At 64.8% G+C, this 57432-nt stretch carries 52 protein-coding genes and 1 pseudogene (2 of these 53 only partly in view); 38 read left to right on the plus strand and 15 right to left on the minus strand.

Going from position 1 to position 57432, the window contains the following annotated elements; genetic code table 11:
• From J4G43_RS15725 to J4G43_RS15740, 4 genes are all read left to right on the plus strand, one after another.
• A protein-coding gene (locus J4G43_RS15725) for a radical SAM protein (protein WP_208085370.1) crosses the window boundary here: on the plus strand, positions 1-289 show its final stretch. 872 nt of this gene lie to the left of the window's left edge; the window shows 289 of its 1161 coding nt (coding positions 873-1161); its start codon lies beyond the left edge, outside the window; it ends in the stop codon at positions 287-289.
• Positions 286-1719, plus strand: coding sequence for a hypothetical protein (locus J4G43_RS15730; RefSeq protein ID WP_208085372.1), 1434 nt, complete (start codon positions 286-288; stop codon positions 1717-1719). Before J4G43_RS15725 ends, J4G43_RS15730 begins: the two co-directional genes overlap by 4 nt.
• Before the next feature lie 22 nt (positions 1720-1741).
• Positions 1742-2581, plus strand: coding sequence for an aKG-HExxH-type peptide beta-hydroxylase (locus tag J4G43_RS15735; protein ID WP_208085373.1), 840 nt, complete (start codon positions 1742-1744; stop codon positions 2579-2581).
• A gap of 186 nt (positions 2582-2767) precedes the next feature.
• On the plus strand, positions 2768-4390 hold the full coding sequence (locus J4G43_RS15740; protein ID WP_208085375.1) for a B12-binding domain-containing radical SAM protein: 1623 nt from the start codon (positions 2768-2770) through the stop codon (positions 4388-4390).
• Positions 4391-4394: 4 nt separating this feature from the next.
• On the opposite strand, the gene J4G43_RS15745 is transcribed toward J4G43_RS15740, so the two are convergent.
• A complete protein-coding gene (locus J4G43_RS15745; RefSeq protein ID WP_085404484.1) occupies positions 4395-5783 on the minus strand; it encodes an MFS transporter in 1389 nt (462 codons plus the stop codon).
• A gap of 171 nt (positions 5784-5954) precedes the next feature.
• On the opposite strand from J4G43_RS15745, the gene J4G43_RS15750 reads away from it, so the two are divergent.
• Together J4G43_RS15750 and cax are read left to right on the plus strand one after the other, a co-directional pair.
• Positions 5955-7016, plus strand: a complete 1062-nt coding sequence (locus J4G43_RS15750) for an isocitrate/isopropylmalate dehydrogenase family protein (RefSeq protein ID WP_208085377.1) — start codon at positions 5955-5957, stop codon at positions 7014-7016.
• Positions 7017-7351: 335 nt separating this feature from the next.
• Positions 7352-8452 (plus strand): calcium/proton exchanger, encoded by a 1101-nt coding sequence (gene cax / locus J4G43_RS15755; protein WP_071915984.1) that lies wholly within the window; start codon positions 7352-7354, stop codon positions 8450-8452.
• 94 nt (positions 8453-8546) lie between these two features.
• Here cax and J4G43_RS55960 read toward each other — a convergent pair whose 3' ends face one another.
• The 6 genes from J4G43_RS55960 to J4G43_RS15780 form a co-directional block, all read right to left on the minus strand.
• The gene (locus J4G43_RS55960; protein WP_408581431.1) at positions 8547-8756 is read right to left on the minus strand and encodes a hypothetical protein; all 210 of its coding nucleotides are present in this window, start codon (positions 8754-8756) and stop codon (positions 8547-8549) included.
• 24 nt (positions 8757-8780) lie between these two features.
• Positions 8781-9008 carry a hypothetical protein gene (locus tag J4G43_RS55965; protein ID WP_408581433.1) on the minus strand — a complete coding sequence of 76 codons (228 nt, stop codon included), beginning with the start codon at positions 9006-9008 and terminating at the stop codon, positions 8781-8783.
• A 177-nt stretch (positions 9009-9185) separates the two neighbouring features.
• Complete coding sequence (locus J4G43_RS15765) at positions 9186-9746, minus strand: hypothetical protein (RefSeq protein WP_208085383.1); 561 nt, start codon at positions 9744-9746, stop codon at positions 9186-9188.
• An 86-nt stretch (positions 9747-9832) separates the two neighbouring features.
• On the minus strand, positions 9833-10411 hold the full coding sequence (locus tag J4G43_RS15770; protein ID WP_208085385.1) for a zinc metalloprotease: 579 nt from the start codon (positions 10409-10411) through the stop codon (positions 9833-9835).
• 172 nt (positions 10412-10583) lie between these two features.
• A protein-coding gene (locus J4G43_RS15775) for an IS3-like element ISRj2 family transposase (protein WP_129557670.1) occupies positions 10584-11713 on the minus strand; the annotation gives its coding sequence in 2 pieces (ribosomal slippage) (positions 10584-11461 and positions 11461-11713; 1131 coding nt in all).
• A 54-nt stretch (positions 11714-11767) separates the two neighbouring features.
• Positions 11768-12403 carry a hypothetical protein gene (locus tag J4G43_RS15780; RefSeq protein WP_208085387.1) on the minus strand — a complete coding sequence of 212 codons (636 nt, stop codon included), beginning with the start codon at positions 12401-12403 and terminating at the stop codon, positions 11768-11770.
• A 222-nt stretch (positions 12404-12625) separates the two neighbouring features.
• On the opposite strand from J4G43_RS15780, the gene J4G43_RS15785 reads away from it, so the two are divergent.
• The 4 genes from J4G43_RS15785 (at position 12626) to J4G43_RS15800 (ending at position 17484) form a co-directional block, all read left to right on the plus strand.
• A complete protein-coding gene (locus J4G43_RS15785; RefSeq protein ID WP_208085388.1) occupies positions 12626-12838 on the plus strand; it encodes a hypothetical protein in 213 nt (70 codons plus the stop codon).
• A gap of 69 nt (positions 12839-12907) precedes the next feature.
• On the plus strand, positions 12908-14902 hold the full coding sequence (locus J4G43_RS15790) for a LodA/GoxA family CTQ-dependent oxidase (RefSeq protein WP_208085396.1): 1995 nt from the start codon (positions 12908-12910) through the stop codon (positions 14900-14902).
• Positions 14903-14910: 8 nt separating this feature from the next.
• Positions 14911-17049, plus strand: a complete 2139-nt coding sequence (locus J4G43_RS15795; protein ID WP_225005712.1) for an AMP-binding protein — start codon at positions 14911-14913, stop codon at positions 17047-17049.
• A gap of 60 nt (positions 17050-17109) precedes the next feature.
• Entirely contained in the window at positions 17110-17484 is a 375-nt protein-coding gene (locus tag J4G43_RS15800; protein ID WP_208085406.1) for a hypothetical protein, read from the plus strand.
• Here the strand turns inward: J4G43_RS15800 and J4G43_RS15805 are convergent.
• Positions 17453-17836 carry a YidH family protein gene (locus J4G43_RS15805; RefSeq protein WP_028150113.1) on the minus strand — a complete coding sequence of 128 codons (384 nt, stop codon included), beginning with the start codon at positions 17834-17836 and terminating at the stop codon, positions 17453-17455. The two genes, J4G43_RS15800 and J4G43_RS15805, sit on opposite strands and share 32 nt — an antisense overlap.
• A 61-nt stretch (positions 17837-17897) precedes the next feature.
• Positions 17898-18641: an SDR family NAD(P)-dependent oxidoreductase gene (locus tag J4G43_RS15810; protein WP_208085408.1), complete on the minus strand. Its 744-nt coding sequence runs from the start codon at positions 18639-18641 to the stop codon at positions 17898-17900.
• Positions 18642-18786: 145 nt separating this feature from the next.
• On the opposite strand from J4G43_RS15810, the gene J4G43_RS15815 reads away from it, so the two are divergent.
• From J4G43_RS15815 to J4G43_RS15835, 6 genes and pseudogenes are all read left to right on the plus strand, one after another.
• Complete coding sequence (locus J4G43_RS15815) at positions 18787-19557, plus strand: methyltransferase domain-containing protein (protein WP_208085410.1); 771 nt, start codon at positions 18787-18789, stop codon at positions 19555-19557.
• Between the two features lie 212 nt (positions 19558-19769).
• Entirely contained in the window at positions 19770-20771 is a 1002-nt protein-coding gene (locus tag J4G43_RS15820) for a DctP family TRAP transporter solute-binding subunit (protein ID WP_208085412.1), read from the plus strand.
• 335 nt (positions 20772-21106) lie between these two features.
• Positions 21107-21328, plus strand: a pseudogene (locus J4G43_RS55605) (TRAP transporter small permease); the annotation flags it as partial.
• Positions 21329-21616: 288 nt separating this feature from the next.
• Positions 21617-22900 carry a TRAP transporter large permease gene (locus J4G43_RS55610; RefSeq protein ID WP_063986578.1) on the plus strand — a complete coding sequence of 428 codons (1284 nt, stop codon included), beginning with the start codon at positions 21617-21619 and terminating at the stop codon, positions 22898-22900.
• 119 nt (positions 22901-23019) lie between these two features.
• Positions 23020-24177: a GGDEF domain-containing protein gene (locus J4G43_RS15830; protein ID WP_208085416.1), complete on the plus strand. Its 1158-nt coding sequence runs from the start codon at positions 23020-23022 to the stop codon at positions 24175-24177.
• Positions 24178-24430: 253 nt separating this feature from the next.
• On the plus strand, positions 24431-26353 hold the full coding sequence (locus tag J4G43_RS15835; RefSeq protein WP_208085423.1) for an alkyl/aryl-sulfatase: 1923 nt from the start codon (positions 24431-24433) through the stop codon (positions 26351-26353).
• 179 nt (positions 26354-26532) lie between these two features.
• Here J4G43_RS15835 and J4G43_RS15840 read toward each other — a convergent pair whose 3' ends face one another.
• Positions 26533-27603 (minus strand): glycosyltransferase family 4 protein, encoded by a 1071-nt coding sequence (locus J4G43_RS15840; protein WP_208085425.1) that lies wholly within the window; start codon positions 27601-27603, stop codon positions 26533-26535.
• A gap of 272 nt (positions 27604-27875) precedes the next feature.
• Here J4G43_RS15840 and J4G43_RS15845 point away from each other — a divergent pair, with 272 nt between their 5' ends.
• The 4 genes from J4G43_RS15845 to J4G43_RS15860 are packed head-to-tail and all read left to right on the plus strand — an operon-like array spanning position 27876 to position 33796.
• Complete coding sequence (locus tag J4G43_RS15845; protein ID WP_208085427.1) at positions 27876-29639, plus strand: ABC transporter ATP-binding protein; 1764 nt, start codon at positions 27876-27878, stop codon at positions 29637-29639.
• A 59-nt stretch (positions 29640-29698) separates the two neighbouring features.
• Positions 29699-31903 (plus strand): amylo-alpha-1,6-glucosidase, encoded by a 2205-nt coding sequence (locus tag J4G43_RS15850; protein ID WP_208085428.1) that lies wholly within the window; start codon positions 29699-29701, stop codon positions 31901-31903.
• A gap of 22 nt (positions 31904-31925) precedes the next feature.
• On the plus strand, positions 31926-32459 hold the full coding sequence (locus J4G43_RS15855; protein WP_208085439.1) for a PRC-barrel domain-containing protein: 534 nt from the start codon (positions 31926-31928) through the stop codon (positions 32457-32459).
• A gap of 23 nt (positions 32460-32482) precedes the next feature.
• Positions 32483-33796 (plus strand): MFS transporter, encoded by a 1314-nt coding sequence (locus J4G43_RS15860; RefSeq protein WP_208085441.1) that lies wholly within the window; start codon positions 32483-32485, stop codon positions 33794-33796.
• Between the two features lie 42 nt (positions 33797-33838).
• Here the strand turns inward: J4G43_RS15860 and J4G43_RS15865 are convergent, their stop codons facing one another.
• From J4G43_RS15865 to fixL, 4 genes are all read right to left on the minus strand, one after another.
• Positions 33839-34561 (minus strand): helix-turn-helix domain-containing protein, encoded by a 723-nt coding sequence (locus tag J4G43_RS15865; RefSeq protein ID WP_208085443.1) that lies wholly within the window; start codon positions 34559-34561, stop codon positions 33839-33841.
• A 94-nt stretch (positions 34562-34655) separates the two neighbouring features.
• The gene (locus tag J4G43_RS15870) at positions 34656-35078 is read right to left on the minus strand and encodes a response regulator (protein ID WP_071915971.1); all 423 of its coding nucleotides are present in this window, start codon (positions 35076-35078) and stop codon (positions 34656-34658) included.
• Positions 35079-35121: 43 nt separating this feature from the next.
• The gene (gene fixJ, locus J4G43_RS15875) at positions 35122-35739 is read right to left on the minus strand and encodes a response regulator FixJ (RefSeq protein WP_028150099.1); all 618 of its coding nucleotides are present in this window, start codon (positions 35737-35739) and stop codon (positions 35122-35124) included.
• 3 nt (positions 35740-35742) lie between these two features.
• A complete protein-coding gene (gene fixL / locus J4G43_RS15880; protein WP_208085445.1) occupies positions 35743-37260 on the minus strand; it encodes a sensor protein FixL in 1518 nt (505 codons plus the stop codon).
• Positions 37261-37467: 207 nt separating this feature from the next.
• Here fixL and J4G43_RS15885 point away from each other — a divergent pair, with 207 nt between their 5' ends.
• From J4G43_RS15885 to J4G43_RS15940, 12 genes are all read left to right on the plus strand, one after another.
• A complete protein-coding gene (locus tag J4G43_RS15885) occupies positions 37468-38301 on the plus strand; it encodes a universal stress protein (RefSeq protein ID WP_208085447.1) in 834 nt (277 codons plus the stop codon).
• Between the two features lie 37 nt (positions 38302-38338).
• On the plus strand, positions 38339-38764 hold the full coding sequence (locus J4G43_RS15890) for a CBS domain-containing protein (protein ID WP_166089453.1): 426 nt from the start codon (positions 38339-38341) through the stop codon (positions 38762-38764).
• A gap of 301 nt (positions 38765-39065) precedes the next feature.
• Positions 39066-40715 carry a cytochrome-c oxidase, cbb3-type subunit I gene (gene ccoN / locus J4G43_RS15895; RefSeq protein WP_208085449.1) on the plus strand — a complete coding sequence of 550 codons (1650 nt, stop codon included), beginning with the start codon at positions 39066-39068 and terminating at the stop codon, positions 40713-40715.
• A gap of 10 nt (positions 40716-40725) precedes the next feature.
• Complete coding sequence (gene ccoO, locus J4G43_RS15900) at positions 40726-41460, plus strand: cytochrome-c oxidase, cbb3-type subunit II (RefSeq protein ID WP_208085456.1); 735 nt, start codon at positions 40726-40728, stop codon at positions 41458-41460.
• A gap of 13 nt (positions 41461-41473) precedes the next feature.
• A complete protein-coding gene (locus J4G43_RS15905; RefSeq protein ID WP_208085457.1) occupies positions 41474-41638 on the plus strand; it encodes a cbb3-type cytochrome oxidase subunit 3 in 165 nt (54 codons plus the stop codon).
• A 6-nt stretch (positions 41639-41644) separates the two neighbouring features.
• On the plus strand, positions 41645-42520 hold the full coding sequence (ccoP, locus tag J4G43_RS15910) for a cytochrome-c oxidase, cbb3-type subunit III (RefSeq protein ID WP_208085460.1): 876 nt from the start codon (positions 41645-41647) through the stop codon (positions 42518-42520).
• 112 nt (positions 42521-42632) lie between these two features.
• Positions 42633-44099, plus strand: a complete 1467-nt coding sequence (gene ccoG, locus J4G43_RS15915) for a cytochrome c oxidase accessory protein CcoG (RefSeq protein ID WP_208085468.1) — start codon at positions 42633-42635, stop codon at positions 44097-44099.
• Between the two features lie 15 nt (positions 44100-44114).
• Positions 44115-44600 carry a FixH family protein gene (locus tag J4G43_RS15920; RefSeq protein ID WP_208085470.1) on the plus strand — a complete coding sequence of 162 codons (486 nt, stop codon included), beginning with the start codon at positions 44115-44117 and terminating at the stop codon, positions 44598-44600.
• Between the two features lie 11 nt (positions 44601-44611).
• Positions 44612-46801: a cation-translocating P-type ATPase gene (locus J4G43_RS15925; RefSeq protein ID WP_208085471.1), complete on the plus strand. Its 2190-nt coding sequence runs from the start codon at positions 44612-44614 to the stop codon at positions 46799-46801.
• A complete protein-coding gene (gene ccoS / locus J4G43_RS15930; RefSeq protein WP_014497059.1) occupies positions 46801-46968 on the plus strand; it encodes a cbb3-type cytochrome oxidase assembly protein CcoS in 168 nt (55 codons plus the stop codon). The genes J4G43_RS15925 and ccoS overlap by 1 nt, the downstream gene beginning before the upstream one ends.
• A gap of 127 nt (positions 46969-47095) precedes the next feature.
• Positions 47096-48238, plus strand: a complete 1143-nt coding sequence (locus J4G43_RS15935; protein WP_208085473.1) for a patatin-like phospholipase family protein — start codon at positions 47096-47098, stop codon at positions 48236-48238.
• Positions 48239-48315: 77 nt separating this feature from the next.
• Positions 48316-49266, plus strand: a complete 951-nt coding sequence (locus tag J4G43_RS15940) for an oxygenase MpaB family protein (RefSeq protein WP_208089332.1) — start codon at positions 48316-48318, stop codon at positions 49264-49266.
• Between the two features lie 163 nt (positions 49267-49429).
• On the opposite strand, the gene glgA is transcribed toward J4G43_RS15940, so the two are convergent.
• A complete protein-coding gene (gene glgA / locus J4G43_RS15945) occupies positions 49430-50845 on the minus strand; it encodes a glycogen synthase GlgA (RefSeq protein WP_208085475.1) in 1416 nt (471 codons plus the stop codon).
• Between the two features lie 194 nt (positions 50846-51039).
• Here glgA and J4G43_RS15950 point away from each other — a divergent pair, with 194 nt between their 5' ends.
• The 6 genes from J4G43_RS15950 to J4G43_RS15975 all read left to right on the plus strand — a co-directional run.
• Positions 51040-52236 (plus strand): CaiB/BaiF CoA transferase family protein, encoded by a 1197-nt coding sequence (locus J4G43_RS15950; RefSeq protein ID WP_208085477.1) that lies wholly within the window; start codon positions 51040-51042, stop codon positions 52234-52236.
• 131 nt (positions 52237-52367) lie between these two features.
• Positions 52368-53912 carry an ABC transporter substrate-binding protein gene (locus J4G43_RS15955; protein ID WP_208085479.1) on the plus strand — a complete coding sequence of 515 codons (1545 nt, stop codon included), beginning with the start codon at positions 52368-52370 and terminating at the stop codon, positions 53910-53912.
• Positions 53913-53919: 7 nt separating this feature from the next.
• A complete protein-coding gene (locus tag J4G43_RS15960; protein ID WP_071915956.1) occupies positions 53920-54870 on the plus strand; it encodes an ABC transporter permease in 951 nt (316 codons plus the stop codon).
• Positions 54871-55021: 151 nt separating this feature from the next.
• Positions 55022-55726 (plus strand): ABC transporter permease, encoded by a 705-nt coding sequence (locus J4G43_RS15965; RefSeq protein WP_225004925.1) that lies wholly within the window; start codon positions 55022-55024, stop codon positions 55724-55726.
• Entirely contained in the window at positions 55723-56715 is a 993-nt protein-coding gene (locus J4G43_RS15970) for an ABC transporter ATP-binding protein (protein ID WP_208085481.1), read from the plus strand. Before J4G43_RS15965 ends, J4G43_RS15970 begins: the two co-directional genes overlap by 4 nt.
• Positions 56712-57432 carry the 5' portion of an ABC transporter ATP-binding protein gene (locus tag J4G43_RS15975; protein ID WP_208085487.1) on the plus strand. Its footprint extends 251 nt past the window's final position, so the window shows 721 of its 972 coding nt (coding positions 1-721); the start codon lies at positions 56712-56714; its stop codon lies off the right edge, out of view. The genes J4G43_RS15970 and J4G43_RS15975 overlap by 4 nt, the downstream gene beginning before the upstream one ends.

Raw genomic sequence — 57432 nt, forward strand, 5'->3', positions numbered from 1 at the left:
CAGGACGCCGCAGGCCGATGGCGGATGCGAGGGGTGCCGGTTCTTCCTCGCGTGCAAGGGCAATTGTCCGGGCACCGCGATCGACGGCGACTGGCGGATGCGCTCGATCGATTGCCCGGTGTGGTTCGGCTTGTTCGAGGACATCGAGACCGAGCTTCAGGCGAACGATGAGGTCGCGATCAGCCGGTCGGAGCGCCGGTCCGATCTCGAAGCGAAGATGATCGCCGCCTGGTCGATCGGTGACAATCCGACCCTGCATTCATTGCTCCAGCAGGCGGACGCACCATGACGTCCGCCTGGCCGACCTGCTGGCTGACCTGGCCCCGTCCTCCGCTCGCGGCCGCACCGCGGGAGCCGGCCGTCGCCAAGGCAGTGACGCAGCGCATCAGCTTCACTGGCCCGCAGGCGCGCGCGCTCTGGCAGCCGCGTCTGGATCGCCTCAGGCATGCGGCGCTAGCGATCGAATTCGAGATGGTGCGCCGGAAGCGCATCCCGGCCACGCTGGTGTGGACTGGCTATGATGGCATCGACGCCCTGACCGAGCGGGCGCGCGCGATTGGCCTCGAGGCCAAGCCGGTCAAGGCGTCGCTCGGCTATGCCGCCGACTGGCCGCTTGAGGCATCGATCGCCGAACCGAAGCGGCTGCTCGACTATGCGTTCCTGATCGGCGCCGCGCCGCTCGACACATCGATCGCTGAGCCCGCGCCGGACGGCCTGGAGCAGGCCGCGATACGGTTCGGCTATCCCGCATGCTGCGCAAGGTCCTGGGCGGACTATCTTGGGCGCGGCGGAAGCGATCCGTTGGCCGGCATCCTCGCGCGCGCGGACAAGGCGGCCGTACCTGCTCATGTCGCGCTCGCGGTTCTGGGACTGGGGCCGGTGAGACACGCGCCTTGTTCTGCCGACTGTTCCACTACGCGCGATCTTTCGCGTGAGTTCATCGATCTCGGCCGCCAGCTGGGATTGGCCGAGGAAATGAGTTGGCTGGAAGAGATGGCGGATTGGACGATGGGGGCGTCGCTGGTCAATGGCATTGCCGAAATTGCGACGGCCGCCTTCCGCTGCACATGGCTGTCCGACGAGGGCACACCGTCGCATCGGCGGCCTCGTCAGCGCGCGGCGGCGGCGCACCTGGACAAGCGAAAGGCCGCAGCGGTCGAGCCCGCGGACAGCGCCGGTATCCTCACCGAACTCGGCGGCGGATTTGAAGCGGCCGGTTTCGAGAACCCCTTCGCCATGCGCTCGCGCTTCAGCACGGTGGTCTGGGAGCAGACCGCTGCGCTACGCCGCGCGGGATCGGCCGTGCATGTCGGATGCGGCGATGGCTTGCTGCTGGAATTGATCGCGCAGACGAGGCCAAAGCTGAGATTATACGGTGCCGAGGAAGATGCCGCGCTAGCTGAAGCCGCGCGCCGGCGCCTCGGTGCGTCATTGCCGGTGCTCGGTGGGACAAGCATCGCGGCGATTGCGGCGCTGTCGCGTCTCGCGCCTGATGGCGTCGACCTCGCTTTCGTCGATCCGGAACGGCTTGGCGGCCGCGAAGCGCTTGCCGCTGTCCGCGCGATCGCGAAATCAGTGATCGTGATCGGCACCGACCGATCGCTGCACCGGCTTGGGGATATGGACACGCTTGCGGCATCGATGGGATTTGCCTTGCTGCCTGGACGCGCAGGGCGGGTCTCCGCGGCCCTCTCGGCGACGAGTGGTCGTCCGCACTGACCGGTTCGAAGGAGAGATCGCCATGGACGCGACGTCGATTGACTGGGAACGCACAGCACGACCGCAGGCCGACGGCTACGATACCGCCGTCGCCCTCGGCCTGATCGAAACCGAGCCGACGCCGTGGCGGCCGCTGCCGCCGCAGCGTCCCCCGGTGAACGGCGCACCGGCCATCGCGGAGGGTAGGGTTGCCCTGCGCACGGAGGATCCGCTGCTGCCGGCGCCGCGGTTTGTCCCCGACGCGCAAGCCGTCCCTGCGCTGGAGCAGGCGCTGCATTACGTCCGCCGCTGGCCGCTCGCTGCGAAACAATGGCCTGATATCGTGCACACCATCCAGTGCTATCACGACACCGAGCAGCCGACCGAGGGGCCCGGCCGGCTCGGCTCGGCCAGCCACTCGGTCGACGCGCGGTTCGGCGTCATCGGCCTCACGGTCAATTGCCCGCTCGCGGCCGCGCAGGCGATCGTCCATGAAATGGCCCATCACAAGCTCCGGGCATTCGGCGTCGCCAACGAGAATGCGATCCGGATCATCAGCAATCCGCAGGACGAGCTCTATCCCAGCCCGATCGTGGTCGACCGGCCGCGTCCAATGACCGCAGTGCTGCACGCGCAATATTCGTTCATCCACGTCACCCAGCTCGACGTGCACATGCTGGAGCAGGAAGACGACCCGCAAGTTCGCAGCGACATCCGCGCACTGCTCGCGCGCAATGCGTCGCGGATGGAGCAGGGGTTCGAGACCCTGCGGCAGCATGCCCGCACCGATGCGGCCGGCCGGGCGTTTCTCGGCGCGTTCTTCGCCTGGTGCAGCGACGTCCTGGCGAGCAGCCGGACGATGCTTGCCAGCGAGCGCGTCTGATTGCCCGCTCTGCCCAGGACCGGGTTCCAGCCCTAAACGCCAGCTAAGCGGTTTGAGGCGACTTTCGGCTGTGAATGCCGGTTCCACGGCCGATCGGCGCTGCATTGCGGCGACAGTTTGTCCTTTTTACCGGGGTGCAAGACGAACGCGCTCTGGTACACTGGGACGAAGCAAAAAAGGGATTCCATGAACGTACCGCAGCGCTGCAACGTATTGATGCTCTATCCGCTCTTCCTCGCGGAGTCGTTCTGGAGCTTTGGCGAATCCTGCGAGCTGATGGGTGTGAAGCGACCCGCGGCTCCCCTCGGCCTGATCACGGTGGCCGCGATGCTGCCGAAGGACTGGACGGTCCGGCTGATCGACTGCAACACCCAGCCCCTTGGTGACGAGGATCTCGCCTGGGCCGATGTCGTGTTCACCGGCGGCATGCTGCCGCAGCAGGCCGATACGCTGCGCCTGATCGAACTCTGCCGCGCCGCCGGCAAGCCGGTGGTCGTCGGCGGACCCGATCCGACGTCGAGCCCCCATGTCTACGAACGGGCCGACTTCCGGGTGCTCGGCGAGGCCGAAAGCGTCATCGACGAGTTCATCGCGGCCTGGGAAAGCGGGGCCCGCTCCGGCGTCTTCACTGCGCCGAAATTCCAGGCCGACGTAACAAAGACGCCGGTGCCACGCTTCGATCTCCTGAAGTTCGAGGACTATCTCTACCTCGGTGTGCAATATTCGCGCGGCTGTCCGTTCACCTGCGAGTTCTGCGACATCATCGAGCTCTACGGCCGTGTGCCGCGCACCAAGACGGTCGAGCAGATGTTTGTCGAGCTCGAGACGCTCTACCGGATGGGCTATCGCGGCCATCTCGACTTCGTCGACGACAATTTCATCGGCAACAAGAAGTCGCTGCGGCAGTTCCTGCCCCAGCTCGCCGAATGGCAGCGCGCGCACGGCTATCCCTTCGAATTGTCCACCGAGGCCTCGGTCAACCTGGCCGACGATCCCGAGCTATTGGAGCTGATGGGCGCGGCCAATTTCTTCGGCATCTTCGTTGGCATCGAAAGTCCGGACCCTGCAACGCTGGTCGCGATGCGGAAGAAGCAGAACACGCGGCGCAACATCGCCGAGAGCATCCACAAGATCTATGCCGCCGGCATGCTCGTCACCGCGGGCTTCATCGTCGGCTTCGACACCGAGAAGGTCTCGATGGCGGAAGCGATGATCGATTTCATCGAGGAGGCCGCGATTCCCGTCGCCATGGTCGGCCTGCTCTATGCGTTGCCGAACACGCAGCTCACGCGCCGACTCGAGCGTGAAGGCCGGCTGCATCCGGGCCACGATCTGGCGCCGACCATCGGCGCCGATCAGTGCACGGACGGCATCAACTTCGATCCGGTCCGCCCGTTGCGCGACATCCTGACGGACTACAAGCGGGTGCTGGAGCACATCTACAGCCCCGCCGCCTACGCAGGACGCGTCGACCGCCTGATGACGCTGCTCGACCGATCCAGGCAGCGCCCCGAGCTCGCCGAGGGCGACATCCGCTCGCGGGTCGGGGCGATGGAGACGGTGCACCGCGTTGTCACCGCCCTTCCCGAAGCGCGCGGGCCGCTGTGGCAGACCTTCATGAACTGCGCCAAGCGCGACACGTCATCGGCACGGATCGCGGTGCAGATGATTGCCGCCTATGCGCATCTCGGGCCGTTCTCGCGCAAGGTCATCGAAGCCATCGACGGGCGCCTCGCTGCGCTCGATGACGAGACGGTCATCCCGACCGCTGAGACGCTCGACACCACCGCAGCTCGGCACCTGGCCTGAAGGCTTACTTCACCGCCAGCCGCAAGAAGCTCATGACGCTGCCGAGCGCGGCAAAGCCGGCGCCGAGGGCCAGCGCGACGGTTGCGCCGTCGTGGCCGGCAAGCGCAAAGCAGAGGGCGGCGAGCGCCGCGCCCGTGGTCTGCCCCGTCAGGCGTGCGGTCGCGACGATGCCAGAGGCGCTGCCGCTGCGGTGCGGCGGCGCGCTCGACATCACCGCTTTCATGTTCGGCGCCTGGAAGAAGCCGAACCCCATGCCGCAGATCACCATCCGCCAGATGATGTCGGGGATAGCAGGATTGGACGGGAGCATCGCGAGCAATGCCATGCCGAGGCCGAGCAGCACGAGCCCGATGCCGCCGAGCAGGCCGACGGCATGGCGGTCGGAGAGTCGCCCCGCGATCGGCGCCATGATGCCGACGACGAGCGGCCAGGGCGTCATGAAGAAGCCGGTCTCGACCTGCGAACGCCCGAGCACGTCCTCGAAATAGAACGGCAGCGAGACGAAGGCGAGGCCCTGCACGGCGAACGAGCACACCGCCGTCGCCGCCGACAGCGCGAACATCGGCCGGCTGAACAGGTCGATCGGCAGCATCGGCGCGGGATGGTCGGCATGCCGGCGCGTCAGGATGAAGCCGAGTGCGAGGGCCGTGATCAGCTCGATTCCCACGACGACAGGCGACAGATTGTGCGCGGCGCTGCCGATGCCCGTGATGAACAGGCCGAGGCAGGCGGACGCAAGGACCGCGCCGAGAAAATCAAAGCCGTGATCGGCGCGCGGCGTCTTCGGCAGCATTGCAAAGCCGATCCCGATCGCGACGAGGCCGAAGGGAATGTTGACAGCGAACAGCCACGGCCACGGGCCGACTGCGAGGATGGCAGAGGCGATCGATGGACCGATGGTGAAGGCGGTCGCGACCACGAGCGCGTTGTGACCGAAACCGCGGCCGAGCATTCGGCCGGGATAGACGAAGCGTACCAGCGCCGTGTTGACGCTCATGATGCCGCTGGCGCCCAGGCCCTGCAGCGTGCGCGCGACCAGCAGGCTGTCCAGCGACCATGCCACCGCGCAGAACAGCGAGGCGATGGTGAACAGGATCAGGCCGCCGAGATAGATGCGCTGGTGCCCGACGATCTCGCCGAGCGCACCGAGCGGCAGCAGGGTTGCCACCAGCGCGATCTGGTAGACATTGACCACCCAGACCGATTGCTCCGGCGTGACGTGCAAATCGGCGGCAATGGCTGGCAGCGCGATATTGGCGATCGCAGTGTCGAGGGAGGCCATCGCCAGCGCGGTGAAGATGGCGGCGATCGCCCAGCGCCGCTGCGTGGCCGGAAGGCCGTCGGCAATGGGATGATCGGGCTCGCGCGCGGCGGCAGGTAACGTGATTGTCATTGCCTGGCGCGTTGCTCCGGCGGCGTGGTGAAAGTGGACTTTCGGCATGTACTACGCCGATGGCCGCTTCCACAGGCATATGCTTGCATGCTGTGTATGCGCGAAGGTCAGGCGATGCGGCCGGTGGCTAGCGTATGATCGCGCCAGCTGCTGCAATCTTGGGGGATCATCATGCAAATCGTCGTTCTACCCGGTGACGGCATCGGACCGGAGATCACGACCGCGACATCGGGCGTGCTGCGCGCGGCCTCCGAGCGCTTCCAGCTCAATCTGCGCCTGGAGGAGCACGCGGTCGGGCATGCGAGCCTGAAGCAGTTTGGCACGACGGTGCGCCCCGAGCTGCTCGACATCGTCCGCGCCGCCGACGGCCTGATCCTGGGGCCGACCGCGACCTTCGACTTCAAGGACGAGGCCCATGGCGAGATCAACCCGTCCAGGCACTTTCGCAAGAGCCTCGACCTCTACGCCAATGTCCGGCCCGCGCGCACCTATGCGGGGCGGCCCGGTCGGCTCGGCGAGTTCGACCTCGTCGTCGTGCGCGAGAACACCGAAGGGTTTTACGCCGACCGCAACATGGAGCAGGGCAATGGCGAGATGCTGGTCACGCCCGACGTCGTGATCTCGTTGCGCCGGATCACGCGCCTCTGCTGCGAGCGTATCGCGCACGCCGCCTGCCGTCTCGCAATGAAGCGACGACGACATCTCACCATCGTGCACAAGGCCAATGTGCTCAAGATCGGCGACGGCATGTTCCTCGACATCTGCCGCGCGGCGGCGAAGGGCTATCCCGGCCTCGAAGTCGACGACATCCTGGTCGACGCCATGATGGCGCATGTCGTGCGCAACCCCGATCGCTTCGACGTCATCGTCGCCACCAACATGTTCGGCGACATCCTGTCCGATCTCACGGCCGAGCTCTCCGGCAGCCTCGGCCTCGGCGGCTCGCTCAATGTCGGTGATCGCTATGCGATGGCGCAGGCGGCACACGGCTCGGCGCCTGACATCGCGGGGCAGGACGTCGCCAATCCGGTCTCGCTGATCCTGTCGACCGCGTTGCTGCTGGCCTGGCATGGCGAGAAGAGTGGCGCCGTCCGCTACGAGGAAGCCGCGCGTGCGATCGAAGCCGCGGTGGCGAAGGCGATCGGCGAAGGCAGGGCGACGCGCGACGTCGGCGGCAAGCTCGGCACGATCGCCGCAGGTGCTGCGATTGCGGAGATCTTGCAGGCGGAGTGAGCCATCGTCGCGGATGCCTGCGATTTTTTTGGGGGCCAACACAAAACTCGAAAAACAACCCCATGCACAGTAGAAGGCTCCTTGATCGATAAGGGATTTTCGGAGCGCGTCGCGACGACCTTCGTGACAGTGATCACGTTGACCCGTCGGGCAAAACACTGGCATGATGCTATCGTGCCAGCGGTCGGGGACAAGGGCGCATTCTCATCATGCGCGACGTCCGCTTCCTGACGTCCAGTGGCCCGTCTCCTCTGGCCCGCTTGAGCCAGATCAAGACTCACCCCGCGGCGCCGCCGGACCTTTCCATCAACGCATCCATGGAAAGGGCGGCCCATATGACAACCCTGCTCAGGGAAATCCGGGATACACCTCTGCTCTGGATGCTGGTCTTCGTGCCCATCGTGCTGGTGGCGGAGGCGGTCGCCCCGCATTCCCACACGCTGCTGTTCGTGCTCGCCGTGCTTGCGATCGTGCCGCTGGCGGCGCTGCTCAGTCACGCCACCGAAGCGGTCGCCGCCAGAACCGGCGATGCCGTGGGTGGGCTGCTCAACGCAACGCTCGGCAATCTGACGGAGCTGATCATCGCCATCACGGCGCTGCGGGCAGGCGAGTACATGCTGGTGAAGGCCTCGATTGCCGGCGCGATCGTCACCAACGCGACATTCATGCTCGGCGCCTGCCTGCTGCTCGGCGGCCTGCGCTACCACGTGCAGGAGTACAACCGCGCCGGCGCGCGCCTGTCGTCCGGCCTGTTGCTGATGGCGACAGTCGCCCTGCTGGCCCCCTCGGCAGTCGCCGACCTCGAGCATTTGCCGCAGGACGGAGGCGTCATTCACAAGCTTAGCGTCGGCATTTCAGTCCTGCTGATCGCGGCTTACGCGCTTGGCCTGTGGTTCTCGCTCGGGACGCACAAGGAATTGTTCGCAAGCGCCGATCACGGCGAGCAGGAGGAAGCGCACTGGCCGATCGGGCTAGCCGTTGGGACGCTGCTGGCCGTCACCGTGCTGGTGGCGCTGGTGAGCGAGATCTTCGTGGAATCGGTGCAGAAGGCGGCGGAGACCTTCGGCATGAGTCCGGCTTTCGTCGGGTTCATCATCGTTTCGCTGGTTGGCGCCGCTGCCGAATTTGCAGTTGCCCTTGCCGCTGCGCGCAAGGACCGCCTCGACATGGTCGTCAGCATTGCGCTCGGCAGCGCCTCCCAGATCGCGCTGTTCGTTGCACCCGCGCTCGTGCTGCTCAGCTATGTCGTGGGACCGACGCCAATGAACCTTCAGTTCTGGCCTGGCGCCGTTACCATGGTGATGATCGCAACAGTCACGGCGACCTTCATCACCACCAGTGGACGCTCGGCATGGTTCGTCGGCGCCCTGATGATCTTCATCTACGCGGTGTTCGCGCTGACGCTGTATGTCGTCCCGCCGGCGGGCGAGGGATGAGGTGCACTCGCCCGCCGGCACAGGGGTGAATTGGCCCATCGGAGAATGGCGGCCCGTGGCGAGCCATCCTCCTAAGCGGCGAATACGTTTCCCGCTAGTAGGCCCAGTAGCTGCCGGTGGGCGGGCAGTTGTCGCCGCCATAGCCATAGCCGTAGTTGCCGCCGCTATAACCGTAATACGATGCGGCCGGGTAGCCGTAGCCATAGGCGGGATAACCGCCAGAGTAGCCACCGTAGTACCCGCCATAGCCGCCGTAATAAGCGCTCCGCGCGATTGCGCCGCCGACGACCGCGCCGGCGGCCACACCGTAACCGAGGCCGCGATAGCCCTAGCCGCGATAACCCCAGCCGCCGCGGTAGCCCCAGCCGACGCCGCGATAGCCGTAGCCGCCGCCGCGCCAGCCGCCGACCCAGCGCACTTCGGTGGTGGTCTGATCGACCATCGATTTCATCGTCGAAAGATGCGTCGGGATCGGCCCGGCCTGAGCGATTGTGCCTGATAGCAGGGCGCCGGCTCCGGCGAGAACGAAGGTACGCAGGGAATTCGAGGATGTCATGATCGATCATCTCCTTGGCTTACGGGCGGCGCTTTCTGCGCGGCCGTACCCATTCCGGGATGGCAATGCCGCGGCGGGTTTGATCCAGATCAAGCGTCGACGGCGTATCCGGCCTGGACCTCGACGGGATCAATGTGCGATGCCGTCGGTAAGCGCGCTCAGGCTCCTTGCGGGCGGCTACTTCAAGTCGACCGTATCTTCCGCGATGATTTCTTCGTCGAATCCGGTCGTCCGCAACACGCGCACCGCGGCACGTTTGGCGCCGGCGAACTGATTGCGATCGACGTCCACCTCGGGAGTGGGACGACTCACTGCGATCGTGTCCCACGTCGACTTGTTGTCCGGCTTGACCTGGACCGAGTAGGTCACGCCGGCGACGGGCTGCAAACCGCCGAGCTGGTCGATCTTCAATGGCCGCCGGCTGGCTGCCGCAGCCCCGGCAAGCTCAAGTCCGAAGGTGGCGCCTGCGGTCGGCCCGGGAGGTGCCGCCCCGGCCTCGTACCGGCTGATCTCCTTCCCCTTGAGCTGGAGGCTTACCGACTTCATGCCGCTCACCCGCGGAAGGTCCGCCTGAATCAGACCGACTTCGTTCGGCCGGTCGGGTTCAGCAGATGACCGGCGGATCACGACTGGCTCACGGTAGACTTCCTTGCCGGTGCCGTCGTAAGCCACGAGTTCCACATCCTTGTCGGTGGCGGCGTCCGACGCGATGGTGGAGACCGACGGGTTCACATACATGACTTGCCGTCACCAGCGGTCTTGTTGATGGTGGCGACGACGTGAACGAATGATCCGGTCTTGATTTCGGTCTTCATCGGATCCTCCTAGGCGACCGGCGGACCGAGGGCGTCCTCTTCCAAAAGCCGGGTCATTATCGCCTGGTAAGTGTACGCCGATAGCCACTGGTTGTCTGCATAGGTCATCACGTCGTGATATGTGAGCCCCGGCAACGCAGCGGTCGGCAAGCCGAGTTCGTGATCCCCGGTGTCGACACCGACATATTTGTTGTCCGGCTTGCTGATACAGCCGTTCTCATAAGGGAATGTCGGATCGCTCGCGTCCTGCGCGGCGGGGGGAAATCCCGGATGAAACCGGCCGAACGTATGTCCGAGTTCGTGAGCACCGTACCAGTCGGCGTATGACGCGTCGCGATCGCCGGCAAAGCCGTTCGGCACGCCCGCGGGTCCGGAAGCGACGGTGTCCGGCTGGGGCGTGCCCGGAATGGCGAACGCCTTTCCTCGCATGAAGTTGTTGGACGCGTTATCGTCGACGAGACCGTAATAGTGCGTGCGCGGGTCGACGCCGCTGCTCACCTCGCGGCTTCGCAGCGCGGCGATCTGGGCATTGGCGAGATCGACCGTCGAGTCGTCGAACGGCGCGGCAAAATCCGCGTCCACCACCATGTGGGACCATTCGAGCGCGGCGACAGAGAGCTGGCCCCGGTTGTTTGGACAGCGCCCCGCTGGATTTAAGTGGATTCCTGCCGGGTTATGCTGAACGCGGGGCTTTACGGTTTTGTCGTTGCGTCGGGAGGGCGTAGCCCGACCAGAGCGACGACAAAACCGTCGGCGACGGTCATGCGGCCATCACCATAGCTTGCGTGCCGAAGTAAGCCTCGTCGGGCGTGCGCCCGTCAAGGCTCGAGTGAGGGCGTCCCTGATTGTAGAAGGCCAGATACTTGGCAATTGACGCTCGCGCCTCGGACACGCTGTCGTAGGCGCGGAGATATACTTCTTCGTATTTGACCGTGCGCCAGAGCCGCTCGACAAACACGTTGTCGCGCCAGGCGCCCTTGCCGTCCATGCTGATGGCGATCTTCGCGTCCAGCAGCACATCGGTGAACTCGAGGCTGGTGAACTGGCTGCCCTGATCCGTGTTGAAAATCTCGGGCCTGCCGTGCTTCGCCAACGCCTCCTGGACCGCTTCGACGCAGAAGGCCGCCTCCATTGTGATCGAGACGCGATGGGCCAGGACCCGTCGGCTGAACACATCGACGACCGCCGCGAGATAGACGAAGCCACGCCGCATCGGAATGTAGGTGATGTCCATTGCCCACGCATGGTCGGGCCGCTCGATCTTCAATCCGCGCAACAGGTACGGGTAGATCTTGTGACCCGGAGCCGGCTTGCTCGTGTTCGGGCGACGATAGACCGCCTCGATCCCCATGCGCTTCATCAGCGTCGCGATGTGGCGGCGACCGGCGTATACGCCCTCCCGCCGCAGCAACGATCGCAGCATACGCGCTCCCGCGAAGGGATAATCGAGATGCAGCTCATCGAGCCGACGCATCAAGGCAAGGTCCTCGGCCGAAACTGGCCGAGGTTCATAGTAGACCGTGCTGCGAGCCAGCTTCAGGACCTTCGCCTGGCGCACGATAGAAAGATCATGATCGCGGTCGATCATCGCTTTGCGCTCAGCAGGCCCGCCTTGGTGAGCGCGCCGGACAAAAAATCGTTTTCCAACGCCAGCTCGCCGATCTTGGCATGTAACGCCTTCAAATCGACCGGCGTCTCGGCCGATGTCTTGTCATGCCCAAACACGCCGGCGGCGCCTTCCAGGAGCTGGTTTTTCCAGATCGTGATCTGGTTCGGATGAACATCAAACAGTTGCGCCAGCTCCGCCAGTGTCTTGTCGCCTTTGACCGCAGCCAAAGCAACCTTCGCCTTGAATGCCGGAGAATGCGTCCGGCGGCTCTTCTTCGTCATCTTCGCTCCTGATTCGCAGCAAGAATCCTCGCCGCTGTCAGGCAGAAAATCCACTCAAGCTACTGTCCGAATTTGCGGGGCCAGCTCTACAGGATAGGCGCGGTTGAGAAACGACCTGAGATACGAAAAGTGGACCGCAGCGGGGGTGACGGTCGTCGTGCCCGCTTTGTATCGAAGACCGATCACCCGGATGCGCAGCGGCGGCGCCGCCGTGAATGTGACGGGCGCGATGTTGAACGCCGCCGCCGGAAGGTCGCCGCCTCCGGGCTGAAAGATGCGGCTGATGCGCAAGCTGAGTGTGCCCGCGCCGATGGCCGCGGCCGGCAGGCGGAAGTTCAGGCTCTTGTCGATGTCTTCCCGCTGTTCGCGGAGACTGAAGGGCGAGGCCGGGTCCACCCGAAGCGAGTTGAGGGCCGGGACGAACGTGTCGCCTCCGCCGCTCCGGCTCCACGCAATTTCCGCGGTGATCTGACCGGGCTGCGACACCGAAGTCGGTTCAAGATAGAGGCGAACGAGCGTCGCCTTATCGGCGACCAGCGGCACCGAATTCGTCACGTCCTGAACGCACTGGACGATCTCGACGCCGCGCACCTGCACGCCGGTCTGCGGCTGAGCAAGGCCGAGCGGGCGGCGCTTGCGAGGTTTGAGTCTGGGAACGCCCGAGCCGCGATGCACGCACATCATGCACATGGTGTTGTTCCGGCTTTGATGACCCGTAACGCGAGCTTCGCTTTGTCGCGTGGACTTTAGGTCTACATTGATAATATACTACTCGCTATAATTGAATAAAGCCAACCCTGCGGATCGGTCATTTGGACGCAGCGCGGTTGACATAGCCTGTTGTCGGAGCCAGTCGCGAAAGGCTCCCGCACAGCAAGTTCTGCGGCGAATTATTTGCGCGGAGGACGTTCGATGCTGCATCGCTTTCAGTCGCGTGGGCTCGGCGCGGCAGCTGCTCCGCAGAGCACCGCGTCGCCACGTTCGGAGTTCGAGCCGATCGAGGACGTCCGCGCCTCGTTCATCGACAAATTCCAGAGGCGGCGGATCGAGGCCGGCGAGAAGCCCGCCGCCGTGAGGCGCAGCCTGAACGGACAGCCGATGGACGAGCCTGAGCATCCGCGCTGATGGCCTCGCGGCAGCTCTCGTGCGCCGCCTCCGTTTTTGGACAATCCCTTTTGATATCGAGGCCAGACGATGATCGATCCGAACGCAATTGCAGCGCTGAAAGTCCATCCGCCGATCGGCGTTGCCCGCGTTGGCAACGCGCAAGGCGCCGGCGACTACGTCATCGGCCCCGAGACGATCGGCGGTGCGCCGAGCTTGCCCGGCACGACGCCGGAGCAGCCGGCTCGCTTTGTCGAGGACTTTCGTACCGCGAACGGAGAGATCAAGCGGCAAGCCGCGCGCTTCCGCATCTACGCCCACATGAAGGACGGCAGTGTGCAGGAGGTGACCGCTGCATCCGCGAAGATCGAGTGGCGCGTCTGCATCGCAAACCTCAAGGCCGGCTGGTACGAGTTCAACCAGGCAATGGACCTCGGCCCGCTGAGCCAGAACGCGCTGCAGCGAAATCGCGAGCTGGTTTTGCCGGACGCCAGGTGGAAGCTCGACATCACGCCAACCCCGCGAAGCATCGCAGGGCAGGGGGCTGGCCCGATCAGGCTGGACGATGGCGCGTTCTGGGGTTCGCCGGTCTATCTCGGCGAGCTTCGTACCGACGAGGAGGGGCGGCTGATCTTCCTCGGCGGCAATGGAGTTTCGCGGCCGTTCCGCAAAGGGACCCGGCCCCTGACTTTCGCCAACAATCCAGGTTGGCACGATGACGTCAGCGACGGGCCGGTGCGGGCGCAAGTGACATTTGCGGGGCATGCACCGATCGATGCGGAGCCCGGCTATGTCTGCGTCACGCCGCCGAATTACGCGCCGGGGCTGTTCGGTCTCGTCACGATGGACGACGTGGTGCGGGAGGTGTTCTACGACAAGGGCTGGATTCCACGACCGATCAAGACCTCGTTCGTCAACGACGTGCAACCGATCTTTCAGCGCCTGACCGGACTGCAATGGGTCAACCACGGGCTCTTCGTCATTCATGGCTTTGGCTCGCCGCTCGACGCGCAGAATGCGCAAGTCCGCGCCAAGCTCAACGACGCGTCTGCTGCGAATGCGGCGTGGCGCGCGGCCGTGCTGGCGTTGTTTCGCGATCCAGGCGCGGGCGGCGCACTGATCGAAGATCAGATAGCGCAGGTGTTCGGCGATGCGGTCGACCAATTCTTCGAAGGTCCGCCGAAGCCTTCGAATTTGCTGCTTGCCGTGACGAAGACCCAGTACGCGCACCTCAAGCGCTGGGCTGCTGGAACATTCGACGCCGACGGGCCGTCGCGCCAGCCGGCGCAGGCGCAGGACTTCGATGCCCTGGCTCCCGAGGACCAGGTCAAGCATCTCGAGCGCGCATCCTTGCACGATTGTCTCGGCGGCCCATTCCATCCCGCGATGGAGATGACATGGGTGATGCGGATTCCGCTGATGTGGGCATCGGCGTATCGGCTGAAGGTCCTGGCCGGTGAGCAACCAGCGCGGCAGAACTTCGGGGGTACTCTCACGCCGGCGGCCTGCACCGGCGCGAACGGCCCACACGACGGTGTTGCCGCAGGCTGCCTCACCCGTTTCCTCGGCGTGCCCTGGCAGACCGATCATACCTCGTGCAATTCGGCGGCCGACTACTTCCCGTCGACGTTCCTGTCGATGCCGACGTTCTGGGGACCGCGTGCCCCGGATCAGGTTCTGGCAGACGGAAACTATCTGCGTGCGGCCGCCATCGCGCCTCTCGGCCAGGCGACGCAACAGCAGACCTTCAAGCACCTGATGAACCGGGTCGACTGGTTGCGCGACATCCGCGGCAACGATTACTATGACCGCCTGTCGAACATGATTGCGGAATGGTCCGAGCTCGGCATGGTGTTGCCGGTGAAGAACGCGCCCGCATCTCTGCCGGTGCAGGATCTGCGGGTCGAGCAGGGACGCCGCGACAACAACGGGCCGATCGATGTCACGGCCGATCCGAAGTACCACGCGGTCGAAGACATGGAGAGCCTTTTCTTGCCGCAGACGACAGCAGGCCTGGCGCAGCGGCGCGGCGTACGCAAGACGGCTCCCCCGCCGAAGCGGACCTATCGTCCGGGCGAGATCTGATCTTGGACGTGCTGCGCACCGACTGTTTCGTGGTCGGCGCGGGGCCTGCCGGCTTGACCGCCGCACGCCTGCTGGCCCTTAGGGGTCGCACGGTTATTGTCGCAGATTCCGGCGTCACACCGACGACGCGGCTTGAGCTCCTTGCTCCGGCCTCGCTCGTCACTGTCGCGGCGGTAGGACTTGAACATCTGCTCGACGATCCGGCGATCGCCCGAGCCTGTCTCGGGATTCGGCGAACTCACCGTTCGGGCGCGTCGGACTACGAGGACTTTCTGCGTCATCCCTGCCGCGTCGGGTATGTGGTCGATCGCGCCCGTTTCGACGAGCGCCTTCGCGACGAGGCTGTCGCCGTCGGGGTTATGCTCGCTGGAGTGAGCGGGACGATTTGCGCATACCTTCCCCACTGGGCTCAGGAAACGCCGGACCGCGTCTTTCTCGCGCAACGAACCCGCGACAATGCATGGCAGTCGATCAGCTATGGCGAATTCTGGTCTCGAGTGCGCTCGGTCGGGCAGGCGCTGATTGATCGGGGTGGCGCAGCGGGCGATACGCTGGCCATCCTGTCCGGCAATTCGATCGAGAATGCGGTGATCCAGTTCGCCGCGATGTCGATCGGTCTGCAGGTTGCGCCGATCTCGCCAAGCTACAGTCTTCTGCCAGGTGGCCTCAGCCGCATCGAAGACATCGCGAAGGTCCTCACGCCGAAGTTTGTGTTTGCCCAGAAGGCGGATCCCTTCGTGCAAGCCCGTGCCATCCCCGGCTTTGCGCAGGCCGAATGGATAACGGCGGAAGAGGCGGCGGATACCACGCCGCTGTCGGAGCTATCCGCCGCGACACCGGGTCACGCGTTTGAGGCGGCGTTCGCAGCACTCGGACCGGAGACCGTCGGCAGAATCCTGTTCACGTCGGGATCGACCGGCTCTCCCAAGGGAGTGATCAATACCCATCGCATGATGTCGAGCGTGCTGCAGATGGCCGCTCAGGTCACGCCGGTCTCGCAGCCCCTGGTTCAGATCGAATGGCTGCCCTGGCATCATACCATGGGCTGCAACGTCATACTGAATGGGGTTCTGAAGAACGGCGGCTCTCTCTATATCGACGATGGCCGACCGACGCCCGAAGCGTTTCATCGAACAATCGCCAATCTGCACGACGTTTCTCCGACGGCCTCATTCAATGTCCCAACCGGTTACGCGTTGTTATGCGCCGCGCTCGGCGAGGATCCAGACCTGAGGCAGAAGTTCTTCCATCGCATCGACAGAATGATTTTCGGGGGCGCGGCGATCCCGGCGTCCGTAATGGCAACGCTTCAGGAATATGCAATCGAAGTCCGCGGCGAGCGAGTTCCGATTTTGGCCGGATACGGTGCCACGGAAGCCGGGCCGACCATCTGCGTGTCTTATCGACCGTGCGAAGCGCCGGGAGAGATCGGCTTGCCGGCACCCGGCATCGAACTCAAGCTGGTTCCGGCGATGGACGGTTACGAGGCGCGGGTCCGTGGCCCGAACGTCATGCCCGGTTATCTCGGATTACCCGAATTGTCCGCGGCAGCATTCGACGAAGAGGGCTTCTATCGGGTAGGCGACGCGGTCTCGTTCATCGATCCCGCCGATCTCTGCCGCGGCCTGAGGTTTTCCGGGCGTCTCTCGGAGAATTTCAAAATGATGACAGGCACGTGGGTGCTCGTCGGCGAGCTGCGTGCCGCCATCCTGAACCGGATGGGCGGCGTGCTGCAGGATCTGGTGATCGGAGGCGAGGGCCGCGATTCTCTCGTCGCGCTGGTATGGCTCAATCCGGACCGTGCAAGGCGACATGCTAACGGCGCAGCAGGCGCGGATTCCGGTGACACCCTTTCATTGGATTCCGGCGTTCGCGCATACGTCCATCGGGTCTTGACCGAGCATAACCTGGCGGCAGCGACCAACGCGCGGATATCGGCCGTTGCCATCCAGATCCAGCCGCTGTCGCTCGCGGCAGGCGAGACAACGGACAAGGGCTACATCAATCAGCGCGGGGTCCTGAAGAGCCGTTCCGCCATTCTCGACAGTCTCTATAGCGGAGCAGCCTCGCCGCACATCATCCGGTTTGCCTCTCATCCACGCGCGTTGTCGACGGCAGGAAATGCAGTCACGTCGACTGATGCATGACCAGAGAGCCCGGCCGCCGACCTTCCGAGCGTGTTTCTTAAAGGGACCGCCTCTGCGTCATTGACGGCGGCGACGCCAGTAGATGTGGACGAGTGTGCGGCGAACGCCGCAACCCCAACGCGCCGCCGCGGCGATGCCGCAGCCGGCCCTGCCTTTCATTCAACCCGCGAAGCCCAAATTCTCACCATTGGCCTCGGCCTGCTCATTTCGGCGGCTTGGAATATGTATAGTCATGCGGTCCATCATCGCGGCCGCAACATCACGTCAGTCAACACCGAGGTCGGCCCCGATGTGATCCTGATGGACGAGCCGTTCGGCGCTCTCGATGCCCAGACCCGTATGGTGATGCAAAGCGATCTCCAGATGTTGTCGATGGAAGCCGGCGCCACCGCTAGGTCCAAAGTCAGAGCGCAAAATAAACGGTCATCGCTGTAACGATCAGGCCCAGCACAACGGCGAGCACCAGTTCTGTCTTGATGCCGCCGGCGGAATGAGATTGTGCATCGTCAATCATTCGGCCAGTCCTGATGAAGCGAAAGAGCGAAATCACGATGATTGCGATCCCGATCGCGATCAGCGCGAGGCCGTCATAGTGACTGAACGCTCCCGTGAAGCGATCGAATTGCAGTCGAGACCCGATCTCCGTCCTGTTGGCTTCGGCGATTGTTCGGACGAAGAGGTTGAATTTCTCGACGACAAAGCCAAACGCGATGATCGCGATGCCCGTCCTGACCCAGGCGAGAAAAGTCCGCTCGTTTGCCGCGTGGTCTGAGTATCTCTCGATCATCGAGACCTCTCTGGATGTTGTCGATGGGTTTCGTTGCGCTCTACCCATCCTACGGCTGGCCCTAAAACTGATACCTCCGCAACCCTCCATCCACCGGGATCACCGTGCCCGTGATGTACCTTGCCACCGGTGAGGCCAGAAACACCGCGAGCGCCGCGAGGTCCTCCGGCTCGCCCCAATAGCCGACCGGGATTTCTTCCTCGGCAAAGCGCTCGCGATAATCCGGCGGGTAGTTGCGGCGGATCTGCTCGCTCATGATGCGGCCGGGCGGGATGCAGTTGATGGTGATGCCGTGCTCGCCGATCTCGCGCGACAGGCCCTTGGCCCAGGCGTGCACGGCGGCTTTTGCGGCGAACGCAGCGTTGAGGCCTTCCGGCTCGGACTTGCCGGTGATGTTGACGATGCGGCCCCATTTGCGTTCGATCATCTGCGGCAGCAGCGCGTGCGCGATGCGGCGGTAGCTGGTGAAGTTCAGCGCGATCGCCTCGTCCCATTTGCTGTCGGGCGCATCGACGGGAAGGGGGCGGCTGCCGCCGGCATTGTTGACGAGGATGTCGACATGGCCGATCTCTTTGAGCGCAAAGGCCGCGATGTTCTCCGCGGCGTCCTTGGCCATCACGTCCTGCTCGAACGGCGTGATCAGGCCGGAGCCGACTTCTTTCACCAGCTCGGCAAGGAGATCAGTGCGCCGCGCCACGCCGACGACGCGGACGCCTTCGGCAGCCAGGCCCTTGGCGATGGCGCGGCCGATGCCGATGCTCGCGCCTGTCACGACTGCGGTTTTCGATTTGAGCCCGAGGTCCATGGTCACACGCTCTCTTGTTTGCTTTTTGCTTCTTGTCGTTCGTTTCCTGCCCGTCCCGCCGGCTTCGCGAATTGCCTGAGCGGGACGAGCAGTGGTAACCAAGAGCCTCGACGAAGGAAACACGAAAAAGAAAAGGCGTTGAGCAATGGTCTGGGATCCGCAGCAATATCTGAAATTCTCCGGCCATCGGCTTCGGCCCGCCGTCGACCTCTTGATGCGGATTCCGGATTTCGCCCCGCGCGCGATCGCCGATCTCGGGGCAGGGGCCGGCAACGTGACAAAATTGATCAAGGAACGCTGGCCGGACGCGACCGTGACCGGTGTCGAGGGCTCGGCCGAGATGGTGGCCGCAGGCCGCAAGGCGGCGCCGGATGTGGAATGGTCGCACGAGGATCTCGGCCATTGGCGCCCCGCCAGGCAATACGATTTGATCTATTCCAATGCCGCACTGCACTGGCTGCCCGATCATGCGGTGCTGTTTCCGTCGGTCATGGAGAAGGTGACGCCCGGCGGCATGCTTGCGGTGCAGATGCCGCGCAACTTCCTCGCGCCATCGCATGTGCTGATCGGCGAGACGGCGCTGAACGGCCCGTGGCGGTCAAAGGTCGAGCATCTCGTTACCCCGCCGCCGGTCGAAGGGCCGGCCTTCTATCATGATCTACTCGCGCCGCTTTCCCAGAACGTCGACATCTGGGAGACCGAGTATCTGCAGGTGCTCGAAGGCGACAATCCCGTGAAGGAATGGACCAAGGGGACCTGGTTGACGCGCTATCTCGACATCCTGCAGGGCGATGAGAAGGCCGCGTTCGAGGCCGCCTATGGCGAGCGGGTGGCGAAGGCCTATCCGAAGAATGCCGCGGGGCAGACGCTGTTTCCGTTCCGGCGTCTGTTCATGGTCGCCCAGCGCAAGGGCTGATCGCACTGCCGCAATGCGACATAAACCGTTCGCAACCCGGGACTGGAAGCGGGTCCCGGGTTGCGCGGACAACAGCCATCAAGCTAGCTTGCCTGTGGCAAATTGGGCTTAGGTCTAGTTGTTCGGGTGGTGGATTGCTGCCACTACTGGGCTGCAAACCGGGCTGCAAAACAAAAAGAACCCGGTTTTAGAGGTTGTTGGGAGGTTACTTCATGCGCAAGCTGCTTCTTGCGGTCGCCGCCGCAGCTATTCTCGTGGCCCCAGCCGTGGCACAGGCCCAGAGCCCTGTTGTCATCAAGTTCAGCCACGTGGTCGCCAACGACACCCCGAAGGGCAAGGGCGCGCTGAAGTTCAAGGAACTCGCCGAGAAGTACACCGACGGCAAGGTCAAGATCGAAGTCTATCCGAACTCCTCGCTCTACAAGGACAAGGAGGAGATCGAGGCGCTCCAGCTCGGCTCGGTGCAGATGCTGGCGCCCTCGACCGCGAAATTCGCGCCGCTCGGCATCAAGGAATTCGAGGCGCTCGACCTGCCCTGGCTGTTCAAGGACGACGAGACCTATTCCAACGCGATGAAGGGCACGATCGGCAAGTGGCTGTTCCAGAAGCTCGAGGCCAAGGGCATCACGGGGCTCGCCTATTGGGACAACGGCTTCCACATGGTGTCGTCGAACCGCACGTTGATGAAGCCTGAGGATTTCAAGGGCCTGAAATTCCGCATCTCCGGATCGAAGATCGCCGACCAGTATTTCCGCCTGATGGGCTCGATCCCGCAGATCATGGCGTTCTCCGAAGTCTACCAGGCGCTCCAGACCGGCGTGGTCGACGGCTGCGAGAACACCGCGTCGAACTACCTGACGCAGAAGTTCTACGAGGTGCAGAAGGACATCACCGTGTCCTATCACGCGCATCTGCAATATGCGGTCATCGTCAACTCGAAATTCTGGTCCGGCCTGCCGCCTGACATCCGCGCCCAGGTCGCGAAGGCGATGGTGGATGCAACCGAGTACACCAACCAGATCGCGCACCAGGAGAACGAGGACGCGCTGGCCGAGATCAAGAAGGCGGGCAAGACCAAGCTGCATTATCTGACTGACGCCGACCGCAAGGCGTGGCAGGAAGCGATGCGGCCGACTTATACATGGGCAAAGGGCCGGGTCGGGCAGGAGGTGCTCGATCTCGTCGCCAAGGAACTCGACGTCAAGATGAACTGACGCGTTTTCCGCAAGGACAATACGAACGGTCGGGAGTGTGCGCACTTCCGGCCGTTTCGCATCGATAGGGGGACTTTGATTTGCTTCGCGTGCTCAATCAGGCGCTCAACCATCTCGAAGAATGGCTGATCGCGACGCTCATCGCGGCTGCAACCGGCTTGATCTTCATCGCCGTGGTGCACCGTTACGGCGCAGGCGAATCGATCGTCCTCTCCAGATGGGCGGCTGCGCACGGGATGAGCTGGCTCGCGACGCTGTCGATGGCGGTGTTCACCTTCCTGTCCGAGCTCGACCTGTCCTGGGCGCAGGAACTCTGCATCTACATGTTCATCTGGATGGCGAAGTTCGGCGCGGCCTATGGCGTGCGCACCGGCATCCATGTCGGTGTCGACCTGCTCGTCAACCGCCTGCCCGAACATTCGCGCAAGCACGTGATCCTGTTCTCGCTGCTGTGCGGCGCGCTGTTCACGGGCATGATCGCCGCCTTCGGCGCCTCCTTTGTCTCCGAGATGTTCAAGACCGGCCAGCAGTCGAACGATCTGGAAGCGCCGATGTGGTTCGTCTATCTGGCGATTCCGCTCGGCTCCGGCCTGATGTGCTTCCGCTTCCTCCAGGTCTCGTGGTCCTATTACTGGACCGGCCATCTGCCGCATCATGACGAGAGCCACGTCGAGGGTGTGGAGGCCGACGTCTCGCCCGCGTTGCATCCGCAGCCCGCCGGCGCGGCGACCAGGGCCGCCGCGCGAAAAGTGTCGCCGCTCGGCGTCATCCTGATCATGGCGCCGATCCTGATCTTCGCGATGTGTCTCGCCGAGAAGTTCGGCGTGGTGGTGCTGCCGCACTGGATGCGTGCCGCGACCGTGTTCGCGCTGCTGATCGCGCTGATGCTGACCGGCATCCCGGTCTCGATCGCGCTCGGCCTCACCGTGATGACGTTCCTGTTCACGCTGACCACGGTACCGATCGAAGCCGTCTCGATGAAGCTCTTCACCGGCATCGAGGGGTTCGAGATCATGGCGATCCCGTTCTTCATCCTCGCCGGCAATTTCCTCACCCATGGCGGCGTCGCGCGCCGCATGATCAATTTCGCGACCTCGCTGATCGGCCATTGGCACGGCGGTCTCGGCCTTGCCGGCATCGTCGCCTGCGCGATGTTCGCGCTGGTGTGCGGCTCGAGCGTCGCGACCGTCGCCGCGATCGGCGCGATCGTGCTGCCGGAGATGGTCCGCCACGGCTATCCCATGCATTTCGGCGCCGGCATCATCACCGTTGCCGGCTCGCTCGGCATCCTGATGCTGCCCTCGATTCCGAAGATCGTCTATGCGGTCTCCACCAATACCTCGATCGGCGCGCTGTTCGTCGCGGGCCTGCTGCCGGGCATCATGCTGACGACGATGCTCTGCATCGTCACCTGGTGGCTCGCGCGCAAGCGCGACTATCCACGCCTGCCGAAGGCGAGCTGGGGCGAGACCGTCCGCACCTTCCGCGAGAGCATCTGGGGATTGATGCTGGTCGTCATCATCATCGGCGGCATCTACAGCGGCCTGTTCACCGCCACCGAGGCGGCCGCGATGGCTGCGGTCTACTCCTTTATCATCGCGGTGTTTGTCTACAAGGCGATCAAGATCGTGGACGTGCCGCGGGTGCTGCTGCGCGCCGCCAACACCAGCGCGATGCTGCTCTACATCGTCACCAACGCGGTGCTGTTCTCCTTCGTGCTCTCCAACGAGAACCTGCCGGCGACCTTGGCCGACTGGATCGCGGCGCAGAACCTCGGCTGGGTCGGCTTCCTGCTGGTCGTCAACATCCTCCTGCTGCTCGCCGGCAATTTCATGGAGCCGAACTCGATCATCCTGATCATGGCGCCGATCCTGGCGCCGGCGGCCAAGAAGCTCGGCATCGACCTCGTGCATTTCGGCATCGTGATGGACGTCAACATGGAGGTCGGCCTCTGCCATCCGCCTGTCGGGTTAAATCTCTATGTCGCCTCGATGATAGCGCGCATGCGAATAACCGAGCTCGCGGTCGCCGTGTTGCCGTGGCTCATCACCATGCTCGGCTTCCTCGTCATCGTGACCTACTGGCCCGATCTGACGCTGTGGCTGCCGCGGGTGCTGGGGATGCATTAGCCTATGCACGACCGGGACATGGCTAACGCGCGGTAAACCCGCGCGCTCAAATGCCATCGCTGCGCTGGGACCCATTTTTACGGGTCTGCGGTAGAACCATGCCAGTGGATGGGGCTGGCATGTTCTTCAACAGAATGGAATCCGGACGAGCGTCGATTTCCGACGCCGTCTATCTGGAAGTCATCACGGGCCTGCACGGCACGACGATGCCCAACATTCTTGCGGCCGCCTGCCTCGCGATGGTCGGCGCCATCACGACCTACGAGACCGGCGATATGGTGACGGCGGCGCTGACGGTCGCCGGTGTCGTCGTCGCCATCGTCCGCCTGTTCGAAATTGTCGCATTCCGTCGCCGCCTCGCGCAGCCGACGCAGCTTGCTCGGGCCGAGGCCGTGATCTGGGAGCGGCGTTACATTGCCGGCACCGTGGTGACGGCATTGGTGCTCGGCGTGTTTGCCGCGCGCAGCATCGTGCTGGGCGATGCGCTTTGCTCCGTGATGGCGATCGGCATCGGCTTCGGCTTCGGCGCCGGCGTGGTGGCGCGGCTGGCGCTGCGTCCCGTCGCGGCGCTGCTCGATCTCGTCGCGATCGCAGCGCCCGCCGCGATTGTTACTTTTATGCAGCCAGATCTCCGCCATGTCGGGCTCGGGCTCCTCATCCTGATGTATGTGGCCGCGAGCTTCGAGATGGTGCGGCTGAGCTTCAATGCCTCGATCAACCAGATCACGCTCAAGCGGCAGTTCGAGCAGCTCTCGCGCCTGGACCCGATGACCGGCGCGTCCAATCGTTCGGTGCTGGCCACGGACCTGCCGCAGATGCTGGCGGCCGGGATGATTGCCGTCCATACGCTCGATCTCGACCGCTTCAAGGAGGCGAACGACCGGTTCGGGCATCCCGTCGGTGACGCACTGCTGAAGCAGGTCGCCGGGCGGCTCAAGGCGCTCGCCGCGCAGGATGACCTCGTGGTCCGGATGGGCGGCGACGAGTTCGTCCCGGTGCAGCGTTCGGCGGCTGATGCGGAAGCGATGGCGCAGCGCATCGTGCAGTCGATCAGCATGCCCTACGATATCGACGGACAGGTCATTGAGGTGGGCGTCAGCGTCGGCGTCGCCGTCGCGCCGGACGACGGGCGCACCGCGGAGGCGCTGCTGTCGCGCTCCGACAAGGCGCTCTATCGGGCCAAGCAGGAACGCGGCGGCTATGTGCTGGCGCGGGATTTGCGGATGGCGGATGCGACCGCATCGGGCCAGACCTTGGCGGAAGAGCTCGCTGCGTAAGCCACGCGGACGGTGCACCCTCTCCCCTTGTGGGAGAGGGTGGCTCGCCGCGCAGCGGCGAGGCGGGTGAGGGGGGGCTCTCCGCACAAACAGTCTTGCGGGCGGAGATATACCCCTCATCCGGCGCTTCGCGCCACCTTCTCCCACAAGGGGAGAAGGAAAGAGGCATCTCGCTAGATTTCGGCAGTCTCCTCCGATAGCAATCACCCGCGAGATGCGGTTAGATGCTCGCACAGGCCGGGAGGAAACAAGAATGACCAGCAGCGAGCCGAAGGACGCAACACCCTCCGTCACCGTGCAGCATGATGCGATGCTGAATGCGCTGCCGTTTTCCGACACGCGGGATTTCGACGACGCCGCGCGTGGCTTTCTTGGTACGATCGAAAATGCGGAGATCACCAACCCGCAGGGGCGGACGGTCTGGAGCCTGAAGCCCTACGGCTTCCTGTCGTCCGAGCAGGCGCCGCCGACCGTCAATCCGAGCTTGTGGCGGCAGTCGCGGCTCAACATGCAGCACGGGCTGTTCGAGGTGGTGCCCGGCGTCTACCAGGTGCGCGGGCTCGACATCGCCAACATGACGCTGATCGAGGGCGACAGCGGCGTCATCGTCGTGGACACGCTGACGTCGATCGAGGGCGCACGTGCCGCGCTCGATCTCTATTACAGGCATCGTGGCCAGAAGCCGGTGGCCGCCGTCATTTTCACCCACACCCATACCGACCATTGGGGTGGCGCGCGCGGCGTGCTGGAGGAGGACGCGCTGGCAACCGGCGCCGTGCCGATCATCGCGCCGAACCTGTTCATGGAGCATGCCGTCTCCGAGAACATCATCGCGGGGCCGGCGATGCTGCGGCGGGCACAATACCAGTTCGGGCCGTTCCTCGCCAAAGGCGTGCGGGGGCAGGTCGACAACGGGCTCGGCAAGTCGATGGCGGCGGGCGCCGTGGCACTGCTGCGTCCGACCGACCTGATCATGGCGAGCGGCGACAGGCGCGTGATCGACGGCGTCGAATTCGAATTCCAGATGGCGCCGAACAGCGAAGCGCCGGCGGAGATGCACTTCTTCATCCCGCGCTACAGACTGTTGAACCTCGCCGAGAACTGTACGCACAATTTCCACAATCTGCTGCCGTTCCGCGGCGCCGACGTGCGCGATGCGCTGGCGTGGTCGAAGTACCTTAACGAGGCCTTGCGGCTCTGGGACGGCAAGGCCGAGGCGATGTGCGGCCAGCATCACTGGCCGGTGTGGGGGCGCGAGCGGATCGGCACGATGATCCGCCAGCAGCGCGATCTCTACAAGTTCGCGCATGACCAGACCATCCGCCTGATGAACCACGGCCTCACCGCCGCCGAGATCGCCGAGACGATCCAGTTGCCGAAGAGCCTGGAGGGCGCCTGGCACGGCCGCGGCTATTACGGCCACATCCGGCACAACGTGAAGGCGATCTACCAGAAATATCTCGGCTGGTACGATGCCAACCCGGTCAATCTCGATCCGCTGCCGCCGGTGGAATCCGGCAAGAAGTATGTCGAGTACATGGGCGGCGCCGAGGCCATCCTCGCGCGCGCACGCAAGGACTTCGACAAAGGCGAGTTCCGCTTTGTCGCGCAGGCGCTCGGCCATCTCGTCTTCGCGGAGCCGGAGAATGAAGCGGCGCGTCTGTTGCTCGCGGATACGCTCGAGCAGCTCGGTTATGCCGCCGAGAGCTCGACCTGGCGCAACGCCTATCTGTTCGGCGCGCAGGAGCTGCGTCAGGGCATGCCCAAGACCCCGCCGCGTCCGCCAATGCCGCGCGAGACGCTGGCCGCGCTACGCACCGAGCAGCTCTGGGACGTGCTCGGCATTCGGCTCAACGGCCCCAAGGCCGAGGGCAAGCACATCGTGCTGAATTGGAGCTTTTCCGATACCGGCGAGATCTTCGTGCTCAACCTGGAGAATTGCGCGCTGACTTATACGGAGGGCGTGCAGGCGGAAGGCGCGGACGCCAGTTTCACGCTCGCGCGCGCAACGCTCGATGAGGTCATCGCGAAACTGACGAGCTTTCCGGAAGCGGTCGCCGCCGGCAAGATCAAGCTCGCGGGCAACCCGATGCGGCTTGCCGAGCTGATGGGCCTGATGGACGAATTCCCGCGCATGTTCGAGATCGTCGAGCCGAAGCGGGCGGTGGTGAGTTAGGGCGCCGCCGCCGCCACGTTCTTGCTGGCATCGCCCTCCGCACTCTCGCTGTCATCGCCCGGCTTGACCGGGCGATCCAGTATTCCTGAGACCGCAGTGCTTGAGCCGAGAAGTCGCGGAGTACTGGATGCCCCGGTCAAGCCGGGGCATGACAGTGTGTCGTGAAGTGAAAGCGGCCCTTACTCCGCGCTGCTCACCAGCTTGATCCGCGGCGCCTGCGCTTCCGTCAGGCTGCGATAGGCCGCGAGATAATCCAGCGCCATCCGCCGCGCCGTGAAGCGCTTCTCGAACTGCTTGCGGATGGCCGCGCGATCGAGTTGCGGCAGGCGTTTGACGACGCCGGCGGCGCTGATGATGTCCTCGACCACGAAGCCGGTGAGGCCCTCGTCGATGATCTCGGGCACCGAGCCGCGGTTGAAGGCGACGACCGGTGTGCCGCAGGCCATGGCTTCGATCATCACGAGGCCAAACGGCTCCGGCCAGTCGATCGGCAGCAGGAGGCCGAGCGCGCCGCTTAGGAAGTCGGATTTCTCGTGGTCACCGATCTCGCCGATGAAGTCGACCAGCGGATTGTTCTGGATCATCGGCTTGATCAGCTCGTCGTAATAGTCCTGGTCGGCGCGATCGACCTTGGCCGCGATCTTCAGCGGGACGCCGCAATGCATCGCGATCTTGATGGCGCGGTCGACGCCCTTCTCGGGCGCGATGCGGCCGAGCACGGCGAGATATTCCTGCTTCGCCGGCTTCGGCGTCAGCAAGGTCTCCGGCAGGCCGTGGTGGATCGTCGTCACCCAGTTCGCCTGCGGCACCGGCCTGCGCTGCGCGTTCGAGATCGAGATGACAGGCATTTTCGAGAAGGTGTTGAACACGGGCTGATGCTCCGGCAGGTCGAGCCGGCCGTGCAGCGTGGTCACGAACGGGGTCGGCTGCCGGTGGAACAGGGACCACGGATAGTAATCGAGATGGAAGTGGAGGAAGTCGAACTCCTCGTCGTCACATTTCTGCCGCACGCGCTCCAGGAGCACCATATGCAGCGCGTTGGGATCACGCACGGAACCGTCGAGGCGAAGCGCCCGCGGCCAAAGTGCGTCCAGCTTCGCCGACGTCTGCGAGTCACCGCTGGCGAACAGCGTGACATCGTGTCCAAGGGCAACCAACTCCTCCGTCAACCAGTGCACCACCCGCTCGGTGCCGCCATACAGCTTGGGTGGAACAGCCTCAGTCAACGGAGCTACCTGCGCGATGCGCATCTCGCCATCTCCTCTGTGATCATGGAAGTAAAACCCCCGCCGTGTCTCGGCACCGGCATGCCAGACGAGGGAACGTTCTCGCAATTGCGAAGTTCCTTCAACGAACGTTACTTCTTCGACACACTTCAGTCGGCCGCGATGCTGCCATCTCCTCTTCTCACATCGTCCGCATCCGCATGTCGTGATGGCCCGGCCCGGGAACCGAGGCGAAGCGGTCGATGTTCAATCGGCTAATAGAAAAATCGAAATCAATACGACGGGGTCGCAGTCACATGGATCATCTTTCTGGTTACGCGCGCAGGCCATTTGCCTTTGTTTTGCGCTATCTGCGACGACGGCCGGCATCGCATCTCGTGATCCTGACCGCTGTCGTTGCAGCCGTTGCCTGTTCCGTGGGCACGCAGTACGGCGTCAAATCCCTGGTCGACAGCCTGTCCGCGGGAACTTCGCACGGTGGCAGCGTATGGCTGGCATTCATTTTACTCATGTCGCTGATTGCGGCGGACAACTTCCTGTGGCGGATCGCGAGCTGGACCGCGAGCTTCACCTTCGTTCGTGTCACGGGCGATTTACGCCGTGACATATTTCGTCATCTGACGGGACACGCGCCGAGCTATTTCTCCGATCGCATGCCGGGCATGCTGACGAGCCGTATCACCGCGACCTCAAACGCGGTGTTCACGGTCGAGAACATGTTCGTCTGGAATGTGTTGCCGCCGTGCATTGCCACAATTGCGGCCATCGGTCTGATTGGAACCGTCAGTCCCTATATGGCACTCGGCCTGATCGTGGTCGCGGGCGGTATGGTGATAGCGATGTTCCATTTGGCCGCAGCCGGCAAGCCGCTGCATGACGACTTTGCCGACAAGGCCGCCGTCGTCGACGGCGAGATGATCGACGTCATCAGCAACATGCCGCTGGTCCGCGCCTTCTGCGGCATCGGCCATGAGCACGAGCGGTTCGACGCGACGGTGAACCGGGAACTGACCGCGCGCGGCCGTAGCCTGCGTTATCTGGAAAAGCTGCGGCTCACGCATGCCGGCGTGACGGTCGTCCTGACGGTGGCGCTGATGGCCTGGGCGATCACGCTCTGGCAGCAGGGCGAGGCGACCACCGGCGATGTCGTGCTGGTCTGTACGCTCGGCCTCTCCATTCTCAACGCGACGCGCGACCTCGCGGTGGCGCTGGTCGATGTCACCCAGCACGTCGCGCGCCTGACCGAGGCGATCGCGACCTTGCTCGTGCCGCATGAATTGCGCGATCATCCCGAGGCCGAGCCGTTGATGAAGAGCGGCGCCGCGATCGCGTACAACAACGTCACCTTCGGTTATCCCGGAGGCGAGAAGATCTTTGAACGGTTCAGCCTGCGGCTTCAGCCCGGCCAGCGCGTCGGCCTGGTCGGCCAGTCGGGCGGGGGGAAATCAACCCTGTTCACGTTGCTGCAGCGGTTCTACGATGTCGATGAAGGCAGCGTGACCGTCGACGGCCAGGATATTTCCAAGGTGACCCAGCTGAGCCTGCGTGAAGCCATCTCGGTCGTGCCGCAGGATATCTCGCTGTTCCACCGCTCCATCCGCGAGAACATCCGCTACGGCCGTCCGAACGCGACCGACGACGAGGTGCTGCGCGCGGCGATCGCTGCGCGCTGCGATTTCATCGATAGCCTGCAGGAAGGCCTCGACACCATGGTCGGCGACCGCGGCGTGAAAATGTCCGGCGGCCAGCGCCAGCGCATCGCGATCGCGCGGGCCTTCCTGAAGGACGCGCCGATCCTGCTGCTGGACGAAGCGACCGCCGCGCTCGACAGCGAATCCGAGGAGGCGATCCGCGAGGCGCTGTCGCGCCTGATGCGCGGCCGTACCGTGATCGCGATCGCGCACCGGCTGGCGACGCTGCGCAATTTCGATCGCGTCCTGGTGCTGAAGAATGGCAAGATCATCGAGGACGGCGCGCCCGACCGCTTGATGCAGGGCCACGGCCCCTACCGTGAGCTGGTGACGCAGGAGATGAGCCGGCTGGCGAAGTTCGCCGCGTAAGTCCAACAGTTGCGTTTGCGTTGGTCGCGTTCGAAAAATTGGCCGCAGGGGAGCAGCTCATGGCAGCCGAAGCCGTAACCCAGATCATCTCGGTAACGCAGACGGAGGAGGCCGTCGCGGAGCAGGCGTTCTACATTCCGATGACGGGGCCCGCCGCGCGGCCCCGTCGGTCGCTCAAGCACGACGACACCTTCATCGTGCTGGACAGCCATGGCGACATCGGCGCCTCCGCGGGCGGGCCGGACGGCCTGTTCAACTGCGACACGCGCTATCTGGCGCGGCTGGAGCTCGTGCTCGACGATCTCCAGCCGCTGCTGCTCGGCTCGAATCTGCGCGACGACAATTCGGCCCTGACCGTCGATCTCACCAATCCCGATATCTATCGGCAGGGCCGCATCGTGCTGCAGAAGGACCTGCTGCACATCGTGCGCACGATCTTCCTGTGGCGCGGCACGGCCTATCAGCGCATCGGCGTGCAGAACCATGGCGACCGTCGCGCCAGCCCGGAGCTGACGCTGCTGTTCGACAGCGACTTCGCCGATCTGTTCGAGGTGCGCGGCGAGCGGCGCCCGCACCGCGGGACCGGCACCAGCAAGTTGCTCGGGCCGACCGACGTGCTGTTCCACTATCGCGGGCTTGACGATGCCGTGCGTACCACCGGCCTGCATTTCGACCCGCGTCCGACGCGGCTGTCGGTGAATGCCGCGACCTGGCAGCTCGACCTCGACCCGCATCAGTCGAAATCCCTGTTCGTGGCGGTGTCCTGCAACCGGCCGATCGCGGAGAAGCCTGCGCGCTTTTTCAGGGGCCTGCTCGCCCATCGCCGCGAGATGCGCCAGTCGACGACGGGCATGGCCAGCATCGAGACGTCGAACAACATCTTCAACGAGGTGCTGTGCCAGGCCATGGCCGACCTCAACATGCTGATGACGGGGACGCCGCAGGGGCGTTATCCCTATGCCGGCATTCCCTGGTACTCGACGACTTTCGGCCGCGACGGCCTGATCACCGCGCTTCAGATGCTGTGGATCGATCCGCGGGTCGCGAAGGGCGTGCTGCGGCGGCTCGCGCATTTTCAGGCAGAGACGGTCGATCCGCTGAACGATGCCGCGCCCGGAAAGATTTTGCACGAGATGCGTGGCGGCGAGATGGCTGCGCTTCGCGAGGTGCCGTTCGCGCAATATTACGGCAGCGTGGATTCGACCGCCTTGTTCGTGCTGCTCGCCGGAAGCTATTTCGAGCGCACCGGCGACGAGAAGACCCTGACCGAGCTGTGGCCGGCGATCGAGGCAGGGCTGGCCTGGATCGATGGCCCCGGTGACCCCGACAGGGACGGCTTCGTCGAATACCAGCGCGCCACCGAAAAAGGCCTCGCCAACCAGGGCTGGAAGGACTCGTATGACGCGATCTTCCATGCCGATGGCCAGCTTGCGGAAGGCAATCTCGCCCTTGCCGAGGTGCAGGGTTACGTCTTTGCCGCCAAGCAGCTCGCCGCACGTTGCGCGTTGCGGCTCGGCAAGCCGGACCTCGCCAGAAAGCTCGAGACCGAGGCCAAGGCGCTGGCCGAGCGGTTCGAGAAGGCATTCTGGTGCGAGGAGCTCGGTACCTATGCGCTCGCGCTCGACGGCAGGAAACGGCCCTGCAAGGTGCGGACATCCAATGCCGGGCAGGTGCTGTTCAGCGGCATGATCCGCGAGGACCGCGCACGTCTCGTCGCCGCCGATCTGATGGCGCCGCACTTCTTCTCGGGCTGGGGTATCCGCACGGTCGCGCAAGGCGAGGTGCGCTACAACCCGATGTCCTATCATGACGGCTCGATCTGGCCGCACGACAATGCGCTGATCGCGCTCGGGCTCGCGCGCTACGGGCTCAAGCATTCGGTGGCGCATGTCTTCAAGGGCCTGTTCGACGCGGCGACCTACATGGACCTGCGGCGGCTGCCCGAATTGTTCTGCGGCTTCCGGCGCGAGAAGCGGCGCGGCCCGACGCTCTATCCGGTCGCCTGCGCGCCGCAGGCCTGGGCCAGCGCGACGCCATTCACGCTGCTGGAGGCCGCGCTCGGCATCGAGTTCGATGTCGCGCGTGGCGAGATTCGCCTGCGCAATCCGCATCTGCCGGCGTTCCTGAACGAGGTGATCCTGCGCGATCTGCGATTGGGAAATTCCAGCGTGGATCTGCGCGTCAGCCGTCACGGCGACGATGTCGCGCTAGAGGTCTTGCGCACGCGCGGCCAGATCCAGGTCTCGATCGTGCTGGCGCGCTAGCGGCGCCTGCGAGGAGGGTTTTATGCGTACCGCCGGATGGTTGGTTCTGAGCGCAGCGATCGTCGCGGGATTGACGGTCGCCGCATCGCGTGCCGCGGAGGAACCGCCCGCGGGCCCAACGACGCCCCCCAGCGAAGCGAACGCGCCGGCCGCGGTGCAGCCGCCGACCTCCACCGTGCCGGTCACGCCGAAGGACGCCGCTCCGCCGCCGTCCGTGACCATCATCGGTGCGAGCGACGCCCATGGCGTGCTCGGCCGGGACGTGCGCAGCGCAGCCGACGAGGATATGGGCCGCATTGTCGACATCATCGTCGACCGCGCCGGCCGTGTGCGCGCCGCCGTGATTGATTTCGGCGGTTTCCTCGGCGTCGGCAGCCGCAAGATCGTGGTGGACTGGAACGCGATGCGGTTCGGCAAGATTGCCAACAAGAAGGACAGCATCACGCTGGAATTGACCAAGGCGCAGGTCGCAGCCGCGCCTGAATACAAGGAAGACACGCCGATGGTGGTGCTCGGCGCGTCCGGCAGCCTGCAGCCGCTGCAAGCGATTCAGTGAGGCGCGGGGAGGGATGGCCGCCGGTGCTGTTGTCGAGGAAGCCGAACCACGCAGATCGCGATAGCCGCGTTGAACGGTACAACGTTGCCGCGCCGCCGCCTGCGGGCCTTCCGGCGCCGTCGCGCCAGAGCCTGCGCGGCCTCGACTGGTTCATCTTCTTCCTCGCCGACGTTCAGACCGGGTTCGGTCCCTTCATCGCGGTCTACCTCACGACGCAGAAATGGACCCAGGTCGAGATCGGCCTCGTGCTGTCGATCGGTGGCATCGTCGCGCTGATCGGACAGATGCCCGGTGGCGCGATCATCGATGCCGCGAAGTCCGAGCGGCTGGTCGCAGCGCTTGCGATCGCGACCATCGGCTTCTGCGCGCTCGCCTATGCGGCGATGCCGATCTTCCCCGTGGTGGTTGCTGCGGCCACGCTGCATGCGGCGGCGAGCTGCGTGCTGGGGCCGGCTATCGCGGCGATCAGCCTCGGCCTCGTCGGTCCGCTTGCGATCGGCGAGCGGCTCGGCCGCAATGCGCGCTTTGCGTCCCTCGGCAACGGCGTCGCCGCCGCCGTGATGGGCACGGCCGGCTATCTCCTGTCGAGCCGCTCGGTGTTCCTCGTCACCTTCCTGCTCGCGATTCCGACCCTGATCGCGCTGTCGCGCATCCGCGAGGAGGAAGTCGACATCGCGCGCTGTCACGGCGAGATGCCGCGCGAGGCGCCGGTTCCAGGCGACACCAATCTCTGGCACCTGATCCGGCAACGCCCGCTCATCGTCTTCGCGCTGAGCGTGCTGCTGCTGCAATTGGCGAACGCCGCGATGATGCCGCTGATGGCGAGCGCGGTGACGGCGCGGTCGAGCCAGTGGGCGACGGTGCTCGTCGCCTTCTGCATCGTCGTGCCGCAGGCGATCGTCGCGCTGCTGTCGCCGACGGTCGGGCGCAAGGCGCAGCTCTGGGGCCGGCGACCGCTGCTGCTGATCGGATTCGCTGCGCTGACGATCCGGGGCCTTCTGTTTGCGACCGTGCGCGATCCCTATCTGCTGGTCGCGGTGCAGGTGTTCGACGGCATCACGGCCGCGGTGTTCGCGGTGATGATCCCGCTGATCGTGGCCGACGTCGCCTTCGGCAGCGGTCATTTCAATCTGGCGCAAGGCATTGTCGGGACCGCGACCGGCATCGGGGCGTCGTTGAGCACGGCGCTTGGCGGCTATGTCAGCGACAAGTTCGGCAATGCCACCGCCTTCATCGGACTGTCCGGCGTCGCCGCGACCGGGCTCTTGCTGATCCTCTTTGTGATGCCGGAAACCCGGCGCACCGGCATGATCGCGCCGAAAAAATTGGCCGGCTGAACGAATTCAGCCGGCCAAAGCGGGTGGGGAGGAAGACAGAAATCAGGCGTCGAGATTGTGCAGGCGCTGACGGTTGCGCAGCACGATCTGGCGGGCGCCGGAAAATCCCAAAATGCCCTGGGCGTGAAGCTGCGACAGCGCGCGCGACACGGTCTCCAGCGTCAGGCCGAGATAGTCGCCGATGTCGCGGCGGCACATCGGCAGTGCCATCATGCCGGCTACCGCGAGGCGGCGGTCCATCTCGAGCAGGAAGGTTGCAACGCGCTCCATCGCGGTCTTGCGTCCGAGCAGCAGCATGTGGTCCTCGGCGTGACGTAGTTCGCCGGCGGTCATGGCCCAGAGCTTGCGGGCGACCTGCACGTCGGTGCCGGCGGCCTTCTCCAGGCTCGCGCGCTTCACCAGGCGTACGGTCGTGTCGATGATGGCTTCAGCGGCGAGGCGGTGGCTGGGACCGGATTCAAGGCCGAACACGTCACCGGGAAGATGGAAGGAGCCGATCTGGCGGCGGCCGTCGGAGAGCAGCTTGTAGCTGCGCACCGCGCCGGTGATGACCTGGTAGACATATTCGGCCGGCTCGTCCTCGCCGTAGATCTCCTCGTCCTTGCGGTAGGAGAACTCGGTGGCGACGAGGCCGACATGGCCGGCGATCGCGCCGAACTGGTCGGAGACGGGATGGGCAGGGGCAATCTTGGCACGAACTTGGGTGTTGATCGCCTGGGTGTTGATCGCCTGGGTGTTGAGCGTCTCGGTCAGCATCTGCGCCATCTCCGTTGTGATGACGCTTTGGTACGCGGGTTCGGGCGCTTCGAAAATTTCGCGAGATATCTTAAGGGGGGTTACCTACGTAGAACCCCGTAGGTCAGTTGCCGCGGCCGCCCTGGATGGCGTGGCGGATGCACTTGACCAGGGTTTCGTCGAGAAGCGGCTTCAAAATCACGTCCTTGACGCCTGCGGCGGCCGCCCGGGCCGAGATATTCCCATCGGGATAGCCGGTGATCAGGATCACGGGCGTGCCCTCGTCGGACTGGCGCAACCGGCCGGCCAGCTCGATGCCGTTGATGTCGGGCATCTTGTAGTCGATCACGTAGCAGTCCGCCCCCTGCGCACCACTGGCATTCAGCAGCGCCGTCGCGTTCCTGAAGGTCCGCACGGCAAAGCCGTCGGTTTCCAGCAGGAATTGCAGGGATCCCAGCACCGCGGCATCATCGTCGACAACGTAGACGGTGGGCTTTGCGGATGACGTCACTGGAAGCCGCTGTTGGTGCGAGCCGATCTCGATCATCCCCTTTGGCTAGCACGGCCCGGGAGAATGATTTTGACCTGCCTCAATCCTTCAACATCCCGGCGCGCATCGCCAGCCGGACCAGCTCCGAGAGGCTGTTGGCCTGCATCTTGGTCATGACGTTGGCCCGGTAGACCTCGATGGTGCGGGGGCTGATGTCGTATTCACGGGCGATCAGCTTGTTGGAGAGGCCCGCGATCAGCCCTTCCATGACCTGGCGCTCGCGCGGGCTGAGCGAGGCGACGCGGGCGGCGATGTCCTGCGAGATCGCCTCGTTCTTCGCCGCCGGCTCGGCCTGGCGGATCGCCGTCTCGATCATGGTGGTGAGGCGGTCGTCCTCGAACGGCTTCTCGAGAAAGTCGACCGCCCCTAACTTCATCGCCTCGACCGCGAGCGGCACGTCGCCATGACCGGTCATGATCAGGATCGGGAACGGGCTTTGCTGCGCCTTCATCCGCTTCAACAGCTCGATCCCGTCGATTCCAGGCATGCGCACGTCCGAGACGACGCAGCCGAAGGCGAGGCCGGGCAGGACATCGAGGAAGGCTTGCGCATCGTCAAACAGGGTGACGCCGAAGCCGGAGGAATCCAGCAGGAAGTTCAGCGAGTCCCGCATCGCCTCGTCGTCATCGATGACGTAGACATGTCCCTTGGTCGTCATGGATCAATTCTCATCGGCTGCCGGGAGAGTGAAGCGGAATGTCGCGCCGCCTGACGGGTTGCTCTCGGCCCACATGCGTCCGCCGTGAGCCTCGATGATCGAGCGGCTGATGGACAGTCCCACGCCCATGCCGGTTTCCTTGGTGGTGAAGAAGGTCTGGAACAGGTTGGGAATGACGTCGCCCTGGAATCCGGAGCCGGTGTCGGACACCTCGACCTCGATCATGTCGTCGCCGACGCGGGTGTTGGCGACGACGAGCTCGCGCTGCGGCGACTGCGCCATCGCTTCCAGCGCGTTGCGGAACAGATTGACCAGCACCTGCTGGATCTGAACGCGGTCGGCGAGGACGAGATCGGCGTCCGGATCGAGGCTGAAGCGGAGCCGCACGTTCTGCTCGCGCGCGCCGGCAAGCCCGAGCGCGCCGGCTTCCTCGATCAGCTTGGACAGGCTCTCGACCCGCTTCTCGGACTCGCCGCGGGAGACGAAGTCGCGCAGGCGGCGGATGATCTGGCCGGCGCGCAAGGCCTGCTCCGCGGCGCGATCCATCGCACTTTCGATCTTCGGCGTGTTGGGATCGGTGCTGCCGGCCAGCAGCCGCCGCGATCCCTTCATGTAATTGCTGATCGCCGCCAGCGGCTGGTTGATCTCGTGGGCAAGCGCCGAGGCCATCTCGCCCATCGCGGTCAGCCGCGACACGTGGACGAGCTCGGACTGCAATTCCTGGAGCCGCGCCTGGGTCTGCTGGTGCTCGGTGAGGTCGCGGACGAAGCCGGTGAAATAGGGCTCGCCGCCGGACTGCATCTCGCCGATCGACAGGTGCATCGGAAAGGTCGTGCCGTCGCGGCGCTTGCCGGTCACGATGCGGCCGATGCCGATGATGTGCGGATCGTTCGTGCTGCGATAGCGCGCGATGTAGCTGTCGTGGCGGGTGCGGTCGGGCTCCGGCATCAGGATGCTGACGTTCTGGCCGATCGCCTCCTGCTCGGACCAGCCGAACAGGCGCTCGGCGGCGGTGCTGAACAGTTGCATGACGCCGCGACCGTCGATGACGATCATGGCGTCGGGAATGGTGTGAAGGATCGAGCGGAGGTGGGTCTCACGCGTGCGCAGCGCTTCCTCGACCTGCTTTTCCTCGTCGATATCGAGGAAGATGCCGCTGAGATGGCGAGCGACGCCGGATTCGTCTCGAATCAAGCCGGCGCGGGCCCTGATCCATTTGCCGCGGCCGGAACTGGCGGAAATCCTGAAGGAGACGTCGAAGCCGCCGCCATGCTCCGAGACCTGCTTGATCGCGTTCTCGACGCGCGCGCGGTCGCCGGGCTCGAGACGCGACAGGAAGAGGTCGTAGCTTGCCGGCTGGCCCCGCTCGATACCGAGCAGCATCCTCGCGGTTTCCGACCACTCCAGCTCGCGCGTCGTGAGGTCGAGATCCCAGGTGCCGACGCCGAATCCCTCGATCCGGACCCGGAAATGCTCGCCGCGACTGTCGTCTGGCGGATGCGTTACGCGGGTCGGCGACAATCGATGACTCCCATCTTCGCGCGGCGGGCGTGGTGCCGCGAACATGACCGCAATTTCGCCCATGGACCGGCCCGAGGCAAGTTCGGATGTCTGATTCCATTGGCGGATTTCCCGCAAGGCCGCGTCCGGCGATTTGATCTACCTCATCCTGCCCCGTCACGGCGAGGCTAGATTTCGCGCCAGTTCATAGCTGTGCGGAGAATCCCAATGACTTACGCGACCGTGATGGTCAGCCTGGCGCTCGATCAGTCCAACGAGGCGCGCCTTCAGGTCGCGGGCGAGCTCGCCGAGCGATTCGAGGCGGCCATGATCGGGGTTGCCGCAGGGCAGTTCGCGCCGCCGCTCTATTTCACCGACGGCGCTGAAGCCCAGAGCCTGATCGATCAGGAGGAAGCCTCCATCAGGAAGCGCCTTGCCGATCTGGAGGCGCAATTCCGCGCCGCCACCAGGGCGCGCGGCGGCCGCGCGGAGTGGCGCGGCGCCATGGATTTTCCGACCCGTTTCGTGCTGGCGCAGGCACGATGTGCCGACATCATCGTCAGCGGCGGCCACAGCCCGGCTTTCTCCGACGCGTTCGCGCTCGCGAGCCCCAAGGACCTGGTGATGCAGGCCGGCCGCCCGCTTCTCGTCGTTCCCGACAAGGTCAACTGGCTCGATCTGCGCAGCGTGCTGGTGGCGTGGAAGGACACGCCGGAGGCGCGGCGCGCGGTAGCCGACGCGCTACCGATGCTGCGCAAGGCGAGGGACGTCACCATCGTCGAAATCCCGGAGCGCGATGACGACCGTTCGGCGGTGATGGCCGGCGTCACCGACGTTGCCGCCTGGCTCGCCCGTCACGGCGTCACCGCGAGCGCACGCGTCTCTGAGGCCGTGCGGAACGCAACCGCTGCCGCGCAGTTGGAGCAGGTCGCCGGCGACCTCGGGGCCGGCCTGATCGTGGCGGGCGCCTATGGTCATTCGCGCTTTCGCGAGCTGATCCTCGGCGGTGTCACCGAATATCTGGTCACGCAATCCGCCCGTAGCGTGCTGCTGTCGCACTGACGGCCGGTCGGCCAAAACGAAAATCGGAGGACGCGCTGTGTACAAATTTCTTGAAGAGATCGTCGACAGCTACATGACGCGCAACGTCACGACGGTGCGGCGCGACCACGACCTGCTCGCGCTCAGCGAGATGTTCGAGCGTGATGATTTCAACTCCTATCCGGTCGAGGACGACGGGCAGGTGGTCGGGATCGTCACCAAGTTCGACATCCTGAAGTGTTTCGCGTTCTCGCCGAGCCAGATGCTGCCGCACTATCGCGACCTGATGAGCCGCAGGATCGGCGACGTCATGACGCCCGAGTTCATCTATGTCAGCCCCGACACGCGGCTGACGCGCGTGCTCCAGATCATGGTCGAGCACCGCATCAGGAGCATCATCGTGCTCGACGGCGCCGAGAAGCTGGTCGGAATCATCGCCCGCGAGGACGTGATCAAGGCGCTCAAGGCGACGGCAAGGGAGTGACTTCTTCCTTCTCCCCTCATGTCCGCCGAAGCCTTGGCGAAGGCGGATGTGGGAGAAGGTGGCGCGAAGCGCCGGATGAGGGGTTCTCTCCACCGAAAGACTCTCCGTGCGGAGCCAACCCCTCACCCAAGTGAGTGCGCGGCACTGTCCTCGCTGCCCTCTCCCACAAGGGGAGAGGGCACTTCAACTGGCGGGCGCCGCATCACTCACCCGAATAGAAATCCACCTGTCTTGATTTCAATCAATTCGCCGCGAGGTCGAATGTGGTTTCTGGCGGCGTGTTCTTTCAGAGAGAATCCGCATGAGCCAGCCCTCCATCTCCAAATCCATGACCATCGGTGAAAGCGGCCTGGCTATCGTGTTCGCAGTCACCGCCTTCCTTTGCGTGATCGCCTCGGCCAAGGCGCTCGATTCGGCCTTTGCCTTCCATGCCGCGCTCAGCGCAGCGGCGAGCTTGGCTGTGGTCTTTGGCATCATCAACCGCTACTTCGATCGTCCGGCGGCGCTGCCGCCGGCGGAGATCAACGGCCGCCCCAACTACAATATGGGTCCGATCAAGTTCACCGCCGTCATGGCGATGTTCTGGGGCATTGCCGGCTTCCTCGTCGGCCTCATCATCGCCTCGCAGCTGGCGTGGCCCGCGCTGAACTTCGATCTGCCCTGGACCAGCTTCGGCCGGCTGCGTCCGCTGCACACCTCCGCGGTGATCTTCGCCTTCGGCGGCAACGTGCTGATCGGCACGTCGCTCTATGTCGTGCAGAAGTCCTGCCGCGTGCGCCTTGCGGGCGACCTCGCGCCCTGGTTCGTCGTGATCGGCTACAATTTCTTCATCCTGATCGCCGGCACCGGCTATCTGCTCGGTGTCACCCAGTCGAAGGAATATGCCGAGCCGGAATGGTATGCCGACCTCTGGCTCACCATCGTCTGGGTCGCCTATCTGCTGGTCTTCCTTGCCACGATCATCAAGCGCAAGGAGCCGCACATCTTCGTCGCGAACTGGTTCTATCTCGCCTTCATCGTGACGATCGCGGTCCTGCATCTCGGCAACAATCCGGCCCTTCCGGTGTCGGTGTTCGGCTCGAAATCCTACGTCGCCTGGGGCGGTATCCAGGACGCGATGTTCCAGTGGTGGTACGGCCATAACGCGGTCGGCTTCTTCCTGACCGCCGGCTTCCTCGCCATCATGTACTACTTCATCCCGAAGCGCGCGGAGCGGCCGATCTATTCTTACCGGCTGTCGATTATCCACTTCTGGGCGCTGATCTTCCTCTACATCTGGGCTGGCCCGCACCATCTGCACTACACGGCGCTGCCCGACTGGACGCAGACACTCGGCATGACCTTCTCGATCATGCTGTGGATGCCCTCCTGGGGCGGCATGATCAACGGCCTGATGACGCTGTCGGGCGCCTGGGACAAGCTGCGCACCGATCCCGTGCTGCGCATGCTCGTGGTCTCCGTCGCCTTCTACGGCATGTCGACCTTCGAAGGCCCGATGATGTCGATCAAGGTGGTCAACTCGCTCAGCCACTACACCGACTGGACCATCGGCCACGTGCATTCCGGCGCGCTCGGCTGGGTCGGCTTCGTCTCCTTCGGCGCGCTCTACTGCCTGGTGCCGTGGGTGTGGAATCGCAAGGGCCTCTACAGCCTGAAGCTCGTCAACTGGCACTTCTGGATCGCCACCCTCGGCATCGTCCTCTACATCTCGGCGATGTGGGTGTCCGGCATCCTGCAAGGCCTGATGTGGCGCGCCTACACCTCGCTCGGCTTCCTCGAATATTCCTTCATCGAGAGCGTCGAGGCGATGCATCCCTTCTACATCATCCGCGCCGCCGGCGGCGGGCTGTTCCTGATCGGCGCGCTGATCATGGCCTACAATCTCTGGATGACCGTTCGTGTCGGCGAAGTGGAAGTCCAGATGCCCGTCGCGCTTCAGCCGGCGGAATGAGGAGCTTTCCATGTCGTTCTGGACACGCCATCAAATCTTCGAAAAGAACTCGATCGTCCTGATCGTCGGCATTTTGCTGGTGATCGCGATCGGCGGTCTCGTCGAGATCACTCCGCTGTTCTACCTCAAGAGCACGATCGAGGCGGTCGACGGCGTCAGGCCCTACACGCCGCTGGAGCTTGCGGGCCGCAACGTTTACGTCCGCGAAGGCTGCTATCTCTGCCATTCGCAGATGATCCGGCCGCTGCGCGACGAGGTCGAGCGCTACGGCCACTTCTCGCTCGCCGCCGAGAGCATGTACGACCACCCGTTCCAGTGGGGCTCGAAGCGCACCGGTCCCGATCTCGCCCGCGTCGGCGCAAAATACTCCGACGACTGGCACGTGACCCATCTGACCAACCCGCGCGCGATCGTGCCGCAGTCGGTGATGCCGGGCTATCCGTTCCTGAGCCAGACCGAAGTCGATCCCGATACGATCGCCGACCACATGAAGACTCTCAAGGCCATCGGCACGCCCTACACCGACGACCAGATCGCGAACGCAGGCGCCGATCTGAAGGCCCAGGCCGATCCTGACAATGCCGGCTCCGACGCCTTCAGCAAGCGGTATGCCAAGGCCGTCGTGCGCAATTTCGACGGCAAGGCCGGCACGCCGACCGAGATGGACGCGCTGATCGCCTATCTGCAGATGCTCGGCACGCTGGTCGACTTCAAGCTCTACAACGAGAAAGCCAATCTTCGCTGAGAAGGCATCACCGATGAAAGCCATCCTGACACTCGACAATCTCGCGTCCGGTCTGGTGACCACGATCTGGACGCCGGCGTTCGTCGCGATCTTTCTCGCGATCATCGCCTACGCATTATGGCCCCGCAACAAGGCCGCTTTCGACCAAGCGGCGCGCCTGCCGTTGCGGGAGGAGTAAGAGATCATGACCGATCATCATGGCGACATCGATTCCGTCACCGGCAAGTCCACGACCGGACATGAGTGGGACGGCATCAAAGAGCTCAACACGCCGCTGCCGCGCTGGTGGGTGATCTCATTCTACCTCACCATCGTCTGGGCGATCGGCTACTGGATCGTCTATCCGGCCTGGCCGCTGATCTCCAGCAATACCACGGGCCTGTTCGGCTATTCCTCGCGCGCCGACGTCGCGGTAGAGCTCGCCAACCTCGAGAAGGTCCGGGGTGACAAGGTGGCGGCGCTTGGCGCGGCTTCGCTCGCTGATATCGAAAAGGACCCAGCCTTGCTGGCGCTTGCGCGGGCCAAGGGCAAGACCGTGTTCGGCGACAATTGCGCGCCGTGCCACGGCTCAGGCGGCGCCGGCGCAAAAGGCTTTCCGAATCTCAACGACGACGACTGGCTGTGGGGCGGCACGCTCGACCAGATCATGCAGACCATCCAGTTCGGCGCGCGTTCCGGCCACGCCAAGGCGCATGAGGGCCAGATGCTCGCCTTCGGCAAAGACGGCGTGCTGAAGGGCGACGAGATCGTCACAGTCGCCAATTACGTGCGGTCGCTGTCGGGCCTCTCGACCCGCAAGGGCTTTGATGCCGCGAAAGGCGAGAAGATATTTGCGGAGAATTGCATCGCCTGCCACGGTGACGGCGGCAAGGGCAACCCGGAGATGGGCGCCCCGAACCTGACCGACAAGATCTGGCTCTACGGCTCGGACGAAGCGAGCCTGATCGAGACCATCAGCCAGGGCCGCGCCGGCGTCATGCCGGCCTGGGAAGGGCGGCTCGATCCCGCCACCATCAAGGCGATGGCGGTCTACGTCCACTCGCTGGGCGGCGGAAAATAGCCTGCTCGCGACAAGCGGGGGCGAACAAAAGTGCCCCCGCTTGAGCTGGATCAACTGACGCGCTCGCGTCGGGTCTAGGTTTAATCGCACCTTTTCGAGAAGCTTCTTGGCGATGAACAAGACCGTGAACCCGAACGACCTCACATCGAACGATGACAATGGGCCGCTCTACGTAGCCCAGAAGAAGGTGTATCCCCAGAGCGTCTCCGGTACGTTCCGCCGGATCAAATGGGGCCTGATGGCGTTCTGCCTCGGTGTCTACTACTTCCTGCCGTTCGTGCGCTGGAATCGCGGCATCGGTGCTCCCAGCCAGGCCGTGCTGATCGATCTTCCTAACAGCCGCTTCTACTTCTTCTTCATCGAGCTGTGGCCGCAGGAGATCTACTACTTCACCGGCCTGCTGATCGTCGCCGCGGTGGCGCTGTTCCTGATGAACTCGGTCGGTGGCCGCATCTGGTGCGGCTATCTCTGTCCGCAGACGGTGTGGACCGATCTGTTCTACGCGGTCGAGCGGCTGGTCGAGGGCGACCGGCGCGAGCGGATGAAGAAGGACAAGTCGTCCGATCCGATGAAGCTGGAGCGCATCTCCGAGATCGTGCTCAAGCATTCGATCTGGCTCCTGATCGCCTGGTGGACCGGCGGCGCCTGGGTGCTCTATTTCAACGATGCGCCGACGCTGGTGAAGGAGCTCGTCACCTTCCAGGCGCCGATGATCGCCTATATCTGGATCGGCATCCTGACGGCGACGACCTATGTGCTCGCCGGCTTCATGCGCGAGCAGGTCTGCACCTATATGTGCCCGTGGCCGCGCATCCAGGCCGCGCTCACCGACGAATGGGCGCTCAACGTCACCTACCGCTACGACCGCGGCGAGAAGCGCACCTCGGTGAAGAAGGCGATCGAGCTGCGCGCGCTAGGCGAACACGTCGGCGACTGCGTCGACTGCTATCAATGCGTCGCGGTCTGCCCGACCGGCATCGACATCCGCAACGGGCCGCAGCTCGAATGCATCCAGTGCGGACTCTGCATCGATGCCTGCGACAACGTGATGACCAAGATCGGCCGGCCGAAGCGGCTGATCGGCTACGACAACGACATCAACATCCAGCGCCGCCAGGAAGGCAAGGCACCGGTCTACCGCATCGTCCGGGCCCGCACCGTCGCCTACAGCGCGATCATCGCGGCGGTCGGCGGCATCATGATCTACACGCTCGCGACCCGCAGCCTGCTCGACGTCAACGTGCTGCACGACCGCAATCCGGTCGCGGTCAGGCTCAGCGACGGTTCGATCCGCAACGCCTATACGGTGCGGCTCTTGAACAAGAGCGGCTATGACCGCGTCATTGCGATCGACGCCAACGGTCCGGCCAACCTGACCACGCATGTCGTCGGCATCGATTCGGTGACGCCTGATAGGCCGATGATCGTGATCCCGCGCGACTCCACCAGTGAGCTGCGCCTGCTGGTCACCGCGCCGGCGGAGAGCAATCCGGAAAAGTCGGTTCCCGTTCTCTTCCACGTCACCGACATCGGGCTCGGCGAGGTCGCCACCGCCACCGACAATTTCGTCTCGCCCTAGGATCAGGAGACTGCCATGGCCACTAAGCCGCTGACCGGAACAAAAGTGTTCCTGATGCTGGTCGCCTTCTTCGGGCTCGTGATCGGCGTCAACGTGACCATGATGAAGCTCGCGATCGCGACGCTACCCGGCACCGACGTCGACAGCCCTTATGCCGCGGGCCTCACCTATGACCGCGAGATCTCGGCAGCACAGGACCAGGCCGCGCGCAACTGGAAGGTCAACGCCCATATCGAGCGCCGCGCTGATGGCGCTGCCACGCTTCAGGTCGAGGCGCGCGATGCGAGCGGCCAGCCGATGAGCGGGTTGAAATTCGGCGGACGCCTGGAGCGGCCGACCGACAAGCGCGCCGATCTCCAGGTCGAGCTCTCGGAGGCCGGCATCGGCATCTACCGCGGCAATGCCGCGTCGGTTGCGCCGGGGCAGTGGGATCTCGTGATCGAAGGCGAGGCGCGGGGAACACGCGTGTTCATGTCGCGCAACCGCGTGATCCTGAACTGAGGGAATTCGTCATGCAGGTCACGCGGGATTTTTCGCATTACGTCCGGGCCGCGGGCGAGGGTATCAAGCACATCGATCTCGCGGTCGAGGGGGTTCACTGCGCCGGCTGCATGGCCAAGATCGAGCGCGGATTGTCAGCCATCCCCGACGTCACGCTGGCGCGCGTGAACCTCACCGACCGCCGCGTCGCGCTGGAATGGAAGCAGGGCACGCTCGACCCGGCCCGCTTCATCGATCGGCTCGAGGAACTCGGCTACAAGGCCTATCCTTACGAGACCGAGAGCGCGGAAGCGACGGAAGTGGCGGAATCGCGCTTCCTGCTGCGTTGTCTCGGCGTCGCCGCGTTCGCCACCATGAATGTGATGATGCTGTCGATCCCGGTCTGGTCGGGCAACGTCTCGGACATGCTGCCGGAGCAGCGCGACTTCTTCCACTGGCTGTCGGCGCTGATCGCATTGCCGGCGGCGGCCTATGCCGGCCAGCCGTTCTTCCGCTCGGCCTGGCGCGCGCTGTCGGCCAAGACCACCAACATGGACGTGCCGATCTCGATCGGGGTGTGCCTTGCGCTCGGCATGTCCGTGGTCGAGACCATCCATCACGCCGAGCACGCCTATTTCGACGCGGCGATCATGCTGCTGACCTTCCTGCTGGTCGGCCGCTTCCTCGACCAGAACATGCGGCGGCGGACCCGCGCGATCGCCGGCAATCTCGCCGCGCTGAAGGCGGAGACGGCGGCCAAGTTCGTCGGGCCCGACGAGATTTCGCAGGTCCCCGTCGCGGCGATCGATCCCGGCGACGTCGTGCTACTGCGGCCCGGCGAGCGTTGCGCGGTCGACGGCACGGTGATCGAGGGGCGCTCCGAGATCGACCAGAGCCTGATCACCGGTGAGACGCTCTATGTCACGGCAGAGCAGGGCACGGCGGTCTATGCGGGCTCGATGAACATCTCCGGCACGCTGCGGGTGCGGGTCTCGGCGGCGTCGGAGGCGACGCTGCTCGCCGAGATCACACGGCTGCTCGACAACGCGCTGCAGGCGCGCTCGCGCTACATGCGGCTCGCCGACCGCGCCTCGCGGCTCTACGCGCCGGTGGTGCATGCGACGGCGCTGATCACCATTTTGGGCTGGGTCATCGCGGGTGCCGGCTGGCATGATGCGATCGTCACCGGCGTGGCCGTCTTGATCATCACCTGTCCCTGCGCGCTCGGGCTTGCCATCCCGACCGTGCAGACGGTGGCCTCGGGCGCGATGTTCAAAGCGGGCGTGCTGCTCAATTCAGGTGACGCCATCGAGCGGCTGGCCGAGGCCGACCACGTCATCTTCGACAAGACCGGCACGCTGACGCTGCCCGATCTCGAAGTGATGAACGCGGCCGATATTCCCGCAGGCATCTTCGAACTCGCCGGGCGGCTCGCGCTGTCGAGCCATCATCCTGTCGCCGCTGCCGTTGCGCTCGCCGCGGGTGCAAGGTCGCCGATCGTTGGTGCGGTCGAGGAGGCCGGGCAGGGCGTGCGCGCTGTGGTGGACGGTGTCGAGCTTCGCCTTGGCCGTCCGTCCTTCTGCCGCGCCGAGGCGCTGGTCGGCAGCGCCACGCTCGATCCCGAAGCCTCCATCGTAGCTTTCAGCAAAGGGACTGAAAAATTCATCCTGTCGGTGCGTCAGGGCCTGCGCCCGGACGCGCAGGCCGTGATCGCGGCGCTGAAGGCGCGCAATATCGGCATCGAGATTCTCTCCGGCGACCGCGAGCCCGCGGTGATCGCGGCGGCCCATGCGCTGGGCATCGCCGAATGGCGCGCCGGCGTCACGCCGGCCGACAAGATCGCACGGATCGAGGAACTGAAGCGGCGCGGCGCAAAAGTATTGATGGTCGGCGACGGCATGAACGACGCGCCCTCGCTGGCGGCGGCCCATGTCTCGATGTCGCCGATCTCGGCCGCGCATCTCAGCCAGGCGACCGCCGATCTCGTCTTCCTCGGCCGGCCGCTGGCACCGGTCGTTGCTGCGATCGACGCCTGCCGCAAGGCGCTGCATCTGATGCGGCAGAACCTCTGGCTGGCGATCGGCTATAACGTCCTCGCCGTGCCGGTGGCGATCAGCGGCGTGGTGACGCCCCTGATTGCGGCGGCAGCCATGAGCGGATCCTCGATCCTGGTGATGCTGAATTCGCTGAGGGCGCGTAGTGCGTCACGGGAGATCGTGTGATGGAAATCCTGGTGATCCTGGTGCCGCTGGCGCTGATGCTCGGAGGCGCCGGCCTCGTCGCCTTCCTCTGGTCGCTTCGCAGCGGCCAATATGACGATCTCGACGGCGCAGCGTGGCGGGCCATCGCCGACGACGAGCCGCCGCAGGACGCCCCGGTCAAGCGCTAACCGTTGGTTCCGCGCTGCCCTTTTCGGACATGGTCGCTGGACGGCCGGCGGTCGCCGGGCGTAACAATGCCGGAGGATTTTGCGTAGAAGCGACGGGGCAGGCTTCCGGAGCAGGAGCGTGACGAGCATGCAGAAAAATGTCGGAGTGTGCGGCCCCAACGATCTGCCAGGACAGGTCGTGCTGGTGCTGCAAGGCGGCGGTGCGCTCGGCTCCTATCAGGCGGGCGTCTATCAGGCCCTGCACGAGGCCGGGATCGAGCCGGACTGGGTCATCGGCACCTCGATCGGCGCCATCAACGGGAGCCTGATCGCCGGTAATGCGCCGGGAAACAGGCTCGCGCGCCTGAAGGAGTTCTGGAAGCGGATGGAGCAGAATCCGGTTTGGGCTCTGGGTGGCGCCTTTCCCGACTTCAGCGAGAAGCTCGCCTATTTGTCGACTGTCACCAACGGCATTCCCGGCTTCTTCCGGCCCAACCCGCTGGCGCATGCGGGAGATTCCTTTCCACTCGGCGCCGATCACGCCGGCTTCTATTCGACCGCGCCGCTGGAGAAGACGCTGAGCGAGCTGGTCGATTTCGATCTGGCCAATCGCTGCGCGCCGCGACTGACGGTCGGTGCCGCTCATGTCGGCACCAGCGAAATGCGCTATTTCGACAGCCGCGACGGCGAACTGACGGTGAAGCATGTCATGGCTTCGGGCGCGCTGCCGCCGGCCTTCCCGGCGGTGCGCATCGATGGCGAGCTGTATTGGGACGGCGGCATCCTGTCGAACACGCCGACGGAGGCCGTATTCGACGACAATCCACGCAGGGATTCGCTGATTTTCTCCGTGCATCTGTGGAATTCCGTCGGCGCCGAGCCGACCACGATGGCGGAGGTCTTGAACCGCCATAAGGACGTGCAGTACTCCAGCCGCATCGCGAGTCAGATCGTGCGGCAGCAGCAGGCCCATCGCCTGCGCCACGTCATCAACCAGCTTGCCGCGCGGTTGCCCGAGAGCGAGCGCAACGATCCCGCGGTGAGGGAATTGATGAGCTACGGCTGTCCGACCCGCATGCACGTGGTGCGACTGCTGGCGCCGCAGCTCGATCGCGAAACCCACACCAAGGATATCGACTTCAGTCCGTCAGGCATTACGCGGCGCTGGCATGCTGGCTATGCTCACACTAAATCAGTGCTGGCGCGAAAGCCGTGGATCGGTGAATTCGATCCGCTCGCCGGCGTGGTGCTGCACGAGCATATGGACGAGATGCCGATGGCGGCGGAGTAGGGCCGCGTCCGCTTTCATCGAATTGCCACGGGCCCTGCGGATTGTCGGTCGTCGTCCGCTTTTGAGAGGCCTTGCAGTTGGTATCCGGGAACGATCTGGAATTGGCCCTCGATCAGGTCCGCGCCGACGCCGCGGGACCGGTCGCCGGCGTGTTCGGTCCTGACACGGTGACCTGGCAGATCGACCGGGAGGCCGTCATCTTTCTCGGCGCCGGCCGCGCGCTGTTGTTGCAGCTGGCGCATCCCTGGGTCGCTGCCGCCATCGCGGAGCATTCACGGACCCTTGCCGATCCAATCGGCCGCTTCCATCGCACCTTCGACATCGTCTTTGCGATGGTGTTCGGCTCGCTCGACCGGGCGCAGTTGTCGTCCCGACAATTGCATCGGCGCCACAGCATGATCGTCGGCGCGATGCCCGAGGCCGTCGGTCCGTTCGCGGCAGGCTCGCGCTACTGCGCCAACGACATTCCGTCGTTGCGCTGGGTTCATGCGACGCTGGTCGAGACCGCGGTGATGGCGCATGACCTGGTCCTTCCGCCGCTCTCGGCGGAGGAGCGCGAGCGCTACTGGAGCGAGAGCCGGATGTTCGGCGCCTTGTTCGGATTGACGGCCGACGATTTGCCCGCGGACTGGTCCGGCTTTGCGGCCTACACCGCGGCGATGGCGCAGTCGGAGACGCTGACCGTCAGCCCGGCGGCGCGCGAGATCGCCGCGCAGATCCTTGGCGGCGCCCGTCCGTGGTTGCGGCCACCGCGATGGTATCGCGCGCTCACCGCGAGTTTGTTGCCGGAGCGCCTGCGAGCGGGCTTCGGGTTTGAATTCGACGAGCGCGACAAGCGGGCAGCTGACAATGCGCTGAGATGGATCAGGCGCGTCTATCCCAAACTGCCGGACCGGCTGCGCTATGTCGGTCCCTACCAGGAAGCGCAGGCACGGCTGCGGGGCGAGCCGCAGCCCGACTGGATGACCCGGTGTCTCAATCGCGCTTGGATCGGGCGGCCGCAAATGGATGTGCGCGGGAAGGGGTGAGGTTCTCAGCTCTTGGAGTGACGGGCGATAGAGTGGCGCGCACTCTCTCCACATCGTCATTGCGAGCACAGCGAAGCAATCCAGACTATCGACGCGGAGACAGCCTGGATTGCTTCGTCGCTTTGCTCCTCGCAATGACGGAGTCCGGAGTGGCGCCTCGACCTCACACCGACGCCAGCCTCCTATACAGCGCGCTGTAGCTGCCGGCCGAGATGCTCCAGGAGAACGAACGTCCCATCGCGCTGCGACGCATGGAGTCGAGCTGGTCATGCGCCACGAAAGCTGAGAAGGCGCGGCGGACCCCGCCGAGGAAGGATTCGTGCGAGGGTTTTGAGAACAGAAAGCCGGTCTCGCCGTCGGTGATGGTCTCGGCCAGGCCGCCGGTCTGGTGACCGATCGGCAGCGAGCCGAAGCGCTGGGCGTACATCTGGCTGAGCCCGCACGGCTCGAAGCGCGACGGCATCAATGTGAAATCGCTGCCCGCGAAGATGCGCCGCGCCTGGGCGTCGTTGAAGCCGATCGTGACCCCGATCGCGTCGGGGCGGCGGCGATGGGCGTCGATCAGCGCCTGCTCGAGCGCGGGCTCGCCGGAGCCGGTGACCACGATCTGCCCGCCGGCATCGATGATCTCGTCGGCGGCCGACAGCACGAGGTCGATGCCCTTCTGGTGCACGAGGCGTGCGACGATCGCAAACATCGGGCCGCGCGACACCGCGAGCCCGAACTGCTTGCGCACGTAATCCGCATTGGCCTTCTTGCCGACCCAGTCGCCGGCGCCGAACTGCTGGGCCAGCTGGGAGCAGGAGCGAGGGTCCCAGCTCTCGTCGATGCCGTTGAGGATGCCGGTGAGCTCGGCCGCGTCGGAGCGGACACGAAGCAGGCCCTCGAGGCCGCAGCCGAATTCCTCCGTCGTGATCTCGCGTGCATAGGTGCCGCTGACGGTGGTGAGGTGCGAGGCATAGACCAGCCCGGCCTTGAGGAAGGAGAGCTGGTCGTAGAACTCGACGCCGTCGATATGGAAGGAGCTCTCGGGGACGCCGATCCGCCGCAGCGAGTCCTTCGGGAAGAGTCCCTGGTAGGCGAGGTTGTGGATGGTCAGGATCGACGGCAGCTTGGCGCCGCGCCAGGCGAGGTAGGCCGGCACGAGCGAGGCCTGCCAGTCATTGGCATGGATCAGGTCTGCTGCCCAATTCTTGTCCAGCTTGCCCATGGCCAGCTCAGCGGCTGCCGAGGCAAAGCGCGCAAAGCGGATGTCGTTGTCCGGCCAGTCGTGTCCGGACTCGTCGCCATAGGGATTGCCAGGCCGGTCGTAGAGTTGTGAGCACAACAGCACATAGACCGGCAGCCCGTCCTTGGTCGCAGCTCGCCCGAGCGAGCAGGCCGGCATCTCCGCAAACGCTGGGCAGCGGCCAACGATCTGAATATGCGTGAGTTGTTCGATGATGTCGCGATAGCCGGGCAACATGACCCGGATATCGGCGAGAGGGCGAAGCGCCCTGGGAAGTGCAGCGGAAACGGCGCCGAGTCCGCCAACGCGGACGAAATCGTCCATCTCGGTTGTGACGAACAAGACCCTCAAGAACAGCTGCCCTCTTCCGATCCCGTTTATTGCTATGCAAGAACGGGTCCAGTTGTCCTGGAATTCCCAAGCCCGCCCGTGAGACGCGTCCGTTCGGTAAAGACTTTCCTACTCACCCGCCGCCCTCTAGGGTCGGCGCATCAACAAGAGAGAACTTCGATAGTTCCTAAGAGGCCGAGGGGGCGTAAGCAGGCATGCAGTTAGCAGATAAGCATGAGGGGACGACGACCAAGGCCTTCGCCGGCCTCAGGGTCCTGGATTTTTCGACCACCATCGCCGGTCCCCATTGTGCGCGGATGCTTGCCGACATGGGCGCCGAGGTCATCAAGATCGAGACCGACGGCGGCGAGACGATGCGCACCCGGCCGCCGCTGCGCAAGGGGTGCAGCACCGTATTCGGCCAGCTCAACGTCGGCAAGAAAAGCGTTGTGCTCGATCTCAAGTCCGAGGAGGGCAAGGAGGCGGTGCGCCGGCTCGCCGCGACCGCCGATATCCTGGTCGAGAACTTTCGCCCCGGCGTGATGCACCGGCTGCGGCTTGACTACGACCGCCTGCGCCCGGTCAATCCCAAGCTGATCTATTGCTCGATCTCGGGCTACGGCCAGACCGGCCCCTCGGCCGAGCTGCCGGCCTATGCGCCGGTGATCCATGCGGCCTCCGGCTACGACATGGCGCATCTCGCCTACCAGCCCGGCCGCAGCCGTCCCGATTATTGCGGCATCTACCATGCCGACGTCGTCACCGGCACCTACGGTTTCGGCGCGATTGCGTCGGCGCTCTATCAGCGCACCGTGACCGGGCAGGGCCAGCACATCGACGTTTCGATGCTGGAGACGATGCTGAGCCTGACGGTGATCGAGCTGCAGAGCTCGCAATTCGCGGTGAAGCCGCCGCCGCGCCCGATGTTCGGCCCGACCGAGACGGCGAGCGGCTATGTCATGATCACGGTCGCGAGCGAGAAGACGTTCCAGTGCCTGATGGGTGTGATCGGCCGCCCCGAATGGATTTCCGATCCGCGCTTCTCCACCTACGCCGCGCGGCGCGAGAACTGGGCTGACATGATGGACGGGGTCGAAGCCTGGTCGCGGCCGCTCACGACCGACGCATGTCTTGTCGCGCTTGGCGCGGCCGGTGTGCCGGCCTCGGCCTATCGCACCGTGTCCGAGGCGCTGGCCGATCCGCAACTCGCGCACCGGCAGGCGCTCTCGTCCGTGGAGGACGAGGGTGGCTCGTTCCAGGTGCTCAATCTGCCGTTCCGGATGTCGGGCGCCGACACCACGCCCGCCAAAACGATGGCCGTGCTCGGCGAGCACACGGACGCATTGCGCGAGGAGATCGGCCTCGCCGGCGATGCGCCAATTCCGTCAGGCAAAACGGCTGCGACAAACTGAGCGCATCGCAGCACCACTACAGCGTTTGATCTCTCGCGTGTTCCTCTTGCCGTGGCGAGCATTTATCGCCAAGCTCGCTTCCGAGTCATTCAACGATCCGAAACATCGGACGAGGGATCCCGGGAGGAACCATGACGAACCTTGCTGCCGCGGCGCGCAAGCGCGCGCCGATTTTCCTTGTTGCGGCATTTGCTCTCCTTCCGCCGGCTGAGCCGGCACAGGCGCAGAAGGCGGGCGGCAGCATCACCGTCGGTCAGGAGCTGGAGATTACGGGCTTCGATCCGCTCAAGGTCGGGGTCTACGACACCTCGACCTTCACCGCCGCGGCCGCGATCTTCGATACGCTGACCACGCTCGACGACAAGGGCGAGGCCGCGCCAAAGCTGGCAGTCTCCTGGACCCATTCGGACGATTACAAGAGCTGGACCTTCAAGCTGCGCCAGGGCGTGAAATTCCACGACGGCACGCCGTTCAATGCGCAAGCCTTCAAGGAGAACTTCGATCGGCAGAAGGACCCCGCCAACAAGTGCCGCTGCGCCTTCTACATCACCAACGTCAAGGAGGTGCTGGCGCCCGATGAATATACTGTCGTCTACAATCTCACCGATCCTTCCGTGAATTTGCCGGCGACGAACACCATCCAGAGCCAGAACAACGTTGTGCATTCGCCGACGGCGTGGAAGACCAAGGGCGACGACTACAATCGCAATCCCGTCGGCACCGGTCCCTACATCCTGAAATCATGGACGGCCGGCGATCGCATGGTTCTGGAGAAGAACCCGGGCTACTGGGACAAGGGCCGTCCCTATCTCGACCGCATCATCCTGAAGCCGCTGCCCGACGCGCAGTCGCGTTTCGCCTCGCTGCAATCGGGCGAGGCCGACATCATCTGGGACGACGAGAACGACGCTGACAACATCATGAAGGCGCAGAAGGACTCCAAGCTCACCGTGCACACCTACAAGGGCTCGGGCGCGCAGGTCTATGCCTTCAACACCAAGGTGGCGCCGTTCGACGACGTCCGCGTGCGGCAGGCGCTGGTGATGGCGATCGACCGTCCAAAGATGTCGCAGGCGATCAGCAACGGCCTGAGCCGGCCCGCGACCAATCCCTACGGCGACGGCTCCTGGGTCAAGTGCAAGGACGACGGCGCGCTGCCGTTCGATGTCGAGAAGGCCAAGGCACTGATCAAGGACTATGGCAAGCCGGTCGAGTTCAAGACGATGGTGACTGCGACGCCCCGCGGCCGCATGATCGGCCAGGTGCTCCAGCAATTCTGGAAGCGCGCCGGCGCCAACATGGAGATCGAGCAGGTCGACCAGGCCACCATTCCGCCACGCGCGTTCATGCGTCAGTTCCAGCTCATACCCTGGCGCATCGTCGACCTCGCCGATCCCGACCCGCAGATGTATGCGAACTTCCGCAGCGGCAGCCCGCTGGCGCTGGCCAACTTCGCCGATCCGGAGCTCGACCGGCTGCTCGACCACTCCCGCGTCACCGCCGATCCCGCCGCGCGTATCGAGGACTATTGCGCGATCAGCCGCCTGATCAACAAGGAGGCAGTCTGGTTCTGGACCTTCCAGAACACCTATTACGCGCTGTCGAGCGCCAAGCTGAAGGGCGTTCCGAAAATCTACAACGGCGTGATCGACGTCTCGACCACCTGGCTGGAATGACCGCGCGATGCTGAACTTCGTCGTGCGGCGGCTCCTTGCCATCCTGCCGGTGCTGCTCGCCGTCTCGCTGCTCACCTTCCTGATCGCCGCGTTGCTGCCGGGCGACCTTGCCTATGTCATCCTCGGCGATCAGGCGACGCCGGAGAATGTCGCGGCGTTGCGCCGTGACATGGGGCTCGACCAGCCGCTGTGGTGGCGTTATCTGAGCTGGCTCGGTCATGTCCTGCAGGGCGATCTCGGCCGCTCCTTCCGCACCGGGCAGACGGTGTTGCAGGCGGTAGCCGAGCGCATTCCGGTCTCGCTCGAGCTGATGCTGATGGCCGAATTCATCGGGCTCCTGATCGGCGTGCCGCTCGCGATCGCCTGCGCTGCGCGCGCCGGTGGCGCCTTCGACCGCTTCATGACCGGCAGCGCCTTCGCCATGCTGTCGATGCCGTCCTTCCTGATGGCGATTTTGTTGATCTATCTGTTCGCGGTCGAGTTGCGCTGGCTGCCGGCGACCGGCTATGTGCCGTTCACCGAGGAGCCGCTGTCGAACCTGCGCTTCTTCGTGCTGCCGGCGCTGACGCTGGCGCTGGCGGAATGGCCTGGCATCATGCGGGTGCTGCGCTCCGACATGATCGCGACCCTGCAGGAGGACTATATCGCGCTCGCCAAGGCCAAAGGCCTCAAGCCGGCGCGCATCCTGTTCGTGCATGCGCTGAAGCCATCGTCGCTGACGTTGGTGACGGTGACAGGCATCAATATCGGGCGCCTGCTGGGCGGCACGCTGATCGTGGAATCGATCTTCGCGCTGCCGGGCATCGGCCGCCTGCTGGTCGGCGCGATCTACACCCGCGACCTCGTCATCCTTCAGGGCGTGGTACTGCTGGTCGCCTGCGGCTTCGTCCTCGTCAATTTCATCGTCGACATGCTCTACGCCGTGCTCGATCCCAGGATCCGCCATGGCCACGCTTGAGCTCTCCATCCAGGACGGGGCGTCGGCGCCCGTCCGCCGCGGCCGCAGGCTCGGCCTGTTGTTCTGGTTGGCGAGCGCCTAGCTCGCGATTGTCCTGACGCTCGCGATCCTCGCGCCGGTGCTGCCGCTGCAGAATCCGACGGATATGGACATGCTGGAGCGCCGTGCGGCGTTCTCCGGGGAACACTGGCTCGGCACCGACGGGCTCGGCCGCGACGAATTCGCCCGCCTGATCTTTGGCGCGCGGGTGTCGCTGACGGTCGGGCTGATCGCGCCGATGATCGGGCTTGCGCTCGGCGGCGCGCTTGGTCTCCTCGCCGGCTATTTCCGCGGCCGGTTCGAAACGCTGGTGGTCGGCAGCATGGACGTGCTGCTGGCCTTTCCGCCGCTGATCTTCGCGCTCGCGGTGACCGCCTATCTCGGCCAGTCGATTCCCAATCTCACCCTGATCCTCGGCGTGCTCGGCATTCCCGCCTTCATGCGCGTGGCGCGCGCGGCCACGCTGACGCTGGCGCGGCGCGAGTTCGTGATCGCGGCCGAGGCGCTTGGCGCCAGCCATGCGCGCATCCTGTTGCGCGAGCTGCTGCCGAACGTGATCCTGCCGCTGCTGGCCTTCTTCCTGCTCGGCGTCGCCGTCACCATCGTGGTCGAGGGCGCACTGTCCTTCCTCGGGCTCGGCGTGCCGCCGCCGATGGCGAGCTGGGGCAGCATGATCGGCGAAGGGCGCGACAGCCTCGACGTCGCGCCGCGGCTGGCCTTCCTGCCGGCAACAGCGCTGTTCTTGACCGTGCTGGCCTTCAACCTGGTCGGCGACACGTTGCGGGCGCTGACCGACCCGCGTCAGGGGGCGCTGTGAGCGCGCCGCTTCTGACCATCGAGGACGTGGCGGTCGAACTGCCGACCCCGCGCGGCAATTTGCGCGCCGTGGATCGTGTCGACCTGTCGCTGGAGGCGGGCCGCACGCTCGGCATCGTCGGCGAATCCGGCTGCGGCAAGACCATGCTGTCGCGCGCGGTGCTTCAGCTGCTGCCGAAGAAGGCGAAGCTGACCGGGCGCGTGATGTTCGATGGCCAGGACCTGGTGCGGCTCGACTCCGAGCGTCTGCGGCGCCTGCGTGGGCGCGACCTCGCGGTCGTGTTCCAGGACCCGATGACCTCGCTCAACCCGGTGCTGACCATCGGCACCCAGCTGATGGAGACGATCCAGGAGCATCTCGAGCTCGATGCGCCGGCGGCGCGGAAGCGCAGCATCGAGCTGCTCGCCGCCGTCGGAATTCCGGCGCCGGAGCAGCGGCTCGCGCAATATCCACATCAATGTTCCGGCGGCATGCGCCAGCGCATCGCGATTGCGATCGCGCTGTCCTGCGAGCCGAAGCTCCTGATTGCGGACGAGCCGACCACGGCGCTCGACGTGACCATCCAGGCGCAGATCCTCGATCTGCTGGCGCGCGAGCAGCGCCGCCGCCACATGGCGATGATCATCATCACCCACGATCTCGGCGTCGTCGCCGGCCGCGCCGACGAGGTCGCGGTGATGTATGCGGGCAGGGTGGTCGAGCGCGCGCCGACGCAGGCGTTGTTCAAGCGCATGCACATGCCCTACACCGAGGCGCTGCTGGCGGCGATCCCGAAGCTGGACACCGCGCCGCATACGCCGCTGCCCGCCATCTCCGGCCGTCCGCCCGATCCGACCCGGCCGCTGAAGGGCTGCTCGTTTGCGCCACGCTGCCGCTATGCCGCGGGGCGCTGTCACGAGGCCAAGCCCGGATTGAAGGGCGCGGAGATGCCGGGGCATCTCTATGCCTGCTTCCATCCCATCCAGATGACGGAGGGGATTGGCGCATGATGCAGTTTGCCATGCCCGCTGAGCCGCTCCTGAACGTCGACAATCTCGTCGTCGAATATGGTCTCGGCAACAAGACGGTGCACGCGGTCTCCGGCGTCAGCCTCCAGGTCGCGCGCGGTGAGACGCTGGGGTTGGTCGGCGAATCCGGCTGCGGCAAGTCGACGCTGGGGCGCGCGGTGCTGCAATTGCGCCGCGCCAAATCCGGCCGCGTGCTGTTCGACGGCGAGGATCTCACCGCCATGGAAGGCGAGGCGCTGCGCAAGATGCGCCGCCGCGTGCAGCTGATCTTCCAGGACCCGATCGCCTCGCTCAATCCGCGCCGGCGCATCGGCGACATCGTTGCCGAGCCGCTGATCATCGCCGGCGTCAAGGATGCCGCCGAGCGCAAGCGGCGCGTTCACGAGGTGTTGTCCGCGGTCGGGCTCGACCCTGATATCGTGGCGGGCCGTCTGCCGCACGAATTCTCCGGCGGCCAGTGCCAGCGCATCTGCATCGCACGATCGCTGGTGCTCAACCCCGAATTCATCGTCTGCGACGAGCCGGTCTCGGCGCTCGACGTCTCCATCCGCGCGCAGATCCTCAACCTGCTCGAGGAGATGAAGGCGCGCTTCGGCCTGACGCTGCTGTTCATCGCGCATGATCTCGCGGCGGTGAAAGCGGTCAGCGACCGCGTCGCGGTGATGTATCTCGGCCGGCTCTGCGAGGTCGGGCCGTCGG

The sequence above is a fragment of the Bradyrhizobium barranii subsp. barranii genome, from assembly GCF_017565645.3.
Lineage (GTDB): Bacteria > Pseudomonadota > Alphaproteobacteria > Rhizobiales > Xanthobacteraceae > Bradyrhizobium > Bradyrhizobium barranii.

What these genes read in the sequence shown, in the direction of transcription:
- J4G43_RS15730 (WP_208085372.1), top strand. Translation starts at nt 286, where the DNA reads ATGACGTCCGCCTGGCCGACCTGCTGGCTGACCTGGCCCCGTCCTCCG.
- J4G43_RS15735 (WP_208085373.1), top strand. Translation starts at nt 1,742, where the DNA reads ATGGACGCGACGTCGATTGACTGGGAACGCACAGCACGACCGCAGGCC.
- J4G43_RS15740 (WP_208085375.1), top strand. Translation starts at nt 2,768, where the DNA reads ATGAACGTACCGCAGCGCTGCAACGTATTGATGCTCTATCCGCTCTTC.
- J4G43_RS15745 (WP_085404484.1), bottom strand. Translation starts at nt 5,783, where the DNA reads ATGACAATCACGTTACCTGCCGCCGCGCGCGAGCCCGATCATCCCATT.
- J4G43_RS15750 (WP_208085377.1), top strand. Translation starts at nt 5,955, where the DNA reads ATGCAAATCGTCGTTCTACCCGGTGACGGCATCGGACCGGAGATCACG.
- cax (WP_071915984.1), top strand. Translation starts at nt 7,352, where the DNA reads ATGACAACCCTGCTCAGGGAAATCCGGGATACACCTCTGCTCTGGATG.
- J4G43_RS55965 (WP_408581433.1), bottom strand. Translation starts at nt 9,008, where the DNA reads ATGACATCCTCGAATTCCCTGCGTACCTTCGTTCTCGCCGGAGCCGGC.
- J4G43_RS15765 (WP_208085383.1), bottom strand. Translation starts at nt 9,746, where the DNA reads ATGTATGTGAACCCGTCGGTCTCCACCATCGCGTCGGACGCCGCCACC.
- J4G43_RS15770 (WP_208085385.1), bottom strand. Translation starts at nt 10,411, where the DNA reads ATGGTGGTGGACGCGGATTTTGCCGCGCCGTTCGACGACTCGACGGTC.
- J4G43_RS15780 (WP_208085387.1), bottom strand. Translation starts at nt 12,403, where the DNA reads ATGTGCATGATGTGCGTGCATCGCGGCTCGGGCGTTCCCAGACTCAAA.
- J4G43_RS15785 (WP_208085388.1), top strand. Translation starts at nt 12,626, where the DNA reads ATGCTGCATCGCTTTCAGTCGCGTGGGCTCGGCGCGGCAGCTGCTCCG.
- J4G43_RS15790 (WP_208085396.1), top strand. Translation starts at nt 12,908, where the DNA reads ATGATCGATCCGAACGCAATTGCAGCGCTGAAAGTCCATCCGCCGATC.
- J4G43_RS15805 (WP_028150113.1), bottom strand. Translation starts at nt 17,836, where the DNA reads ATGATCGAGAGATACTCAGACCACGCGGCAAACGAGCGGACTTTTCTC.
- J4G43_RS15810 (WP_208085408.1), bottom strand. Translation starts at nt 18,641, where the DNA reads ATGGACCTCGGGCTCAAATCGAAAACCGCAGTCGTGACAGGCGCGAGC.
- J4G43_RS15815 (WP_208085410.1), top strand. Translation starts at nt 18,787, where the DNA reads ATGGTCTGGGATCCGCAGCAATATCTGAAATTCTCCGGCCATCGGCTT.
- J4G43_RS15820 (WP_208085412.1), top strand. Translation starts at nt 19,770, where the DNA reads ATGCGCAAGCTGCTTCTTGCGGTCGCCGCCGCAGCTATTCTCGTGGCC.
- J4G43_RS55610 (WP_063986578.1), top strand. Translation starts at nt 21,617, where the DNA reads ATGCGTGCCGCGACCGTGTTCGCGCTGCTGATCGCGCTGATGCTGACC.
- J4G43_RS15830 (WP_208085416.1), top strand. Translation starts at nt 23,020, where the DNA reads ATGTTCTTCAACAGAATGGAATCCGGACGAGCGTCGATTTCCGACGCC.
- J4G43_RS15835 (WP_208085423.1), top strand. Translation starts at nt 24,431, where the DNA reads ATGACCAGCAGCGAGCCGAAGGACGCAACACCCTCCGTCACCGTGCAG.
- J4G43_RS15840 (WP_208085425.1), bottom strand. Translation starts at nt 27,603, where the DNA reads ATGCGCATCGCGCAGGTAGCTCCGTTGACTGAGGCTGTTCCACCCAAG.
- J4G43_RS15845 (WP_208085427.1), top strand. Translation starts at nt 27,876, where the DNA reads ATGGATCATCTTTCTGGTTACGCGCGCAGGCCATTTGCCTTTGTTTTG.
- J4G43_RS15850 (WP_208085428.1), top strand. Translation starts at nt 29,699, where the DNA reads ATGGCAGCCGAAGCCGTAACCCAGATCATCTCGGTAACGCAGACGGAG.
- J4G43_RS15855 (WP_208085439.1), top strand. Translation starts at nt 31,926, where the DNA reads ATGCGTACCGCCGGATGGTTGGTTCTGAGCGCAGCGATCGTCGCGGGA.
- J4G43_RS15865 (WP_208085443.1), bottom strand. Translation starts at nt 34,561, where the DNA reads ATGGCGCAGATGCTGACCGAGACGCTCAACACCCAGGCGATCAACACC.
- J4G43_RS15870 (WP_071915971.1), bottom strand. Translation starts at nt 35,078, where the DNA reads ATGATCGAGATCGGCTCGCACCAACAGCGGCTTCCAGTGACGTCATCC.
- fixJ (WP_028150099.1), bottom strand. Translation starts at nt 35,739, where the DNA reads ATGACGACCAAGGGACATGTCTACGTCATCGATGACGACGAGGCGATG.
- J4G43_RS15885 (WP_208085447.1), top strand. Translation starts at nt 37,468, where the DNA reads ATGACTTACGCGACCGTGATGGTCAGCCTGGCGCTCGATCAGTCCAAC.
- ccoN (WP_208085449.1), top strand. Translation starts at nt 39,066, where the DNA reads ATGAGCCAGCCCTCCATCTCCAAATCCATGACCATCGGTGAAAGCGGC.
- ccoO (WP_208085456.1), top strand. Translation starts at nt 40,726, where the DNA reads ATGTCGTTCTGGACACGCCATCAAATCTTCGAAAAGAACTCGATCGTC.
- J4G43_RS15905 (WP_208085457.1), top strand. Translation starts at nt 41,474, where the DNA reads ATGAAAGCCATCCTGACACTCGACAATCTCGCGTCCGGTCTGGTGACC.
- ccoP (WP_208085460.1), top strand. Translation starts at nt 41,645, where the DNA reads ATGACCGATCATCATGGCGACATCGATTCCGTCACCGGCAAGTCCACG.
- ccoG (WP_208085468.1), top strand. Translation starts at nt 42,633, where the DNA reads ATGAACAAGACCGTGAACCCGAACGACCTCACATCGAACGATGACAAT.
- J4G43_RS15920 (WP_208085470.1), top strand. Translation starts at nt 44,115, where the DNA reads ATGGCCACTAAGCCGCTGACCGGAACAAAAGTGTTCCTGATGCTGGTC.
- J4G43_RS15925 (WP_208085471.1), top strand. Translation starts at nt 44,612, where the DNA reads ATGCAGGTCACGCGGGATTTTTCGCATTACGTCCGGGCCGCGGGCGAG.
- ccoS (WP_014497059.1), top strand. Translation starts at nt 46,801, where the DNA reads ATGGAAATCCTGGTGATCCTGGTGCCGCTGGCGCTGATGCTCGGAGGC.
- J4G43_RS15935 (WP_208085473.1), top strand. Translation starts at nt 47,096, where the DNA reads ATGCAGAAAAATGTCGGAGTGTGCGGCCCCAACGATCTGCCAGGACAG.
- J4G43_RS15950 (WP_208085477.1), top strand. Translation starts at nt 51,040, where the DNA reads ATGCAGTTAGCAGATAAGCATGAGGGGACGACGACCAAGGCCTTCGCC.
- J4G43_RS15955 (WP_208085479.1), top strand. Translation starts at nt 52,368, where the DNA reads ATGACGAACCTTGCTGCCGCGGCGCGCAAGCGCGCGCCGATTTTCCTT.
- J4G43_RS15960 (WP_071915956.1), top strand. Translation starts at nt 53,920, where the DNA reads ATGCTGAACTTCGTCGTGCGGCGGCTCCTTGCCATCCTGCCGGTGCTG.
- J4G43_RS15965 (WP_225004925.1), top strand. Translation starts at nt 55,022, where the DNA reads ATGCTGGAGCGCCGTGCGGCGTTCTCCGGGGAACACTGGCTCGGCACC.